This is a genomic window from Sphingomonas sp. Root710, assembly GCF_001429065.1.
In the GTDB taxonomy this organism is placed as follows: domain Bacteria; phylum Pseudomonadota; class Alphaproteobacteria; order Sphingomonadales; family Sphingomonadaceae; genus Rhizorhabdus.
Map to the genome: position 1 here is coordinate 295,256 of NZ_LMIB01000016.1, position 55,341 is coordinate 350,596.

Annotated in this window: 56 protein-coding genes and 1 riboswitch (2 of these 57 only partly in view); of the genes, 31 read left to right on the top strand and 25 right to left on the bottom strand. The window is 66.8% G+C overall.

Annotated elements, in window-relative coordinates; all coding sequences use genetic code 11:
* Positions 1-559, bottom strand: the beginning of a protein-coding gene (locus ASE00_RS18750; protein WP_056383162.1) for a class I adenylate-forming enzyme family protein. Its footprint begins 920 nt before the window's first position; only the first 559 of its 1,479 coding nucleotides appear in the window; its start codon is at positions 557-559; its stop codon lies beyond the left edge, outside the window.
* A 123-nt stretch (positions 560-682) separates the two neighbouring features.
* Positions 683-1,753, bottom strand: coding sequence for a DNA replication/repair protein RecF (recF, locus tag ASE00_RS18755; protein ID WP_056383388.1), 1,071 nt, complete (start codon positions 1,751-1,753; stop codon positions 683-685).
* Positions 1,754-1,869: 116 nt separating this feature from the next.
* Between recF and ASE00_RS18760 the strand changes: the two genes are divergently transcribed.
* Entirely contained in the window at positions 1,870-2,607 is a 738-nt protein-coding gene (locus ASE00_RS18760; RefSeq protein ID WP_056383164.1) for a hypothetical protein, read from the top strand.
* 201 nt (positions 2,608-2,808) lie between these two features.
* Here ASE00_RS18760 and ASE00_RS18765 read toward each other — a convergent pair whose 3' ends face one another.
* Complete coding sequence (locus ASE00_RS18765) at positions 2,809-5,085, bottom strand: NADP-dependent malic enzyme (protein ID WP_056383167.1); 2,277 nt, start codon at positions 5,083-5,085, stop codon at positions 2,809-2,811.
* Positions 5,086-5,227: 142 nt separating this feature from the next.
* On the opposite strand from ASE00_RS18765, the gene mutS reads away from it, so the two are divergent.
* Positions 5,228-7,825, top strand: coding sequence for a DNA mismatch repair protein MutS (gene mutS / locus ASE00_RS18770; protein ID WP_056383169.1), 2,598 nt, complete (start codon positions 5,228-5,230; stop codon positions 7,823-7,825).
* Positions 7,826-7,902: 77 nt separating this feature from the next.
* Here mutS and ASE00_RS18775 read toward each other — a convergent pair whose 3' ends face one another.
* Entirely contained in the window at positions 7,903-8,460 is a 558-nt protein-coding gene (locus tag ASE00_RS18775; RefSeq protein ID WP_056383171.1) for an outer membrane protein, read from the bottom strand.
* 186 nt (positions 8,461-8,646) lie between these two features.
* Here ASE00_RS18775 and ASE00_RS18780 point away from each other — a divergent pair, with 186 nt between their 5' ends.
* Positions 8,647-9,201, top strand: a complete 555-nt coding sequence (locus tag ASE00_RS18780) for a hypothetical protein (RefSeq protein ID WP_056383173.1) — start codon at positions 8,647-8,649, stop codon at positions 9,199-9,201.
* Positions 9,202-9,354: 153 nt separating this feature from the next.
* Here the strand turns inward: ASE00_RS18780 and ASE00_RS18785 are convergent, their stop codons facing one another.
* The gene (locus ASE00_RS18785; protein WP_056383174.1) at positions 9,355-10,701 is read right to left on the bottom strand and encodes a PLP-dependent aminotransferase family protein; all 1,347 of its coding nucleotides are present in this window, start codon (positions 10,699-10,701) and stop codon (positions 9,355-9,357) included.
* 82 nt (positions 10,702-10,783) lie between these two features.
* Here ASE00_RS18785 and ASE00_RS18790 point away from each other — a divergent pair, with 82 nt between their 5' ends.
* The 3 genes from ASE00_RS18790 to ASE00_RS18800 are packed head-to-tail and all read left to right on the top strand — an operon-like array spanning position 10,784 to position 11,732.
* Positions 10,784-11,215, top strand: a complete 432-nt coding sequence (locus ASE00_RS18790) for a DUF983 domain-containing protein (protein ID WP_056383176.1) — start codon at positions 10,784-10,786, stop codon at positions 11,213-11,215.
* Complete coding sequence (locus ASE00_RS18795; protein ID WP_056383179.1) at positions 11,212-11,448, top strand: hypothetical protein; 237 nt, start codon at positions 11,212-11,214, stop codon at positions 11,446-11,448. Before ASE00_RS18790 ends, ASE00_RS18795 begins: the two co-directional genes overlap by 4 nt.
* The gene (locus tag ASE00_RS18800; protein ID WP_056383181.1) at positions 11,442-11,732 is read left to right on the top strand and encodes a hypothetical protein; all 291 of its coding nucleotides are present in this window, start codon (positions 11,442-11,444) and stop codon (positions 11,730-11,732) included. The genes ASE00_RS18795 and ASE00_RS18800 overlap by 7 nt, the downstream gene beginning before the upstream one ends.
* Here ASE00_RS18800 and ASE00_RS18805 read toward each other — a convergent pair.
* A complete protein-coding gene (locus ASE00_RS18805; protein WP_056383183.1) occupies positions 11,705-12,445 on the bottom strand; it encodes a transporter in 741 nt (246 codons plus the stop codon). The genes ASE00_RS18800 and ASE00_RS18805 overlap by 28 nt on opposite strands.
* 151 nt (positions 12,446-12,596) lie before the next feature.
* Here ASE00_RS18805 and ASE00_RS18810 point away from each other — a divergent pair, with 151 nt between their 5' ends.
* The 5 genes from ASE00_RS18810 to ASE00_RS18830 all read left to right on the top strand — a co-directional run bounded on the left by ASE00_RS18810 (position 12,597) and on the right by ASE00_RS18830 (position 19,888).
* Positions 12,597-12,917 (top strand): hypothetical protein, encoded by a 321-nt coding sequence (locus ASE00_RS18810; protein WP_056383185.1) that lies wholly within the window; start codon positions 12,597-12,599, stop codon positions 12,915-12,917.
* Between the two features lie 56 nt (positions 12,918-12,973).
* A complete protein-coding gene (locus ASE00_RS18815; RefSeq protein WP_056383187.1) occupies positions 12,974-14,962 on the top strand; it encodes a TonB-dependent receptor plug domain-containing protein in 1,989 nt (662 codons plus the stop codon).
* 65 nt (positions 14,963-15,027) lie between these two features.
* Positions 15,028-17,790, top strand: coding sequence for a [protein-PII] uridylyltransferase (locus ASE00_RS18820; protein ID WP_056383188.1), 2,763 nt, complete (start codon positions 15,028-15,030; stop codon positions 17,788-17,790).
* A 77-nt stretch (positions 17,791-17,867) separates the two neighbouring features.
* Entirely contained in the window at positions 17,868-19,448 is a 1,581-nt protein-coding gene (locus ASE00_RS18825) for a Na+/H+ antiporter (RefSeq protein ID WP_056383190.1), read from the top strand.
* A gap of 44 nt (positions 19,449-19,492) precedes the next feature.
* The gene (locus tag ASE00_RS18830) at positions 19,493-19,888 is read left to right on the top strand and encodes a VOC family protein (protein WP_056383192.1); all 396 of its coding nucleotides are present in this window, start codon (positions 19,493-19,495) and stop codon (positions 19,886-19,888) included.
* A gap of 70 nt (positions 19,889-19,958) precedes the next feature.
* Here ASE00_RS18830 and infC read toward each other — a convergent pair whose 3' ends face one another.
* The 4 genes from infC to ASE00_RS18850 all read right to left on the bottom strand — a co-directional run bounded on the left by infC (position 19,959) and on the right by ASE00_RS18850 (position 23,819).
* On the bottom strand, positions 19,959-20,498 hold the full coding sequence (gene infC / locus ASE00_RS18835) for a translation initiation factor IF-3 (protein WP_056383194.1): 540 nt from the start codon (positions 20,496-20,498) through the stop codon (positions 19,959-19,961).
* A 184-nt stretch (positions 20,499-20,682) separates the two neighbouring features.
* On the bottom strand, positions 20,683-21,588 hold the full coding sequence (locus tag ASE00_RS24340) for a putative quinol monooxygenase (protein WP_321164042.1): 906 nt from the start codon (positions 21,586-21,588) through the stop codon (positions 20,683-20,685).
* Positions 21,589-21,874: 286 nt separating this feature from the next.
* Positions 21,875-23,011: a calcium-binding protein gene (locus ASE00_RS18845; RefSeq protein ID WP_056383195.1), complete on the bottom strand. Its 1,137-nt coding sequence runs from the start codon at positions 23,009-23,011 to the stop codon at positions 21,875-21,877.
* A gap of 160 nt (positions 23,012-23,171) precedes the next feature.
* Positions 23,172-23,819 carry a hypothetical protein gene (locus ASE00_RS18850; protein ID WP_056383197.1) on the bottom strand — a complete coding sequence of 216 codons (648 nt, stop codon included), beginning with the start codon at positions 23,817-23,819 and terminating at the stop codon, positions 23,172-23,174.
* A gap of 191 nt (positions 23,820-24,010) precedes the next feature.
* On the opposite strand from ASE00_RS18850, the gene ASE00_RS23625 reads away from it, so the two are divergent.
* The 3 genes from ASE00_RS23625 to ASE00_RS18855 all read left to right on the top strand — a co-directional run bounded on the left by ASE00_RS23625 (position 24,011) and on the right by ASE00_RS18855 (position 26,509).
* Positions 24,011-24,382, top strand: coding sequence for a hypothetical protein (locus ASE00_RS23625; protein ID WP_156405510.1), 372 nt, complete (start codon positions 24,011-24,013; stop codon positions 24,380-24,382).
* 323 nt (positions 24,383-24,705) lie between these two features.
* Positions 24,706-24,852, top strand: coding sequence for an HNH endonuclease signature motif containing protein (locus ASE00_RS24520; protein WP_082594845.1), 147 nt, complete (start codon positions 24,706-24,708; stop codon positions 24,850-24,852).
* Positions 24,845-26,509 carry a DEAD/DEAH box helicase gene (locus ASE00_RS18855; RefSeq protein WP_200957969.1) on the top strand — a complete coding sequence of 555 codons (1,665 nt, stop codon included), beginning with the start codon at positions 24,845-24,847 and terminating at the stop codon, positions 26,507-26,509. Before ASE00_RS24520 ends, ASE00_RS18855 begins: the two co-directional genes overlap by 8 nt.
* Before the next feature lie 2 nt (positions 26,510-26,511).
* Here the strand turns inward: ASE00_RS18855 and uvrA are convergent, their stop codons facing one another.
* From uvrA to thiL, 4 genes are all read right to left on the bottom strand, one after another.
* Complete coding sequence (gene uvrA, locus ASE00_RS18860; RefSeq protein WP_056383200.1) at positions 26,512-29,529, bottom strand: excinuclease ABC subunit UvrA; 3,018 nt, start codon at positions 29,527-29,529, stop codon at positions 26,512-26,514.
* Positions 29,530-29,651: 122 nt separating this feature from the next.
* Positions 29,652-30,227: a cob(I)yrinic acid a,c-diamide adenosyltransferase gene (locus ASE00_RS18865; protein ID WP_056383202.1), complete on the bottom strand. Its 576-nt coding sequence runs from the start codon at positions 30,225-30,227 to the stop codon at positions 29,652-29,654.
* 15 nt (positions 30,228-30,242) lie between these two features.
* A complete protein-coding gene (locus ASE00_RS18870; protein WP_056383204.1) occupies positions 30,243-30,476 on the bottom strand; it encodes a twin transmembrane helix small protein in 234 nt (77 codons plus the stop codon).
* A gap of 36 nt (positions 30,477-30,512) precedes the next feature.
* Positions 30,513-31,448 carry a thiamine-phosphate kinase gene (gene thiL, locus ASE00_RS18875; RefSeq protein WP_056383206.1) on the bottom strand — a complete coding sequence of 312 codons (936 nt, stop codon included), beginning with the start codon at positions 31,446-31,448 and terminating at the stop codon, positions 30,513-30,515.
* A 364-nt stretch (positions 31,449-31,812) separates the two neighbouring features.
* On the opposite strand from thiL, the gene ASE00_RS18880 reads away from it, so the two are divergent.
* Positions 31,813-32,295 carry a CHAP domain-containing protein gene (locus ASE00_RS18880; protein ID WP_235538741.1) on the top strand — a complete coding sequence of 161 codons (483 nt, stop codon included), beginning with the start codon at positions 31,813-31,815 and terminating at the stop codon, positions 32,293-32,295.
* 309 nt (positions 32,296-32,604) lie between these two features.
* Here the strand turns inward: ASE00_RS18880 and ASE00_RS18885 are convergent, their stop codons facing one another.
* Positions 32,605-33,276, bottom strand: a complete 672-nt coding sequence (locus tag ASE00_RS18885) for an HAD family hydrolase (RefSeq protein ID WP_056383210.1) — start codon at positions 33,274-33,276, stop codon at positions 32,605-32,607.
* 195 nt (positions 33,277-33,471) lie between these two features.
* On the opposite strand from ASE00_RS18885, the gene ASE00_RS18890 reads away from it, so the two are divergent.
* From ASE00_RS18890 to ASE00_RS18905, 4 genes are all read left to right on the top strand, one after another.
* Positions 33,472-34,569 (top strand): ABC transporter permease, encoded by a 1,098-nt coding sequence (locus tag ASE00_RS18890; RefSeq protein WP_056383211.1) that lies wholly within the window; start codon positions 33,472-33,474, stop codon positions 34,567-34,569.
* A 133-nt stretch (positions 34,570-34,702) separates the two neighbouring features.
* Positions 34,703-35,521 carry an ABC transporter ATP-binding protein gene (locus ASE00_RS18895; protein ID WP_056383213.1) on the top strand — a complete coding sequence of 273 codons (819 nt, stop codon included), beginning with the start codon at positions 34,703-34,705 and terminating at the stop codon, positions 35,519-35,521.
* A 7-nt stretch (positions 35,522-35,528) separates the two neighbouring features.
* Positions 35,529-36,473 carry an MlaD family protein gene (locus ASE00_RS18900; RefSeq protein WP_056383214.1) on the top strand — a complete coding sequence of 315 codons (945 nt, stop codon included), beginning with the start codon at positions 35,529-35,531 and terminating at the stop codon, positions 36,471-36,473.
* A 2-nt stretch (positions 36,474-36,475) separates the two neighbouring features.
* Positions 36,476-37,066, top strand: coding sequence for an ABC-type transport auxiliary lipoprotein family protein (locus ASE00_RS18905; RefSeq protein ID WP_056383216.1), 591 nt, complete (start codon positions 36,476-36,478; stop codon positions 37,064-37,066).
* On the opposite strand, the gene ASE00_RS18910 is transcribed toward ASE00_RS18905, so the two are convergent.
* From ASE00_RS18910 to ASE00_RS18935, 6 genes are all read right to left on the bottom strand, one after another.
* Positions 37,063-37,839, bottom strand: coding sequence for a sulfite exporter TauE/SafE family protein (locus ASE00_RS18910; protein ID WP_414819865.1), 777 nt, complete (start codon positions 37,837-37,839; stop codon positions 37,063-37,065). The genes ASE00_RS18905 and ASE00_RS18910 overlap by 4 nt on opposite strands.
* On the bottom strand, positions 37,836-38,291 hold the full coding sequence (gene nusB / locus ASE00_RS18915; RefSeq protein WP_082594846.1) for a transcription antitermination factor NusB: 456 nt from the start codon (positions 38,289-38,291) through the stop codon (positions 37,836-37,838). The genes ASE00_RS18910 and nusB overlap by 4 nt, the downstream gene beginning before the upstream one ends.
* A 204-nt stretch (positions 38,292-38,495) precedes the next feature.
* Positions 38,496-39,788, bottom strand: a complete 1,293-nt coding sequence (hisD, locus tag ASE00_RS18920; RefSeq protein WP_056383217.1) for a histidinol dehydrogenase — start codon at positions 39,786-39,788, stop codon at positions 38,496-38,498.
* On the bottom strand, positions 39,772-40,443 hold the full coding sequence (hisG, locus tag ASE00_RS18925; protein WP_056383392.1) for an ATP phosphoribosyltransferase: 672 nt from the start codon (positions 40,441-40,443) through the stop codon (positions 39,772-39,774). Before hisG ends, hisD begins: the two co-directional genes overlap by 17 nt.
* A 181-nt stretch (positions 40,444-40,624) precedes the next feature.
* Positions 40,625-41,188 (bottom strand): TMEM165/GDT1 family protein, encoded by a 564-nt coding sequence (locus ASE00_RS18930; protein ID WP_056383219.1) that lies wholly within the window; start codon positions 41,186-41,188, stop codon positions 40,625-40,627.
* Between the two features lie 9 nt (positions 41,189-41,197).
* Positions 41,198-41,374: riboswitch (yybP-ykoY riboswitch) on the bottom strand.
* Positions 41,375-41,560: 186 nt separating this feature from the next.
* A complete protein-coding gene (locus ASE00_RS18935; protein ID WP_056383220.1) occupies positions 41,561-42,061 on the bottom strand; it encodes a Dps family protein in 501 nt (166 codons plus the stop codon).
* Between the two features lie 229 nt (positions 42,062-42,290).
* Here ASE00_RS18935 and rpmG point away from each other — a divergent pair, with 229 nt between their 5' ends.
* Positions 42,291-42,458, top strand: a complete 168-nt coding sequence (rpmG, locus tag ASE00_RS18940; protein WP_019516727.1) for a 50S ribosomal protein L33 — start codon at positions 42,291-42,293, stop codon at positions 42,456-42,458.
* A gap of 439 nt (positions 42,459-42,897) precedes the next feature.
* On the opposite strand, the gene ASE00_RS18945 is transcribed toward rpmG, so the two are convergent.
* Positions 42,898-43,293, bottom strand: coding sequence for a response regulator (locus tag ASE00_RS18945; RefSeq protein ID WP_056383222.1), 396 nt, complete (start codon positions 43,291-43,293; stop codon positions 42,898-42,900).
* 35 nt (positions 43,294-43,328) lie between these two features.
* Between ASE00_RS18945 and ASE00_RS18950 the strand changes: the two genes are divergently transcribed.
* The 5 genes from ASE00_RS18950 to ASE00_RS18970 all read left to right on the top strand — a co-directional run bounded on the left by ASE00_RS18950 (position 43,329) and on the right by ASE00_RS18970 (position 46,698).
* A complete protein-coding gene (locus tag ASE00_RS18950) occupies positions 43,329-43,640 on the top strand; it encodes a DUF3572 domain-containing protein (RefSeq protein WP_056383224.1) in 312 nt (103 codons plus the stop codon).
* Positions 43,637-44,254: a hypothetical protein gene (locus tag ASE00_RS18955; protein ID WP_056383226.1), complete on the top strand. Its 618-nt coding sequence runs from the start codon at positions 43,637-43,639 to the stop codon at positions 44,252-44,254. The genes ASE00_RS18950 and ASE00_RS18955 overlap by 4 nt, the downstream gene beginning before the upstream one ends.
* A gap of 99 nt (positions 44,255-44,353) precedes the next feature.
* Positions 44,354-44,821, top strand: coding sequence for a RidA family protein (locus ASE00_RS18960; RefSeq protein ID WP_056383229.1), 468 nt, complete (start codon positions 44,354-44,356; stop codon positions 44,819-44,821).
* On the top strand, positions 44,799-45,560 hold the full coding sequence (locus tag ASE00_RS18965) for a glycerophosphodiester phosphodiesterase family protein (protein WP_056383231.1): 762 nt from the start codon (positions 44,799-44,801) through the stop codon (positions 45,558-45,560). Before ASE00_RS18960 ends, ASE00_RS18965 begins: the two co-directional genes overlap by 23 nt.
* A gap of 28 nt (positions 45,561-45,588) precedes the next feature.
* Positions 45,589-46,698, top strand: coding sequence for a GNAT family N-acetyltransferase (locus ASE00_RS18970; protein WP_056383233.1), 1,110 nt, complete (start codon positions 45,589-45,591; stop codon positions 46,696-46,698).
* 122 nt (positions 46,699-46,820) lie between these two features.
* On the opposite strand, the gene ASE00_RS18975 is transcribed toward ASE00_RS18970, so the two are convergent.
* Both ASE00_RS18975 and panC read right to left on the bottom strand, forming a co-directional pair.
* On the bottom strand, positions 46,821-47,117 hold the full coding sequence (locus ASE00_RS18975; RefSeq protein ID WP_056383235.1) for a hypothetical protein: 297 nt from the start codon (positions 47,115-47,117) through the stop codon (positions 46,821-46,823).
* A gap of 98 nt (positions 47,118-47,215) precedes the next feature.
* Entirely contained in the window at positions 47,216-48,061 is an 846-nt protein-coding gene (panC, locus tag ASE00_RS18980; RefSeq protein ID WP_056383237.1) for a pantoate--beta-alanine ligase, read from the bottom strand.
* Positions 48,062-48,137: 76 nt separating this feature from the next.
* Here panC and ASE00_RS18985 point away from each other — a divergent pair, with 76 nt between their 5' ends.
* The 4 genes from ASE00_RS18985 to ASE00_RS19000 all read left to right on the top strand — a co-directional run bounded on the left by ASE00_RS18985 (position 48,138) and on the right by ASE00_RS19000 (position 53,359).
* A complete protein-coding gene (locus ASE00_RS18985; RefSeq protein ID WP_056383240.1) occupies positions 48,138-48,953 on the top strand; it encodes a division plane positioning ATPase MipZ in 816 nt (271 codons plus the stop codon).
* The gene (locus tag ASE00_RS18990) at positions 48,950-49,345 is read left to right on the top strand and encodes a DnaJ domain-containing protein (RefSeq protein WP_056383243.1); all 396 of its coding nucleotides are present in this window, start codon (positions 48,950-48,952) and stop codon (positions 49,343-49,345) included. The genes ASE00_RS18985 and ASE00_RS18990 overlap by 4 nt, the downstream gene beginning before the upstream one ends.
* A gap of 68 nt (positions 49,346-49,413) precedes the next feature.
* Positions 49,414-50,796, top strand: a complete 1,383-nt coding sequence (gene pgmG / locus ASE00_RS18995; RefSeq protein WP_056383246.1) for a phosphoglucomutase/phosphomannomutase PgmG — start codon at positions 49,414-49,416, stop codon at positions 50,794-50,796.
* 154 nt (positions 50,797-50,950) lie between these two features.
* Positions 50,951-53,359, top strand: a complete 2,409-nt coding sequence (locus ASE00_RS19000; RefSeq protein ID WP_082594847.1) for a ligase-associated DNA damage response DEXH box helicase — start codon at positions 50,951-50,953, stop codon at positions 53,357-53,359.
* Between the two features lie 125 nt (positions 53,360-53,484).
* On the opposite strand, the gene ASE00_RS19005 is transcribed toward ASE00_RS19000, so the two are convergent.
* Positions 53,485-54,006, bottom strand: coding sequence for a hypothetical protein (locus ASE00_RS19005; RefSeq protein ID WP_056383247.1), 522 nt, complete (start codon positions 54,004-54,006; stop codon positions 53,485-53,487).
* A gap of 117 nt (positions 54,007-54,123) precedes the next feature.
* On the opposite strand from ASE00_RS19005, the gene ASE00_RS19010 reads away from it, so the two are divergent.
* The gene (locus ASE00_RS19010) at positions 54,124-54,693 is read left to right on the top strand and encodes an outer membrane protein (RefSeq protein WP_056383249.1); all 570 of its coding nucleotides are present in this window, start codon (positions 54,124-54,126) and stop codon (positions 54,691-54,693) included.
* 185 nt (positions 54,694-54,878) lie between these two features.
* On the top strand, positions 54,879-55,341 hold the beginning of the coding sequence (dnaN, locus tag ASE00_RS19015; RefSeq protein ID WP_056383251.1) for a DNA polymerase III subunit beta. Its footprint extends 650 nt past the window's final position; the window shows 463 of its 1,113 coding nt (coding positions 1-463); its start codon is at positions 54,879-54,881; its stop codon lies beyond the right edge, outside the window.

Sequence of the window (55,341 nt, forward strand, 5' to 3'; positions counted from 1 at the left end):
ACACGCTGTCGCGGGTGATGCCGAGTTCCGCGGCGCGGCATTCGTTGCGAACCGCTTCGAAGGCGGGATCGACGAACACCTTCTTGTAGCTGCCCGTCGTGCCCGAGGTGCACAGGATATGGCCGCCCATCCGGCGGGCCGGATCGGGCGCACGATCGGCCGGCATCGCCGCTGGCCGGTGGACGTCGCCGGGCAGGACGATGACCCGGATTCCGGGAGGCAGCGCCGCGTTTGCCGCTATCCTGTCCTCGCCCTGCACGGTGACGATGCAGGACAGGTCGCGAATATCGAGCGCCGCGATCTGGCCGACGTCGCGGATCGCGATGCTGTGCAGCCCGGCGGCGCGCACGGCGAGCGCGGCGAGCCATGCCTGGAACATGTTGCCAATGGCTATCGCGGCAACGGTGCCGCGTGGTGGCTCCGCGTTGGCGACTGCCGCAATCGCCGCGCTAATTGCGACACGAAAGGCGCCGTAGCTGGTCTTCACCCCATTGTGGACGAGCGCGATGCGTTCCGCGTCTCGCGCCGCCCATAGGTCGATCCGGTCGATAAGCACCACAACACCCGCTTTAAAATATGCACGTTGGCGCCCCGCTGTAAGGACTGCGCCCCGCGCGGGATAGTCGTCCGCGCTTCGGAATTGTGCGGAGTTGCAACAGGAGCGTGCGATCTTCGCCCTATGTCAGCGAGGCTCGATCCGCCCGGCTTCGACCGCCAGCCATGTCGCCTCCGCGATGCCGTTGAACAGCGCGCGTTCGGTGCCGGTCAGCCAGATCTGGCCGCCGCTCTGCGCGAGCCGGTCGAACAAGGCGGCGCGGCGGACCGGATCGAGATGGGCGGCGACCTCGTCCATCAGCAGCACCGGGCGCTGGCCGCGCCGTTCGGCAACCAGATCGGCATGGGCGAGGACGAGGCCGAGCAGCAGCGCCTTCTGTTCGCCGGTCGAAGCCCGCGCCGCGGGCTGGCCCTTGGCGGCGTGGGTGACGGCGAGGTCCTGGCGGTGCGGGCCCGCCAGGGTGCGGCCGGCGGCGGCGTCGCGGGCGCGGCCCTGGCGCAGTTCGTCGATCAGCGGGGTTCCGCCGGGCAGCCAGCCTTCGATCGCCAGCGATGCGCGGGCGAAGGGGGCGTCGGGTTCGGCGGCGATGCGATCGGCCAGCGCGGCGACGGTCCGCGCGCGCGCGGCCGCCACTGCCTTGCCATGCTCGGCAAGCTGGGCCTCGAGCGCGTCGAGCCATGCGATGTCGGGCCGCCCCTCCTGCGCCAGCAGCTTGTTGCGCGCGCGCATCGCCGCGTCATAGCGGCTGGCATGATGGGCATGGCCGGGCTCGGTTGCGAAGACGAGCCGGTCGAGGAAGCGCCGCCGCGCCTCCGCGCCCTCGGTGAACAGCCGGTCCATCGCCGGGGTCAGCCAGAGCAGCGCGATCCATTCGCCGAGCGAGGTGGCGGACGCCGACGCGCCGTTGATCCGCACCTGCCGCCGGTCGGGCGCGCCCGCGCTTGTCCCGGTGCCGATCCGCACGTCCCCGGCCAGCTCGGCGGCGACCGCGAAGCCGCCGTCTCCGTCCTGCCGCGCCATCTCGCTAAGCGCCGCGCCGCGCAAGCCCCGGCCGGGCCCCAGCATCGATATCGCCTCGAGGATATTGGTCTTGCCCGCGCCATTCTCGCCGGTCAGCACCACGAAGCCCGGCCCCGCCGCGATCGTCGCGGACGGGTAGGATCGGAAATCGGTCAGCATCAGGCGCGCGACGGTCATCGCGCCCTTGTTGGCGGTTTTGACGCCAAAGGGGAAGCGCGAGGCTTCCTCTTGGGCGGGATGACGGATGGGAATTGAGGGGCTAAGCAACGTTCGAACCGGATGAAGGACCGCATATGCGCCGCACCATGGGAATGATCATCGGCGCGGCGCTGTTGCTCGTCGCCGGTACCGCCGCGCAGGCGGGGCTGCGCGCGGTCTATATCGACGTGCGCCAGTCGAAGCAGCTGCAGATCGACGTCCATGACAATGGCGACGCGCGGATCGCCGAGGTCGGCAGCGAGGATTATGGCCTGCTGATCGGCGGCGAGTTCTTCATCGTCGACATCGAGGGCGGCAAGCCGACCGTCGCACGGCTGAAGGATGTCGCCACCGCGATCGACCAGGTGCTGCCGCCGATCTTCAAGGGCCTTTTCGACAAGGCGCAGATGCCGCCCAGCAGGCTGCGCATCGAAAAGGGCGAGTTAGGCGAAGCCGGGGGGCGCACCGGCCATGTCTACCATGTCCGCGGTTTCGACAGCACTGATCCGAACAAGGCGACCGATTATCTGATCTGCACCGACGCCGATCTGAAGCCGGTCGGCAAGGTCCTCGAACAGTTCATGCACGCAGCGCTGGTGCCCGCCGCGCCGCTGATGGGCGATATGGCCCCCGCGCTGATCGCCGAGACCAACAGCGTCTTCGCACTCGGTACGCCGATCGACGTCGGCGGCCGCTTCCGTCTCAACCTCGCGGGCAAGGCCGCCTTTCCCGGCGCCTATTTCCGCCTGCCCGCGCAGCCGCAGAGCGTTGCGCAGCTCGTCGCGGCGATGAAGCTGTTGATGGAGAAGAAGAGCGACGCGCCCGGGAAGTAGGCGTGAGAGAACCCTCACACTACCGCGTCATCCTGAACTTGTTTCAGGATCCACCGGGAGGCGGGAGGCGGCATAGAGGTTCCTGCCGCGAACGTTCGAACCATGGCCCGGTTCGCCCCAAGGCTCCTGGTGGATGCTGAAAGAAGTTCAGCATGACGGTCTGGGAAAAGCCCCTTCCCCGAAGGGAGAGGGGCTTCCAAATCAATGTGCGATGCCTGCTGCGGCGAGGATCGCGAGGGTCAGGATTTCGGCGGCGTTCGACGACATCGTCGCGATCTGGACCGGCTTTTCCATGCCGACCAGCATCGGGCCGATCATCGATCCCTTGCCGAGTTCGCGCAGCAGCTTGGCCGAGATATTGGCCGACTGCAGGCCGGGCATCACCAGCACATTGGCCGGTCCCGACAGGCGGTTGAACGGGTAGAGCTTCTGGATTTGCGGGTTGAGCGCCGCGTCGGGGGCCATTTCGCCCTCATATTCGAAGCTCGCGCCGCGCTCGTCGAGCAGCGCCACCGCGCCGCGGACGAGGTCGAGATAATTGCCCGGGGGGTTGCCGAAGGTCGAATAGCTCAGGAAGGCGACGCGCGGCTCATGGCCCATGCGGCGCGCCACCGACGCGGTCTGTTCGGCGATGTCGGCCAGCTCCTCGGCGGTCGGCCGTTCGGTGACGGTCGTGTCGGCGATGAAGGTGGTGTGGCTCTGCCCGACGAACAGGTGGATGCCGCACGGCTTGCGTCCCTCGACCGGGTCGAGCACGCGGCGGACCTGGCGGAAGGTCTGGCTGTAGGTGCGGGTGGTGCCCGTCACCATAGCGTCGGCCTCGCCCAGCGCCAGCAGCAGCGCGCCGAAGATGTTGCGGTCCTGGTTGACCAGCGCCTGCACCTCGCGGCGCAACGCGCCACGGCGCTTGAGCCGGTCGTAGAGATAGTCGACCATCTTCTCGATCAGCGGCGACGAGCGGCTGTTGTGCACCTCGTAGCTGTCGACATCGTCGACGCCCAGCGCACGCAGCTTGTCGGGGACGTCATCACGGCCGACCAGCACCGGCGTGCCATAGCCGAGATTCTTGAACTGGATTGCGGCGCGCAGCACCACATCCTCCTCGGCCTCGGCGAAGACGACGCGCTTGGGATGCGCGCGCGCGGTTTCGGAGGCGAGGGTGAGGACCGAGGTGGTCGGGTTGAGGCGCGCTTTCAGGCTGTCCTTATAGGCGCCCATGTCGAGGATCGGCTTGCGCGCGACCCCGGTATCCATCGCCGCCTGCGCGACGGCGGCGGGGATCACCTCCATCAGGCGCGGATCGAACGGCGCGGGGATGATATAGTCGCGGCCGAAGCGCGGCGCGGTGCCGCCATAGGCCGCTGCCACTTCCTCGGGCACCTGCTCGCGGGCGAGTTCGGCCAGCGCGCGGGCGGCGGCGATCTTCATCTCCTGGTTGATGCCGGTCGCGCGCACGTCGAGCGCGCCGCGGAAGATGAAGGGGAAGCCCAGCACGTTGTTGACCTGGTTCGGGAAGTCCGACCGGCCGGTGGCGATGATCACGTCGTCGCGCGCCGCCTTGGCGTCGGGCGGCAGGATCTCCGGATCGGGATTCGCCATCGCGAAGACGATCGGATGATCGGCCATCGACTTGACCATCTCAGGCGTCAGCGCGCCCTTGACCGACAGGCCCAGGAACACGTCCGCGCCCGCGACCGCCTCGGCCAGCGTACGCCGGTCGGTCTTGGTGGCATGCGCCGACTTCCACTGGTTCATGCCCTCGGTGCGGCCCTGATAGACCACGCCCTTGGAGTCGCACAGCAGCACCTTGTCGGGCGACACGCCGACCGCCTTGATCAGCTCGGTGCAGGCGATCGCCGCCGCGCCCGCGCCGTTGACGACGACGTTCATGTCCTTCAGGTCGCGCTTGGTGAGATAGGCGGCGTTGATCAGGCCGGCCGCCGCGATCATCGCGGTGCCATGCTGGTCGTCATGCATCACCGGAATGTTCATGCGCTCCTTGAGCGCCTGCTCGATGATGAAGCATTCCGGAGCCTTGATGTCCTCCAGGTTGATGCCGCCGAAGCTCGGTTCGAGCAGCGCCACCGCGTTGATGAAGGCTTCGGGGTCCTCGGTGTCGAGCTCGAGGTCGATCGAATCGACGTCGGCGAAGCGCTTGAACAGCACCGCCTTGCCCTCCATCACCGGCTTCGACGCGAGCGCGCCGAGATTGCCGAGGCCGAGGATCGCGGTGCCGTTCGAGATGACGGCGACGAGATTGCCCTTCGCAGTATAGTCATAGGCGGTGGACGGATCGGCGGCGATCGCCTTCACCGGGACCGCGACGCCGGGGGAATAGGCGAGGCTCAGGTCGCGCTGGGTCGCCATCGGCTTGGTGGCGACGATCTCGATCTTGCCCGGCCGTCCGGTCGAGTGGAAGAAGAGCGCCTCGCGGTCCGAAAACTGAACGCGCGTGTCTTTGCTGTCATCTTTGCTCATGGTCCGGCCCCCTCGGCGCCTGTAATTGATTGCCCGGCACGCTTGTGGGGTATCGCCGGGGAGTCGACAAGCCGCTATCAACCCGGAAATGGCCCAAAGCGCAAAAAACGATACGGCACCATCGATGTCCGCTCCCACCCCGATGATGGCGCAATATCTGTCGCTGAAAGCGGCGGCGGACGATTGCCTGCTCTTCTATCGGATGGGCGATTTCTTCGAACTGTTCTTCGACGACGCGAAGATCGCCTCGGCCTGCCTCGACATCGCGCTGACCGCACGGGGCGAACATGATGGGCAGCCGATTCCGATGTGCGGCGTCCCGGCCCATTCGGCGGAGGGCTATCTCGCCCGGCTGATCAAGGCGGGGCACCGCGTCGCGATCGCCGAACAGACCGAGAGCCCGGCCGAGGCGAAGAAGCGCGGCGGCTCCAAGGCGCTGGTCGGGCGCGCGATCGTCCGCGTGGTGACCGCGGGCACGCTGACCGAGGAAGCCCTGCTCGATGCGCGCGCCGCCAACTGGCTGGTCGCGGTGGCGGCGAGCGGGCAGGGGCAGGACCGGCGGCTCGGCATCGCCGCCGCCGACATCTCGACCGGCCGGTTCGAGATCGCGGCGCTGATCCCCTCGGCGCTCGACGCCGAACTGGCGCGGCTCGACGCCGCCGAGATCGTCATCCCCGAGGATTTCGACGAGGTTCCCGAAGGTGCGGTGGTGTGGCCGCGTGAGAATTTCGACTCGTTGCGCGGCGAGGAGCGGCTCAAGCGGCTGCTCGGGGTGGCGACGCTCGACGGCTTCGGAGCCTTCACCCGTGCCGAACTGGCGGCGGCAGGGGCGCTGATCGCCTATCTCGACCGTGCCGGACAGGGCAGTCTGCCCTTCCTCCAGCCGCCGCGCCGCCGCGTCGTCGCCGATCATATGATGATCGACGCGGCGACCCGCGAAAGCCTGGAGATCACTCTCAGCCAGGCGGGCCACCGCAAGGGCAGCCTGCTCGATTCGATCGACCGCACCGTGACCGGCGCGGGCGCGCGCCTGCTCGGCGCCGATCTCTCCGCGCCGCTCACCGATATCGGCATGATCGAGGAACGGCTCGACCTCGTCGCGCTGTTTGAGCGTGACGGGGCATTGCGCGACCGGATGCGCTCTGCCCTGCGCGCGCTGCCCGACATCGGCCGCGCGCTCGGCCGCCTCGTCGCCGGGCGCGGATCACCCCGCGATCTCGGCCAGCTCCGCGACGGCCTCGAACAGGCGCAGGGTCTTCACGGGCTGCTCCAGCGGACCGATCCGATGCCCGGCCTGCTCGGCCAGCTCCTTCCCGCCTTTCTCGGCCATGAGGATCTGGTCGATCTGCTCCGCCGAGCGCTGGTGGCGACCCCGCCGATCGACGCGGCGCAGGGCGGCTATATCGCCGAGGGCTATGACGCCGATCTCGACGTGCTGCGCGGTCAGGGCGGCGAGGGACGCAAGGCGATCGCCGCGCTGGAAGCGCGCTACCGCACCGAAACCGGCATCGCCTCGCTGCGCATCAAGCATAACGGCGTGCTCGGCTATCATATCGAGGTGCAGGCTAAACATGCCGACCCTTTGATGGCCGCCGATTCGGGTTTCACCCATCGCCAGACCCTTGCCGGGGTGGTGCGCTTCAACGCCACCGACCTGCACGAACAGGCGATGCGCGTCGGCCAGTCGGGGGCGCATGCGCTTGCCGCCGAGGCCGCACATCTCGAGGAGCTGACCGCGAAGGTGCTCGCCCGCACCGCCCCGATCGCCGCGACCGCCGACGCGCTCGCCCGGCTCGATGTCGCGGCGGGCCTCGCCGAACGCGCCGCCGAGGGCGGCTGGACCCGGCCCGTCTTCGAACCGCATAATTGCTTCGACATACGCGGCGGGCGGCATCCGGTGGTCGAGGCGGCGGTGGCGGCGCAGGGATCGCGCTTCGTCGCCAATGATTGCTGCCTCAGCGAACAGGGGCGGCTGTGGCTCGTCACCGGCCCCAACATGGGCGGTAAATCGACCTTCCTGCGCCAGAACGCCGCGATCGCGATCCTCGCCCAGGCGGGCAGCCCGGTGCCCGCGACATCGGCGCGGCTCGGCATCGTCGACCGGCTGTTCAGTCGGGTCGGCGCGTCGGACAATCTGGCGCGCGGGCGATCGACCTTCATGGTCGAGATGGTCGAGACCGCCGCGATCCTGGCGCAGGCGACCGAGCGCAGCTTCGTCATCCTCGACGAGGTCGGGCGCGGCACCTCCACCTATGACGGCCTCGCCATCGCCTGGGCGGTGGTCGAGGCGGTGCACGACATCAATAAGAGCCGCTGCCTGTTCGCGACCCATTATCACGAGCTGACCCGTCTCGCCGAGCGGCTCGACGCGCTGTCGCTCCACCATGTCCGCGCGCGTGAGTGGAAGGGCGAGCTGGTGCTGCTCCACGAGGTCGCCGACGGCCCCGCCGACCGCAGCTACGGTATCGCGGTCGCCAAGCTCGCGGGCCTGTCGCCCCCGGTGCTCGCCCGCGCCCGCGATGTGCTCAAGAAGCTCGAGGCGGGCCGCGCCGCGACCGGAGGGCTTGCCGCCGGGCTCGACGACCTCCCCCTCTTCGCCGCCGCCGCGCAGATCGAAGAGGCCGCGCCCGACCCGTTGCGCGCCGAGATCGAGACGATCGACGTCGACGCGCTGTCCCCTCGCGACGCGCTTGATATCGTCTATCGCCTCAAGGCGCTGGCGCGGGAGAGCGAGGCATGACGGGATCGCTCCTGCGTTTCGTCATCCCCGGGTCGAGCCCAGGGTGACATGGGCGAGCGAAGGTCTGGCAGTCGCCTTTACAGCGCCAGGCCGAGGCCGCCGATCACCTGATGCCGGGCATAGCCCGCTTCATAGTTGCTGTAGCGATATTCGAGCTTGGTATAGGCTGCCTTGCCAAGCTTGATCTCGGCGCCTGCGCCCAGCCGGTAGCCGTCGCCATTGGTCGAGACCTTCGACGAGCCTATCGTCGAGGTGAAGCTGTCGGTGATCCGCGCGTTGCTATAGCCGCCGAGCGCATAGAGCTTGAGTCCCTTGCTGACGTTGACGCCAACACGCACGACCGCACCGAGATCGCGGCCGGCCTTCTCGCAGAAACGTCCGAAAGCCACGCTGCCGAAGCATTCTTTGGTCGTCGACAGGTCGGCGCTGCCCTCGAAGCCGATGAAAGCCACCGATCCCAGCGGGATATCGACGCCGACCGCGAGGCCGTAGGTGATGCCCTCGTCACCACCGCCGCCGACGGTCACGCGGTCCCAGCCGCCATGAGCCTCGACGCGATAGGTCACTTCATCGGACGCCAGCACCGGTGTCGCCCAGGCTGCCATCACCAGCGCCGCACCAACCAAATATTTCATATGTTTCCCCCGGATTTTCCGGAGGGTCGTTACGGCACCCGGCAAATGGCGGGCAAATGCAGACGCATCCACCGTGGAGGCAATTTCTATCGTTCGTCCACCCGCGCCGTAGGTTCATCGAAAGCGCGTTGCCGCCGGGGCCTGTCCGGCCAAAGCCTCCCCCCGACGTTCAGCTGGAGGACCGATATGAGCAAGCAGATGTCCGGGGCGACCCGTCTGGCCGCGGGGGCGGCATTGGTCACGCTGGTGATCGGCGGGGCCTATGCGGCAAGCACCGCGCCCCATGTCGCCCCGATTCCTCCTGTCCCGCCCGCGCCTGTCGTCGCGCCGACGCCACCCGCCCCGCCCGCAGCGCCGCTGCCGCCGCGCGATGTCCTCATTTCCGAAGGCCGGTTGAGCGCCGCCGATCGCGCCGAGATCCGCGCCGCCGTCGCCGAGGCGCGCGAGGCCGCCCGCGACGCCGCGCGTGAGGCGATCGAGGCGCAGCGCGAGGCGATGGCCGAGGCCGCCGAAGCCCGGCAGGAGGCGTTCGCTGCCGCCGCCGAAGCGCGCAACGCCGCCTTTGCCGAGCGGGCGGCGGCGTTTCGCGCTGTCCCCGCCGAGGTGCGCGCCGCGCTGGTCGAGGCCCGTGCCTCGGTCGCCGAAGCGCGCGGCATGGCCGAAGAGGATCGCCGCGCCGCGCTGTCGGGCATCGACCGGGCGATCTCCCGGCTCGATCGCCCGGGGCCGGTGCTGCAATAACACTATCCGACACTATCATCGTCATGCTGAACTTGTTTCAGCATCCACTCGGATGGCTTGGCGTGAACCGGCAGGCTCTTGCGAAAGCGCTTCATCCTGTCTCGGCCCCGCTCGCGTGGCCTGGTGGATGCTGAAACAAGTTCAGCATGACGGTCAATTTTCAATAAGTGCGCGCAGCTCCGCAAAGGCCTGGCCCAGCCGGACATGGCCGATCGCCCCGCCGATCGAGATGCGCAACGCCGGTGCGGCGGCGGCGGGGTCGACCGCGAAGGCGCTCCCCGGCACGATCGACAGTCCGGTCGGGCGCAGCCGCGCGGCAAGCGCGGCGGGGTCCGCGCCCGGCGGCAGGCGCAGCCAGATATGATAGCCTTCGGGGTGGGCTTCATGGTCGATCCCGCTCAGATAGGGCGCGGCGATCCGCTGGCGCGCCATCCCCTCGGCGCGGACCTTGGCGACCAGCTCGCCGAACAGCCCGTCGCGCAGCCACAATGTCACCAGCGCGGCGTTGAGCGGCGGGGCCATGATCGCGGTCTCGTGAATATCCCCCGCCAGCCGCCCGGCCGCCGCCGCCGATGGCGCGCGGACATGCGCGACCCGCAATATGGGTGAGATGATCTTCGACGCGCTGGCGATATGCCAGCTGCATTCGGGGGCGAGCGCCGCGAGCGGCGGCAGCGGCTTGGCGGGGAGCTGGCCATAGGCGTCGTCTTCGATCAGGATCAGCCCGTGGCGGCGGATGATCGCCGCCAGCCACAGCCGCCGTTCGATGTCGAGCGTCGCACTGGTCGGATTGTCGTTGGTCGGGACCAGATAGACCGCCTTCGCGCCGTCGAGCGCCGCCGCCTGAATCGCATCGGGATCGAGCCCGTCGCCGTCGCCGCGCACCGTGCGGATGCGCAGGCCGAAGCGCCGCGCGAGCGCGAGCAGGCCGGGATAGGTCGATTCGCCGGTACAGATGACGTCGCCCGGCGCGAACATCGTGCCGATGATCGCGTGGAGCGCATTCTGTCCGCCAGCGGTGACGATCACCTCCTCATCGCGCGCAGCAACCCCGCGCCGGGCGAAGGCCGCCGCCGCCTCCTGCCGGTCGCGCAGGGCCCCGCCGCTCGGCTGATATTGCAGCAGCGGCGACTGGCCGCCCGCGCGCAACAGCCTGGCCATGCCGGTGCGGATCGCCTCGGGCAGCAGCGCCGATCCGGGCTGCGGCGGCATGATCATGCCGTTGTCGCCGGTCAGATCGGCGAGCGGCAGCCCCGCGCTGTTGCGGACATAGCTGCCCAGCCGCCCCGCGCCCTCGATCAGCCCGGCGTCGCGCGCCATGCCATAGGCGCGGGTGACCGTAGTAAGGTCGACCCCGAGCTGATCGGCCAGCGCACGCTGCGGCGGCAGCCGCTCGCCGGGCCGCAGCGCGCCGGTGCGCACCGCCTGTTCGATCGCGTCGGCGATGGCGAGATATTTGGGGCCCGGGCCGTCGGGCAGCCGCTCCAGCCAGCTTTGCATGGATAGAAGTCCGGATTATGTATGGTTGTTTCAGCCATACAATGTCCTAGGTCACATGCAATGTCCGAATAGGAGCGTTGCGATGGTCGATCCTGCGACTGACTGGCCCCGGCTGGAACCCGTGCAGACCGGGATACGCGGGCGCTGCCCGCGCTGCGGCGAGGGGCGGCTGTTCGATGGCTTGCTCAAGCTGCGATCGGGTTGTGACCAATGCGGTCTCAGCTATGATTTTGCCGATCCCGCCGATGGCCCGGCCTTCTTCGTGATCTGCTTCGGCTGCGTGCCCGCGGTCACCTTCGCGCTGATGCTGGAGATATGGTTCAGCCCGGCGCTTTGGGTGCAGCTGTGCACCTCGGTACCTTTGCTGCTGATCACGTGCATCGCGCCGCTGCGGCCGCTGAAGGGCTGGCTGGTGTGCAGCCAATATTTCTTCAAGGCGGGCGAGGGCCGGATCAGCCGTCCCTGGCGGCCCTATGGCGCCAACGGTCCGATCGTCCATCCGCGCCAGCCATGACTCCCGATCCCGACGATCTGCGCGCAGCGCGGGCGGCGGCGGCGAAGCTGCTCGGCGAACGCGGCTATGCCCGCGAGGCGGCGATGGTGCTGGCGGGTGAGGGCGACGATTTCGCCGAGGTCCGCACCGCGCTCGCGCTGCTGGCGATCCTCGCGGCGGGCTGGACCGCGCAGCCCGCGCCCCGCCGCGCGGTGACGCGCAACGGTCATCGCATTGCCGGAGAGGAGTGCTGAGCGAGCCCGCCGTCCTGCTGTGGGGCGTCAACGCGCTCGTCGCCATGACGATCGCGATGGCGAAGGACCGGTCGGCGGCGGGCTGGCTGCTCCTCGCCCTGCTCGCCGGGCCGCTCGCAGTCGTGGTGCTGCTCTGCCTGCCCTCGACCGGGCATTATGCCGCGGTCAGGCTGGAACCGGAGGCGATGGAACTGTGCGATTCCTGTTTCGAGCCCGTCCGCCGCGACCGGCACGCCTGCCGCTATTGCGGCGCGGTTCAATTCGCGAAGGCGATGCCCAGGTAGAAGCCGTAGGACCCGTTGGCATGGGCGTGCTGCACCTCGACATTGGAGGACGCCAGGAGCGACCATTTCTCGGCGATCGAGACGCTGCCGCCGATTCCCAGCCGGGTTGAGGGGCGTCCGCCCACCTCCTCGGCGGTCGAATGGAAAATCTCGCCGCCGAGATTGACCTGTTCGCCCAGGTCGCGGGCGACGGCATAGCCTATCGTCCAGTAATCCTTGTTCCCCGCGCCGGGGTTGATCGTATAGCCGCCGCCGCCGAACGCCGACCACGGCCCGAAATCATTCTGGACATAGAGCGGCAGCGCCACGCCCACCTTGTGCGCCGTGAAATCACGCGATCCGATGGGCAGGGTGATCTTCGGAAAGACGCTGATATTGGGAATCAGCCCGCCCGCTTCCTGATGGACTAACGCATATTTCAGGCCCAGCTCCAGGTCGGCGCGGCCGATATCCCAGGTCTGTCCATGCTCATAGGCGACCGGCACGACGGCGGTAAGCTGCAGGCCGGGCGCCGCGCCATAGTTGATATCGAGCCCGCTCTCGCCTTCGAAGCGATGGGCGAAATGATCGCCCTCATTATAGAGGAAGACTTCCCACTTCCCCAGGTCAGTCGGCATCGGATCGTCGGTCAGGAAGGGCGGCCCCGCCTGCGCCGCCCCCGCCAGCAGGCATGATGCCATGACGACCGACCTGACAATCGCACGATAGCTCATCTCTGCTCCGGGGCACCGCTTTCAGGGACTCTATAGCGTCGCGGCCTGTCCAGGCCATGTGCTTATCCTTTTCCAGGCATCTTTGGCTCTTTTCGGCGGATGCGGCGCGGTGGCCATTGCGATGGCCGGGTCTGGACTCTAAGGCGCGCTCATGCGCCGTGCCCTTCATCTGCTGATCCTTGCTGCTGTGCTGTGCTGTGGCCTGCATCTCGGCAATGAGGCGCAGGCGCGCGAGCATGTCGCACAGCATCTGCTAGAGACCGGCAATCATGACGATGCGGGCGACGACGGCGCGTCCGATGCGGCGGCTGATCTCGCCGATGGCGGGCATCATCATTGCCCGGCTTCCCCGGCGCCCCGGCTGGCCGCGATCTGCGGTCCGTCCGCGCCGAAGGCGCTGCTGACCGCCATGCCGGTCGCGGTTCTGCACAGCCGGTCGTCAAGGCCGCCGGTCGAACCGCCGCTCGCCTGAATCCGTGATCCGCGCGGGGCCACCCCGCTGACGTCATCAGGATTCAGGAGTTTTTCATGTGCATCATCACGCGCGCGTTCCTGCTTGCGGGAACCGCATGGTTCGCGGCCGATATCGCGGCTGCCCAGTCATCGAACACCGATATTCAGGCGGTCGAAACCGAAGCCGGGGAGGATGAGGAGATCATCGTCCAGGCGACCCGCTCACGCCGCCGGGTCCAGGACGAGCCGGTAAGGGTCGAAGTCGTCAGCCGCGAGGAGATCGAGGAGAAGATCCTCATGCGCCCTGGCAATGTCGCGACGATCCTCAGCGAGACCGGCGGGTTGCGGGTGCAGGTCACCTCGCCCGCGCTCGGCGCGGCCAACATCCGCGTGCAGGGGATGGACGGACGCTTCACCCAGCTGCTCGCGGACGGCCTGCCGCTTTATGGCGGGCAGGCGTCGTCGCTCGGCCTGCTCCAGATCGCGCCGACCGATCTCGGCCAGGTCGAGGTGATCAAGGGCGCGTCTTCGGCGCTCTACGGCCCGTCGGCATTGGGCGGGGTGATCAACCTCGTCTCGCGCCGCCCGGGCCGCGCGCCGGAGGCCGAAATATTGCTCAATGCGACGAGCCGCAATGGGCAGGACGCGACCGCCTATCTCGCCGCACCGCTCGCGGACGGCTGGGGCGCGTCGATCACCGGCGGGCTGCACCGGCAGCGGCGGCAGGATCTCGATGATGACGGCTGGATCGACATGCCAGGTTACCGGCGCGCCACCGCCCGGCCGCGCCTGTTCTGGAATGGCGAGGAGGGCCAGTCGTTGTTCGTCACCCTCGGCGCGATGACCGAAAACCGCTCCGGCGGCACGCTGCCGGGAAGAACCGTCGCCGATGGCAGCGCCTTCCCGCAGACCCAGCGTAGCACCCGCTACGATGGTGGCCTCGTCGCCAGTCTGCCCGTCGCCGACACGGTTTCCGTCAATATCCGGGGCGCGGCGATGCGGCAGAACCATCGCCATCGCTTCGGGGCGGTGGCGGAGCGCGACCGGCATGGCACATTGTTCGCCGAAGCCTCGCTGGCGGGTGAGAGCGGCGGCAGCGCCTGGGTCGGCGGGGCCGCCTGGCAGGAAGACAGCTTCCGGTCGAGGAGCTTCCCAGCCTTCGACTATAGCCATCGCGCGCCCGGCCTGTTCGGCCAGCTCGAACAGAAAGTCGGCGGAGACTTCACTCTGGCGGGCAGCGCCCGGGTCGATTTCCACAACCGGTACGGCACGCAGTTCAGCCCGCGCCTGTCGCTGCTCTGGCGGCCCGGCCCGTGGACGGTGCGGGCGTCGGGCGGGCGCGGCTTCTATGCGCCGACCCCGTTCGTCGAGGAGATCGAGGCGGCCGGACTGTCGCGGCTGGAGCCGCTGTCCGGGCTGCGCGCCGAAACCGCGCGGACCGCATCGCTCGATCTCGGCTACCGCCGGGGTCCGGTCGAAGCGAACGTCACCCTGTTCGGTTCCTGGCTGCGCGGCACGACCGAACTCGAACCGTTCGGCATCGGTCCGTCCGGACAGCCCGAGCGCGTCCGCCTCGTCAACATCGTGGGCGAGAGCCGGATCCGGGGTTCGGAGCTGTTGCTGCGCTACCGCTGGTCCGACCTCACCGTCACCGGCAGCTATGTCCATGTCCGCGCGACCGAGCCCGATCCGGCGGGGGGACGCCGCGCCAAGCCGCTGACCCCGCGCCACAGCGCCGGGATCGTCGGAATGTGGGAACAGAAAGACCGGGGCCGGATCGGCGTCGAGCTCTATTATACCGGCCGCCAGCCGCTCGACGACAGTCCCTACCGGACGCGGAGCAGGCCCTATGTCGAAATCGGCATGCTCGGCGAGATTGCGGTGGGGCGGGCCAGGCTGTTCCTGAACGCCGAGAATATCCTGGGAACGCGGCAGACCCGCTATGATCCGCTGTTGCGTCCCGCCCGCGCCGCCGACGGACGCTGGACGGTCGACGTCTGGGGGCCGACCGAGGGCTTCGTGCTCAACGGCGGCGTCCGGCTACGCTTCGGCGGGGCGGACTGAACCGTCGGGCGAGGTGGCGGCGCTTGGCGCTTCCACCTCGCTCGATCAGTCCCTATGTGGCGGATATGGCCACCAAGTTCGACCTGCTGCCGCATCGTCGCGCGATCATCGATCGCCGGGCGGTCGGTGACGCGCTCGCCACGCTGCTGCCGGACAGCAACGACACCGCGAAGCTGCGCGGCGGCGCGACCGCGATATTGAAGGCGGCGCTCGATGCCGGGCGCGCCGAGATCGCCCGGCGGCTGGAGGCGGCGCCGACCCGCGGCTCGGAGACCGCGGCGGCCTATGCCTTCCTGACCGACCAGATATTGCGGCTGATCCACGACTTCACCGTCGAACGGCTCTATCCGATCAACAACCGTTCGGCGGCCGAGCGGCTGACGCTGATGGCGGTCGGCGGCTATGGACGCGGCGAGATGGCGCTCCATTCGGATGTCGACATCGCCTTCCTGACCCCGTGGAAGCAGACGAGCTGGTCCGAACAGGTCATCGAGTCGATGCTCTATTCGATGTGGGACCTGGGGCTGAAGGTCGGCCATTCGAGCCGCTCGCTCGACGAGATGCTCCGCATGGCGAAGAGCGATCTGACGATCCGCACCGCGTTGCTCGAAGGGCGCTTCGTGTGGGGCGACGAAGCACTGTACGACGAGGCGAGCCTGTCCTTTCGCCGTGACGTGGTGTCGGGTACCGCGAAGACCTTCGTCACCGAGAAGCTGGCCGAACGCAACGAGCGCCATCAGCGGATGGGCGACAGCCGCTATGTCGTCGAGCCCAATCTGAAGGAGGGCAAGGGCGGCCTGCGCGATCTGCACACGCTGTTCTGGATCGGCAAATATGTCCATCAGGTGCTGTCGGTCGCCGAACTGGTCGACAAGGGGCTGCTGACCAAGGCAGAGCTGCGCCAGTTTCAGAAGGCCGAGAATTTCCTGTGGGCGGTGCGCTGCCACCTCCACATCGTCGCGGGGCGGCCTGAGGAACGGCTGACCTTCGACGTCCAGCCCGAGATCGCCCGGCGGATGCGCTATGCCGAGCGGCCCGGCAAATCGTCGGTCGAGCGCTTCATGCAGCATTATTTCCTGATGGCGAAGCGGGTCGGCGACCTGACCGCGATCTTCCTGGCGCATATCGACGAGACCTTTGCCTCGCGCGGGCGGCGTTTCGGCCTGCCGTCGCTCCGCCGGCGGCCGACCAAGCTCGACGGCTTCGTGCTCGACCGCGGGCGGCTGGCGCTGCCGTCGGACGATTTCTTCGTCCAGGATCCGGTGCGGCTGATCCAGATGTTCGTGATCGCCGACCGCCAGGGGCTGGATATCCACCCGCTGGCGATGCGCGCGGCGGGGCGCGACGCCCGGCTGATCGACAATGGGGTGCGCCGCGACCCGCGCGCGAATGCCCTGTTCATGGACGTGCTGACATCGCACCACAGTCCTGAGAAGGTGCTGCGCTGGATGAACGAGGCGGGGGTGTTCGGCCGGTTCGTGCCCGATTTCGGCCGCGTGGTCGCGCAGATGCAGTTCGACATGTACCATCATTACACGGTCGACGAACATTCGATCCGGGCGATCGGCCTGCTCAGCCAGATCGAGAAGGGCGAGCTGAAGGAGGATCATCCGGTCGCGAGCCAGGTGATGCGCGGCATCGTCTCGCGCCGGGTGCTCTACGCCGCGGTGCTGCTCCACGACATCGCCAAGGGGCGCGGCGGCGACCATAGCGAGCTGGGCGCGGAGGTGGCCGAGAAGCTGTGCCCGCGCTTCGGGCTGACCCCGGCGGAGACCGAGACGGTCGCCTGGCTGGTCCGCTACCATCTCGCCATGTCGGACACCGCGTTCAAGCGCGACCTGAGCGACTTCAAGACGATCCTCGACTTCGCCGAACGGGTGCAAAGCCCCGAGCGCCTGCGGCTGCTATTCTGCCTGACCGTGGTCGACATCCGCGCGGTCGGCCCCGGCGTGTGGAACAGCTGGAAGCGCCAGTTGCTCGGCGATCTCTTCGCCGCGGCGGAGGAGGTGCTGCGCCTCGGCCACAAGCAGACCGGGCGGCGCGAGCGTATCTCGGCCAAGCAAGCGCAGCTGCGCGAGCGGCTGGGCTGGGACGAGCAGCGCTTCGCCCAATATATAACCCGCTTCCCCGAGGCTTATTGGGTCGCCGAGAGCGTCGATATCCTCGAGGGCAATGCCCGGCTGATCGAGACGGCGGACGCGGGCAAGAAGGCGCTGTCGATCGTCGCCGCCCCCGATTCCGATCGTGGCGCGACGCTGGTCAGCATCTATGCGGGGGACCATCCCGGCCTGTTCTACCGGATCGCAGGCGCGATCCATCTCGCCGGGGCCAATGTCATCGACGCGCGCATCCACACGACCCGCGACGGCATGGCGATCGACAATCTCCTCGTCCAGGATCCGTTCGGTCAGCCCTTCGACGAGGACGACCGGATGAAGCGGCTGAGCATCGCGATCGAGGATGCGCTGGCCAACCGCAACCGCATGGCCGACCGGCTGCTCGCCAAGCCCAACGCCCGCCCGCGCGCCGACGCCTTCGCGATCGAGCCTGCCGCGCTGATCGATAACAAGGCGTCGAACCGCTATACGGTGATCGAGGTCAATGCCCGCGACCGGCCTGCCTTGCTCTATGCGCTGGCGCACGCGTTGTTCCAGGCGAAAGTGATGATCCACTCGGCGCACATCGCCACCTATGGCGAACGCGCGGTCGACGTCTTCTATGTGGCCGACCTGACCGGCGACAAGATCACCAGCGGCGCGCGGCTCAAGACCCTCGAGCGCCTCGTCGTCGACGCGGCGGCAGGAGCGCCCGCGCGCAAGGCGGCGTAAACGGCGAAGTCGGCGGCGGCTCTGGACGCCGCCGTCGCAGGCGATAGGGTCTTCGCTTGCGCCACGCGGGAGAGCCCATGGATTCGATGCAGATGTTCGAGCTGGTCATCGCCATGCTGCTGGCGATCATCCTGCTCCATTATGCCGCGAACCGGCTTCGGCTGCCGCCCGCGGTCGCGCTGCTCGCCGGGGGCGCTCTGTTCGCCTTCGTGCCAGGCCTGCCGGTGATTTCGCTCGATCCCGAACTGGTGCTGGTGATCTTCCTGCCGCCGCTGCTGATGGACGGCGCCTGGTTCATCGCGCTCCGCCACCTTCGCCGCCACATGATCGGCATCGTCGCGCTGTCGGTCGGCGCGGTGCTGTTCACCACCGTCGTCGTCGCGGCGATCGCGCACATGCTGCTGCCGTCGCTGCCCTGGGCGGCCTGTGCCGCGCTCGGCGCGATCGTCGCCCCGCCCGACGCGGTATCGGCGCGCGCGGTGCTCCAGCATGTCCGCCTGCCCCGCCGCCTGGCGATCCTTCTCGAGGGCGAGAGCCTGTTCAACGACGCGACCGGCCTCGTCCTGTTCCGCTTCGCGATCGCCGCCGGGGTGACCGGCGCGTTCAGCGCTGCCGACGCGCTCGGCAGCTTCGTCCTACTCGCGCTGGGCGGCGTGCTCGTCGGCGCGGCCATCGGCGCGCTGTGGGTGCTGACCGTAAAGCGGCTTGACGACAAATATCTGATGATCGCCTCGTCGCTGGTCACTCCCTGGGCGGCCTATATGCTTGCCGAGCAGTTCCACGTTTCGGGCGTCATCGCCACGGTCTGCGCCGGGCTGATCTGCGGCTGGTATCAGCATGTCGTCTGGTCGGCGACGGTGCGGATGAACGGCGAGTCCTTCTGGGCGGTGATGATCTTCCTGATGGAGGCGTTCGTCTTCCTGCTGATCGGATCGTCGCTGCGCGGGGTGATCGACCGGGTCGGCCTGCCCGTCGTGCTCGAGGAGATGGCGGTCCCGGTGCTCGGCATTCTCGCGGCGATCGTCGCGGCGCGCTTCGTCTGGGTGTTCGCCTCGGACGGGGTCATCCTGCTGCTGCGGCGTCTCGGCATGCGACGCTACCGGGCGCTGGGCCCGCGCCCCGCGGCGGTGCTCGGCTGGGCGGGGATGCGCGGGGTGGTGACGCTCGCGGTGGCGCTGAGCGTGCCCGCAGGCTTTCCGGGGCGCGACTTCATCATCGTCGCCGCCTTCGCGGTGATCTTCGCGACGGTGCTGATCCAGGGCACGACGCTGGGCGCGGTGATCCGGCTGATGCAGCTCGACGAGCCCGAGAGCGACCGCCCCCGCATGACGATGAGCGAGGCCGAGGCGGCGATGGCCGCGGCGCAGCTGCGCACCGTCGAGCGCCATGCCTATGACGGCGACGGCCAGCTGGTCCATCCGCAACTGCTCAGCCGCTACCAGATGCGCGCGCGGGCGATCGAGAATTATTCGGGCCGTGAGGAGGATATGCGGCCGGGCCTGCACGCCCATTTCGACATCGTCCTGGCGGCGGTGGCGACGGGCCGCGCCGAACTGCTCCGGCTCCATCGCAGCGGCGAGATCGACGAGCATACGCTCCAGGAACTCGAACGCGATCTCGACCTCGAAGAGCTGAGCGCGCTGTCGGCCAAGGCCTGAGCGAGGCAGCGGGCGGGCAGCCAGAGACCATATAGGAGGCAGATATGGGCGTATTGGGCATAGGCGGACTGTTCTTCCGGGCGCGCGACCCCGAGGCGCTGGGCGCCTGGTATCGCGACCATCTCGGCGTCGGCGCGGGCTGCGCCGCCGAGGGAACGGCCGGAGAAGGTGGCGAGCCCTCCCCCTGGTTCTGGACGATCCAGGGCGGGCCGGTGGTATTCCAGCCGTTCAGGGCCGACAGCGATTATTTCCCGGCGGACAAGCAGTATATGCTCAACCTGCGGGTCAGCGGGATCGACGGTCTGCTGACATCGCTGCGCGCGGCGGGGATCGCGACCGAGACCCGCGCCGAATGGGACGCGCCCGAGACCGGCCGCTTCGCCCGCATCGCCGATCCCGAAGGCAATCCGATCGAATTGTGGGAACCGCCGGCCGCCTGAAAAGGAAACCCCGGCGGCCTGCCGGGCGCCGGGGTGTTCGAGGTCTTCGTCGCTTTCCGGGAAGGCCGGATTATTTCGGTGCGAGCACCATCAGCATCTGGCGGCCTTCCATGCGCGGGAACTGCTCGACCTTGGCGGTCTCGACCATGTCGGCCTGGACCCGCTGGAGCACCTGCATGCCGAGCTGGCCATGGGCGAGCTCACGGCCGCGGAAGCGCAGCGTGACCTTCACCTTGTCGCCCTCGTCGATGAACTCATGGACCTTCTTCATCTTGGTCTCATAGTCATGGTCATCGATGTTCGGACGCATCTTGATCTCCTTGATCTCCTGCGTCTTCTGCGACTTGCGGGCGAGGTTGGCCTTCTTCTGGGCCTCGTACTTGAACTTGCCGACGTCGAGGAACTTGGCGACGGGCGGGTCGGCATTGGGCGAGACCTCGACCAGATCGAGCCCGACCGACTGCGCCTGCTCCATCGCTTCGCGCGTATACATCACGCCCAGATTCTCGCCAGCCTCATCGATCACCCGGACCTTGGGCGACTGGATGAACTCATTGTAGCGCGGGCCATTGAGCGGCATCGGCGGCTGCCCCAGGGGGCGGCGCATCATTGGGGGACGTATAGCAATATCTCCTGTCGTGGCGGTTCCGGCCGCGATATAAGCCTTCCGGCGGCATTTTGAAAGATGCCCGCGGCCCCAATCGCAACAGTTTCTCGCGCGCTGTGACCGGCTTGCGTCAGGCGCCGGTCCATGGCGCCGGGGACGGGCCAGGACGGGCGCGGCGACAGGCGGTTCAGCGCGGGAGTCCAACGCCCCCGGCGGGCGATGTTTCCGTGTAGCTGTCGAACCCGGCGATCAGCGGCCGCCCCTTCGCGATCGCCGCCTGCACCGCGGGCAGCTTGAGCGACGCGGCGTGGGCCTCCTTCGAGTCCCACACCTCGGTCACCCAGATCGCATTTTCGTCCTTCGCATCGCGCGCGACGACATAGCTGAGGCAGCCGGGCATATCCCCGGTCCCTTCGAGCAGGATCGCGATCAGCGCGTCGCGCTGGCCCGGCTGTGCGATCATCCGGCCCATCAGTCCGTACATCGGCGTGCTCTCCCTCGTGATGGCGGCAGGGACGTCGGGTCCGCCGCCGGCCTTGCCCGGTGCGGGCGGCGTGCCGAGCAGCACCACCTCCACCCCCGGAAATTTCGCAGCCGCCGCCCGCGCGACGAACAGCTGATAGGCGATGCCGTCGTCGTCGCCCGGCGCAAAGCTCCACCCCGTCCGCCCGCCGGCGAGGCGCAGCGGCGAAAACCTCGCCCAGGGCAGCGCCGCGCGCACCGGCTCGACCGCCGCCTTTTCGCCGAGCAGCCCGACGCGGATCGGCGTAGCATGCGGGTCGCCGATGTCCTCGGCGCGGCCGTCGCGGCAACTGTCGACGGCCTGATCCATAGTGGTCATCAGGTCGCTGCGCTGCATTTCGAAGAGGATGCCGCCCACATCGCGATAAAGTGCATTCGGCGCTAGCTGGAACCGGGCGAAGGCAATGCCGCGATCCTCGGCGGCGGCCACCAGATGAAATGTTCCTGTCCCGGCTGCCCTGTTGCTCATCGCCGAGACCTGCGCTGGCGGCCCGCTGATCAGGAGGCGCGTGGGCGAGGGATTGGGCGATACGTAGCACAGGATCGCCAAAGCCGCCGCCGCTATCGCCATGATCCGCTCCCTGCCGCCACCGCCGCGAGGATGGCCGGGCGGGGGCGGTTAGGCAACCGCCAGTTGCTAGCGATTCGCAACTGGCGCCGTTGCATGGGGTTGTTGTGCGAATTTTCGTGTTTTTATTTTTCGGCGGCCCCCGCTACGCAAAGGGACCGCGCTTCATCATCCATGATCGTCATGAGAAAGAGCCGCGCCGGCACGATGGGCGGCGGCGGGGCGCGCCCAGTCCAGCGCGCGAAACCCTACATGTAAAGCAAATCATTGCCGGCTTCGGCGAGCGCGGTCAGATGAAATCGTCCAGGTGGAAGTTCGATACGTCGCGCCCGAGCAGCAACACCGCCGAGTCGATAGTCGCCCCGCCGTCCGAGGACCAGAACAGCATCGGATAGCCCAACATACCGACGATGGCGACTTCATGGTCGCCGGGATGTTCGTCGAACAGCCGCTGCGCCTCGGCCCGCGCTTCGCCGAGCGCATCCGGCCCGCCGATCCGGGTGTTGACCGTCAGCAGCGCCTCGGGCGTGAAGCCCAGCGAGATATGGTCGTCGCCCGGCGTGAAGTCCTCCAGCCGCTCGACCGACGAGCCGATGTCGGCGTTGTCCGCGGCGACGGGGCTGGTGTCCGGGCCGAAGACGAAGATGTCGGCGCCCAGGCCGCCCGTGAGCGTATCGATCCCCAGGTCGCCCATCAGGACGTCGTTGCCGTCTCCGCCATATAGCTCGTCATTGCCCTGGCCGCCGCGCAGGACATCATGATCCTCATAGCCGCTGATCGTGTCGTTGCCGCGATTGCCGTTGATGCTGTCGTTGCCGGCTCCCCCGATCAGCCAGTCCCGATCTGCCCCGCCATTGATCCGGTCCGATCCGCCATCGCCGAATATCCGGTCTTCGCCGGCATTGCCCTGCAGATAGTCGGAGCCACCGCCGCCGCTGATCACGTCGCTGGTGTCGGGACCGCCACTGGCCGTGCCGCCATAGATATGGTCGTTGCCGTCGCCGCCGCCCAGCGTGTCCTCGCCGTCGCCGCCGATCAGGACATTGTGGCCATAGGGATCGTAGATATTGTCGGCGAGCGCGCCGCCGCGATATTCGTCATTGCCGCCCAGGATCAGCGACAGCGGGTCGTTCGGATAATAGGTCAGCTGATAGAATTGGGCGGCGTTGACGCCGAAGCCGCTGACCTGGAACAGTGTCTGGCTGCCCTCGGTCACGGTGAAGGAGGTGATCGTGCCGGCGGTGGGCTCGCTCTGGCCGTTGTAGCGGACGCCCGTGCCGGCGAAGGTATAGCGCAGGCCGTCGACGGCGATGACCAGTGAGCTGCTGCTCTTCGTCACGATCTGCGCGTCGACGTCGCTCAGCCGGTCGAAATTGAGGCGATCCATGCGCAACGCGCTGTTGGCGGACGCCGTGACGAGAACCATGGAAGCACCTCATACAAATACTCGGCCCGCGATGGCGGCAAGGCGGTGCAGGAGTCAAGCGCCCGGCCGGAAAAGGCCGATATTGGAGTATGTTATTCCGAGCGCGCGGGGCCATCAGGATCGGCATGGGGCCCGGGCCGGGCTTGTCCGAAATCACCGATCAGTGGGTGACAGGCTCCTCCCCCGCCGCAGCCCCAACTCCTGGGCCCCGGCGCAGCAGGAGCAGCGCGGCCAGGCCGAGCAGGGCGAGACCGGCGGCGAGGATGGCGATGGCGCGGCCGATGGGGGCGGGCGTGCGGCCCTGGGTGATGACCAGATAATCGCTGGCCAGCCGCGCGCCGAGCGCGCCGCGCACCCCCTTCTGATCGGTGCGGTCGATCGTCAGCGGGCTCTCGACCATGCCTTCGACGACATGCTCGGCGTCGAGCAGCGCGGCGTTCTCGGCCAGCAGTTGCGGTTCGTCGGCGGCGCGGGACAGGATGGCGTTGACGCGGTCGGCGAGCGCCTGATCCTCGAGATGGACGAGCAGCTTCGCGGGCGCTTCGTCGCTGCCCGGCGTACCGGCGGGATGGACGCGGACATAGACATCGGGAAGCGTCGCGCCCGTCACCCCCTGCAAGGTGACGGCGTCGATCAGGCTATAGCGCGCGTCGGTCACCCGGTACCAGCCGAAGGCGGGCTGCTCCTCGACGAGGCTGGCGAGGGCTATGTCCTTCTTCTCGCCAGCGACCTTCGCTTCATAGAGAGCGTGTCCGCCGAATATCGTAGGCCCCAGGCCGACGATCAGCGGAATCCAACCCAGCCGCATGCGATATTCCCCTTAGTCCCCTGCCGACCACCTTGGCGGGGCACATCGCGCCGGGCGAGGCCGGTTTGATCGGAAATGGATCAGATGGGCGGGGTGTAGTATCGTGTCCACCGAATTGCGGGCGAGATCGCTATTGACCGAGACGCCAACCTGCATTGTATCTTCTAGCCAGCCGATATGAGATTTGTTGTATGGCGAGAGAAAAGCAAAGCGGAGCTACTTTAGTTCGTGCTCGCGGCTTTGATCTTCTGCGCCAAGTATACGATGAGTTATACACACACTTATCCGACGATTTTTCACCAGCTGAACTACTAAAGGCTGCACAGACATTAATCGATGTGACGAACGAGGAGTATAGCAATCAAACCTACCAAGACGGAAGAACGAACCCTGGATATTTTTCGTACGACGTCGACAGGATGATTTTGGATAGGAGCTGGTGGGCACTCGAAAACGAAAGCATCAATGACGACCTCGGCGATGAAAGATTCTATATGGATTTCAAAGCTGTATATTGCTTGCGCCAATATTATAATCCGGAAAGATATTTGCACAGAGGATAAGGTGTGCCGAATTTTCAACCTGCGCTAGCGCTTCGGGAGCATATGCTTGAGGGCCATCGTGTTTCTCTTCTTGAAGCTATTCTTGTGTTTGGAGTCCAGAGTCTAAATGCGGAATTAGCTCGGCTAAAGAAGGACGGGTTTTTGATAAAGTCTGAGCGTGTTTCGATGGCAAAAGTTCTACGAAGAACTAACGAGATGGCACAGTGCCAACCTCCCGCAGAACTACCTTTCAAAGAGATCGTTATGACGGAATACTGGATAAGCCGCTGAATAGGCTCTTTAATTGGCGACAGCGCAAGATATTGCAGATTCTTGCTGGCAACATGTGCCAGCGCTGCGGTGTTCCACTCACCAGCTCATTCCATGCCGACCACGTTCAGGCATTTTCCAAAGGTGGCTGGACCATCACCCGCAATGGCCAAGCGTTGTGCGCGAAGTGCAATCTAGCGAAGGGAGCTACAAGTGAGTGAAATCATGCTTCGTGCGTGGCAGAGCGCTGCCACAGCTAAGGCCCTTCGATGGCTTACCGAAATCAAGAGCGATCGGCATTTTCTTATTAATGCAGCGCCTGGTGCTGGTAAGACGATCTGTGCATCCGTCATCGCAAAGCGTTTGCTTGAGATGGATGAAATCGATCGGGTAATTGTGATCGCGCCTCGCGCGGAGGTGGTGAAGCAATGGGGGGAGGAGTTCAAGTTCGTTACGGGGCGCCACATGACCAAAGTTACGGGAGCCGACGGCGACGTTAGCGATTTCGGTTTGGACCTCTGTGCGACCTGGGCTGCGATACAAAGTTTGCAGGATGCCTTCCAGCTAGTTTGCCACCGAAGCCGGACTCTAGTGATCTGTGATGAGCATCATCATGCGGCGGTTGAGGCAGCGTGGGGTGCAAAGGCCGACGGCGCGTTCCAGGACGCCAAATTTGTCCTCGTCTTAACAGGTACGCCCATTCGCTCAGATGGCCAGGAAACCGTTTGGTTTGCATTCGATGATGAAGGGAGGATTGATCATCCAGAGCCGGGCACCTTCACGCTCGGCTATGGCGAGGCTGTCGAGCTCAATTACTGCCGGCCAATAACATTTCACCGCCATGAAGGCCGGTTCTCCGTAAAATTGTCCGAAGGAGAAGAAGTGGCGGTTTCTGGCACGCGTTCACCGGAACTGGATCCATCACTAAGAAGAGTAAAAGGCCTTCAGCAGGCGTTGGATTATTATCGTTTGGTCTGCACACCGAAGTACCTACCAGACGGGACTACGCCGGATGTAAATTCCTATCAGGGCACGATGCTGGATTGGGGGATCTCAAAGCTCGACGATCTCCGTGAAACCGTGCCTCAGGCGGGAGGTCTCGTCATAGCACCGAGTATTGGCGTTGCTGAATATATGGCAGAACTCTTGGAAAAGCTGGACGGCGAAAAGCCCATGTTAGTCCATAGCCAAATGCCAAATGCCGAATCTCGCATCTCCTCATTCAAAAATTCAAATCGCAGATGGATCGTTTCGGTGGCCATGATTTCTGAAGGCGTCGATATCAAACGCCTTCGGTTGCTGATTTACCTCCCAACCGCGAAGACCGAATTGGCATTTCGACAGGCCATGGGCCGGGTGGTTCGAACGCTTGGTCCAGACGATTATTCTCGCGCCTACGTGGTGATGCCCACGCTAAATATTCTTGAGGAGTACGCACGCAGGGTTGAGCGCGAAATGGGCTCTGCGGCATCAAAGCAAGAAACCAAGACAACAAAAATTTGCGGGACATGCGGTAGCGAAAATGATCGAGCCGCTATCAATTGTGCTTCATGCGGGGCCGATTTTCCCGCTCGTCGCCAACGGTTTAAGACGTGCGACACCTGCGAAGGCCAAAGCCCAGTATCGGCCAAGGAGTGCCAGCACTGTGGCCAATCCTTCAAGGCCGACTATGTAATCACACTAAACGAAGCGCTGAGAATGGGCGCGATCGTGCGAGGCATGGACCTTGACGAGGACGAAGTTCAGGATGCCGAGAAGAATAAGAAGAAAATTCTTCGGGATCTGCTCGGTAGTGGTGACGACGCCATCATAAGATTGGTCCAGCAACTCCCCGAAGAGTCCTATGGAAGGCTAAGGAAAATTCTTAATCCAGAGTGATACTACTCGGCCGCCTGAGCCCTCCGTGCACCCCGTTCCACCAGCGGCTTGAGATATTGTCCCGTGTAGGACCGGGGTTCTTTGGCAATTTGCTCGGGCGTCCCCTCCGCGACAATCTCGCCCCCGCGCACGCCGCCCTCAGGCCCCAGGTCGATCACCCAGTCCGCCGTCTTGATCACCTCAAGATTATGCTCGATCACCACCACAGTATTCCCCTGCTCGACCAGCGCATGGAGGACTTCGAGCAGTTTGCGGACGTCCTCGAAGTGCAGGCCGGTGGTCGGTTCGTCGAGGATGTAGAGGGTGTTGCCGGTCGCCCGTCGTGACAGTTCCTTGGCGAGTTTGACGCGCTGGGCTTCGCCGCCGCTGAGGGTGGTCGCCTGCTGGCCGACCTTGACATAGCCGAGGCCGACTTCGGCCAGCATCGCCATCTTGTCGCGGATCGGAGGGACGGCCTTGAAGAACTCGACCGCGTCTTCGACGGTCATGTCGAGGACGTCGGCGATGCTCTTGTCCTTGAACTTCACTTCCAGCGTCTCGCGGTTGTAGCGCTTGCCGTGGCAGACGTCGCAGGTGACGTAGACGTCGGGCAGGAAGTGCATCTCGATCTTGAGCAGGCCGTCGCCGGTGCAGGCTTCGCAGCGGCCGCCCTTGACGTTGAAGCTGAAGCGGCCCGGCTTGTAGCCGCGCGCCTGGCTTTCGGGGAGGCCGGCGAACCAGTCGCGGATGTTGGTGAAGGCGCCGGTATAGGTGGCCGGGTTCGAGCGCGGGGTGCGGCCGATCGGCGACTGATCGATGTCGATCACCTTGTCGCAATATTCGAAGCCGGTGACCTTGTCGTGCGCGCCCGCGATCACCCGCGCGCCGTTCAAGGAGCGCGCGGCGGCGGCGTAGAGCGTGTCGATCGTGAAGCTCGACTTGCCCGAGCCCGATACGCCGGTGATGCAGGTGAAGGTGCCAAGCGGGATCGCCGCGCTGACATTCTTGAGATTGTTCGCGCGCGCGCCGTGGACGGTGACCTTCTTGCCATTGCCCTTGCGGCGCTTCTTCGGGACATCGACCATGCGGCGGCCCGAGAGATAGTCGCCGGTCAGGCTGCCCTCATGGGCGAGGATGTCGTCGAGCGTGCCCTGCGCCACCACTTCGCCGCCATGGACGCCCGCGCCGGGGCCCATATCGAGGATATAGTCGGCGGTGCGGATCGCGTCCTCGTCATGCTCGACGACGATCACGGTGTTGCCGAGATCGCGGAGGCGGCGGAGGGTGACGAGGAGACGGTCATTATCGCGCTGGTGGAGGCCGATCGAGGGCTCGTCGAGGACGTAGAGGACGCCCGACAGGCCCGAGCCGATCTGCGACGCGAGGCGGATGCGCTGGCTCTCGCCGCCCGACAGCGTGCCGCTGGTGCGATCGAGGTTGAGATAGTCGAGCCCGACATTGTCGAGGAAGCCGAGCCGTTCGACGATCTCCTTGAGGATGCGTTCGGCGATGGCGTTTTGCTGGGCGTTGAGATGCTGCGGCATCTCCCGGAAGAATTTGAGCGCGGGGCCGACCGCGCGGCGGGTGGACATGCTGATATCCTCGCCGGCGATCTTGACCGCCAGCGCCTCGGGCTTGAGGCGCGCGCCATGGCAGACCTCGCACGGGGCCGCGCTCTGATATTTGCTCAGCTCCTCGCGCATCCAGGCGCTCTCGGTCGACAGCATGCGCCGGTCGAGATTGTGGATGACGCCTTCGAACGGCTTCTGCACGTCGTAGCTCTTGCGGCCGTCGACGAAGGTGAGTGTGATGGTGCGGCCCTTGGTGCCGTAGAGGATGACGTCGGCGATCTCGTCGGGCAGCTCGGCCCAGGGCGTGTCGAGCTTGAAGTTGTAGGCGCGGGCGACCGAACTCAGCACCTGCATATAATAGGGGCTGGGCGGGTTGGACTTGGCCCAGGGCACGACCGCGCCCTGCTTGATCGACAGCGCCTCGTTGGGAACGACGAGCTGCGGATCGAAATAGAGCTTCTCGCCGAGGCCGTCGCAGGCGGGGCAGGCGCCCTGCGGCGCGTTGAACGAGAAGAGGCGGGGCTCGATCTCGGCGATGGTGAAGCCGGAGACCGGGCAGGCGAATTTTTCGGAGAAGGTGATGCGGTTGGCGGGGACGCCGGCATTCTTCATCTTGCCGCCGTCAGCGAGCGCTTCGGCGAACTGGAATGTCGCGGGGGCTTCGTGGACGCCGCCGGCCCCTCCACCAGCCTGCGGCTGGTCCCCCTCCCCGTTCCGGGGAGGAACTTGGGCGGCCACCTCCGCTACCGTCGTGTCGACCAGATCGGCATAGGCCAGGCCTTCGGCGAGGCGCAGCGCGGTTTCGAGGCTCTGGGCGAGGCGGGTCTCGATGCCCTCGCGGACGACGAGGCGGTCGACCACCACCTCGATGTCATGCTTGTACTTCTTGTCGAGCGCGGGGGCGGCGTCGATCTCGTACATCTCGCCGTCGATGCGGATGCGGGTGAAGCCGTTGCGCTGCCACTCGGCGATTTCCTTGCGATATTCGCCCTTGCGGCCGCGCACGACCGGGGCGAGCAGCAGGAAGCGAGTGCCCTCCGGCAGCAGCATCAGCCGGTCGACCATCTGGCTGACCGTCTGCGCGCTGATCGGCAGGCCGGTGGCGGGCGAATAGGGGATGCCGACGCGCGCCCAGAGCAGGCGCATATAGTCGTAGATCTCGGTGACGGTCGCGACGGTCGAGCGCGGGTTGCGGCTGGTCGTCTTCTGTTCGATCGAGATGGCGGGGCTGAGCCCCTCGATATGATCGACGTCGGGCTTCTGCATCAGCTCGAGGAACTGGCGCGCATAGGCGGAGAGCGATTCGACGTAGCGGCGCTGCCCCTCGGCATAGATGGTGTCGAAGGCGAGGCTGGACTTGCCCGATCCGGACAGGCCGGTGATGACGATCAGCTTCTCGCGCGGGAGATCGACGTCGACGCCCTTGAGGTTGTGTTCGCGCGCACCGCGCACGCTAATGTGGGTCAGCATGTCTCAGATGTTCCAGATTTGTTCACGGTGCGCAAGAGGCCGTGCGGGGACCGGCCATGTACGTCGCGACAATCTGGGGCGTGGGGCGATGATTCTCAAGGGCGGATGGACTCCGCCCCTCCTCAATCGCCGCGGGTGGCGCCGGGTTTCCAGAGGATGTCGCCCGCGCCGGCGATGTTGACGTAGCGCGAGAGCACGAAGAGGTGGTCCGACAGCCGGTTGATATAGGCCATGCCGACCGGATTGAGGCCGGCTTCGGCATTGGCGGCGACCGCCGAGCGCTCGGCGCGGCGGCAGATCGCGCGGGCGAGGTGGATCGCCGCGGCGGCGGGACTGCCGCCCGGCAGGATGAAGCTGCGCAGCGGCTCGAGCCGTTCGTTCATCTTGTCGATCTCGCGCTCGAGCCGTTCGACCTGCGCCGGGATCATGCGCAGCGCCATTTCCGACGGTTGGTAATCGGGGCCCGGGGTGGCGAAGTCGGCACCGAGATCGAACAGCTCGTTCTGCACCCGGCCGAGCATGTCGCGCTGGGGCGGCAGCAGCGGGTGGGTGAGTGCGACGCCGATCGCCGAATTGAGCTCGTCGACATCGCCGATCGCGGCCATGCGCGGCGCGGACTTCGCCACGCGCGAGCCGTCGACGAGGCCGGTCTCCCCCGCGTCGCCGGTGCGGGTGTAGATTTTATTTAAACGAACCATTGGGGTCGGTTCGCCTCAACCACCCCGGCTCATCATCAGGAGCAGGATGACGAGGATGATCGCGAGCGCCTGGAACGCGATGCGCATCCGCATCGCCTTGTTCTGCTTGAGCCCCGACTGGCTGACCCCGCCGCCCTTCAGGTCGGCCTCGGTCGTGCGGAGGAAGACGATGATCCCGCGCACCAGCGCCACCACGGTCGCGACCATGGCGGCGAGGATCAGGAAGAAGAAGATGGTGTTGCCGGTCATGCGCGCCGGTGTAGCGCGATGGCGGGGCGAGGTGAACTAAATATCGCCATGCTCATAGCCGAGCCGGGCGGGCAGCGGGACCGCGCCGTCGTGGTCGTGGAGGTGGACGCCCGCGCCTGCTTCGAACCCGCCGATCTCGACCGCGATCGCGGCGGCGGCGTCGCGCGCCTCGGGCGGGACCGCGCAGAGCAGCTGATAGTCATCGCCCGCCGAGGCCGCCGCGAGGCGGGCGGCGCGTTCGTCGCCGAAGGTGCGCGCCTCGGCGGACAGCGGGACGGCGTCGAGATCGATATGGACCGCGAGGCCCGAGGCGGCGGCGATCCGCCCGGCGTCGATCAGCAGCCCGTCCGAGACGTCGGCCATCGCATGGGCGAGCGGCGCGAGGGCGCGGCCCTCGGCGAGGCGCGGCATCGGCAGGCGATAGGCCTTGAGCAGGCGGCGGGAGCCATCGAGCTCGCCGCGGGCGATGCGCAGGCCGAGGCCCGCATCACCGATCGGCCCGGTGACGAACAGCCGGTCGCCGGCCCGCGCGCCGCGCCGGTCGGGCGCGCCGCCGGGCGCGGTCTGGCCCAGCGCGGTGAGGCCGAGGACGCGCGAATCGCCCGGCGGCTGCGCGACGGTGTCGCCGCCGAGCAGCGGCACGCCGAAATGATCGAGCGCGCGGGCGAGGCCGGCGACGAACGCCTCGTCCCAATCGGGGCGGCCGGTGAGGCCATAGCCCATCAGCACGCCGATCGGCTCTGCCCCCTTGGCGGCGAGATCGGACAGGTTGACCGCGAGCAGCTTCCACGCGACATCGCCGGGCGGGTCGCCGGGCAGGAAGTGGACCCCCTCGACGATCATGTCATGGGTGAGGACGAGATCGCGGCCGAGCGGAGTGGGGATGACCGCCGCATCGTCGCGCAGATCGCGCGCGCCGGGGTGGCCGGCGATGGAGCGCAGCGCGTCGATCAAGCGGGTTTCGTCGGACATGCCCTCCCCTTATCGCTCCCGCTCGTCATGCTGAACTTGTTTCAGCATCCACCGTGCAAAGGGAGCGCGTTGGAGAGGTTGGAAGGGTTGCCGCAAGAGCCCGTGGGTTCGTCCAGGCGGCAGAGTGGATGCTGAAATAAATTCAGCATGACGATTAAAATGAGGGGCAGCGATTCGCGCTCTTGCCCGGTCGGGCTTCGACCTTGGTCGAATCGCGCCTGTGGATAACTCGCAGGTCATCGTGCGGTGAAAACAGTTCGCCGCGTCGGTGGATTTCGTTAACCTTTTGGCCTTCCCTCGCCGCGATGAGGCTGTCTATCACACAGCCACGGGATCGGGTGGGGTTTACCAGATGACGAAAACGATGCGCGCGATTGTTGGTTCCATGCTGCTTGCCTGCATGGTCGCGCCCACCGCCGCCAATGCCCAGATGATCCAGTGCGCGCCCTTCGCCCGCATGTTCTCCGGCATCCAGCTGTTCGGCGCCGCCGCGTCCTGGTGGAACCAGGCGGTCGGCAAATATCTGCGCGGCAACACCCCCGAAATCGGCGCGGTGATGGTGTTCAAGGCGATCGGATCGATGCGCTCTGGCCATGTCGCCACGGTCACCCAGGTGGTCAGCGACCGCGTCATCAAGATCACCCACGCCAACTGGTCGATCATCAACGGCCGCCGCGGCCAGGTCGAGCGTGACGTCACCGTTGTCGACGCCTCGCCCAATGGCGACTGGAGCAAGGTCAAGGTGTGGTTCGCGCCGATCGGCAAGGTCGGCAACACCGCCTATCCGGTCAACGGCTTCATCTACAAGGACGGCAAGAGCGTCGCCCCGGGCGAAGCCCAGGGCTGATTTTTGTAGCCTCAGGCGCCGGCGGTCGCATCCGCGACCTTGGCTTTCCTCCCCGTGCTACGCCCGGGTCCGGCGCGCGCTTCGCGCTTGCGGAGCCCTGACGGGCTCCGGACCCTCTCTCTCTCTCTCTCTCTCTCTCTCTCTCTCTCTCTCATCGTCATGCTGAACTTGTTTCAGCATCCACCGGGCCGCATGGGCGAAGCAACGAGTTCTTGCGGCAGCATCCCCGAGCTATCCTCTTCTCTTACGCCCGTGGTGGAGTGGATGCTGAAACAAGTTCAGCATGACGGGTGGGGGGGTAGGCGCGCTTCAATCCCAGTCGACGATCGTCCAGCCGCGCTTCTTCGCTTCGACGCGGAGGTCGTGGTGGGGGTTGGCGGCGACGGGTTCGTCGGCCCATTCGAGGACGGGGACGTCGGAGACATGGTCCGAATAGAACCAGATCCGGCACTGGCTGCGATCGAGCTTCTCCAGCCCCATCCACGCCTCGATCATCCGCAGCTTGGCGGGGCCGTAGCAATTCTCGCCGTCGACCTTGTGGCTGACATAATCGTCGAGGCCCTTGATCGCGGTGGTGGCGACGATGTCGTCCATGCCGAGCCTGGCGGCGATCGGCTCCACCCATAGCCGCGACGAAGCGGTGGCGAGGACGAGCCGGCGGCCCGCCGCGCGATTCTCCGCGAGGCTGACGAGGGCCTCCCTGCGGACGTTGTGGCGCATGATCTTCTCGGCGAAGCTTTCGGCGATCGGCGCGAGCTTTGCGACCGCGACGTTGCGGCCGATCAGCATCGCCTGGTTGAGCTCCTTCACCCTCTTGCGCTCGATCAGTTTCAGCACATAGGCGACCATGACCAGCGCCGCGAACGGCACGAAGACGAGCCGCCAAGGCGCGAGGCGCAGCGCGGCGTGGATCATGAACGGGGTGAAGGTGCCGGTCCGGGTGATCGTCCGGTCCATGTCGTAAATCGCGAGTTCGATCATATCGGCTAGCCCTTACGCAATTTCGGCGTGCGGAACAGAGGCTTTGATCTGATCCGCTCACGCGGATGTGCGGCGCACTGGCCGGCACCGCATGTTTCGGCGAAGCTGGAACCATCGAACGGAACATTCGCGGCTGGCACACATTTCATTTCGGATGCTTGCCGATCCCGCTCTTTTCGATCACTTCTTGCGCCGATGAACGCGCCCGCCGACTTCGAGTTCGATTCCGGAACGCTGCGCTTCTCCGGCGAGCTGACGCTTGCGCGGATCGGCGACCTGTCGAACCGGCTGTCGGCGCTGGGCGAGGCACCGTCGCAGGTCGATATCGGCGAGGTCGACAGGATCGACACGGTCGGCGCCTGGCTGGTCCACCGCATCGCCCGCGATCACAAGGCGAAGGTGGTCGGCGCCGACGAGGATGTCGCGCGGCTGCTCGAGCAGCTTGCCGACGCCGACAAGCCGCTGAAAATCCGCCCCGACAGCAGCCCGCCCTTCATCCGGGTGATGCGCGAGGTAGGCGACGCCACCGCCGCTGCGGGGCATTCGCTGATCGGCCTGCTCGGCTTTTTCGGGGCGACGCTGATCGGACTGTGGGGACTGATCACCCATCCGCGCCGCTTCCGTTTCAACGCGATGGCGCGCCAGTTCGAGGTCGTCGGCGTCAAGGCGCTGGGCATCATCGGGCTGATGAGCTTCCTGATCGGCATCGTCATCGCCCAGCAGGGCGCGGTGCAGCTGCGCCAGTTCGGCGCGGAGGTGTTCGCGATCAACCTGATCGGGCGGATCACGATCCGCGAGCTGGGCGTGCTGATGACCGCGATCATGGTCGCGGGCCGATCGGGCAGCGCCTTCGCCGCGCAGCTCGGTTCGATGAAGCTGGCCGAGGAGGTCGACGCGATGCGGATCATCGGCGTCTCGCCGATGGAGGCGCTGATCCTGCCGCGCGTCATCTCGACGATCGTGCTGATGCCGCTGCTCGGCTTCTATTCGGCGATAGTGGCGATCATCGGCGGCGGCATCTTCTGCTGGATCGACCTCGGCATCCCGCCGGTCACCTTCGTCCAGCGGCTACAGGAGGTGGTGCCGCTCACCGACCTATGGGTGGGGCTGCTCAAGGCCCCGGTGTTCGGGCTGATCATCGCGATGTCGGGCTGCTATCAGGGGATGCAGGTGGAGGGCAATGCCGAGGAGGTCGGCCTGCGCACCACGGCCTCGGTCGTCCAGGCGATCTTTCTGGTGATCGTCATCGACGCGGTGTTCGCGGTGTTCTTCTCGTCGATCGGGTGGATCTGATGGCGCGGTCCTCCTCCCATCATCGTCATTCCCGCGAAAGCGGGAATCCATGGACGGCGTCTCGCGGGAGCCTCTTGTCCATCCGGTCCGTGGATTCCCGCTTTCGCGGGAATGACGGGGAGGGCCGGCCCTGATGGCCCGGCTCAACATCGCCGACGGCGAGACGATCATCCATGTCGCGGGGCTGAAGAACGCCTTCGGCGAGCAGGTCGTCCATGACGGGCTCGACCTTGACGTGAAGCGCGGCGAGATTCTCGGCGTGGTCGGCGGATCGGGCACGGGCAAGTCGGTGCTGATGCGCTCGATCATCGGTCTCCAAAATCCGGTCCAGGGCGCGGTCGAGGTGTTCGGCGAGCCGATGATCGGCCGCGAGGAATATGAGGCCAAGCAGGTGCGCAAGCGCTGGGGCGTACTGTTCCAGGGCGGCGCGCTTTTCTCGACGTTGACCGTCGCCGAGAATGTCCAGGTGCCGATCCGCGAATATTATCCCCAGGTCGACGGCCAGCTGCTCGACGAGATCGCCGCCTATAAGGTGGCGATGACCGGCCTGCCGCCCGAAGCGGGGCCCAAATATCCGTCCGAGCTGTCGGGCGGCATGCGCAAGCGTGCCGGGCTGGCCCGCGCGCTGGCGCTCGATCCGCAGCTGCTGTTTCTCGACGAACCGACCGCCGGGCTCGACCCGATCGGCGCGGCGGCGTTCGACGAACTGATCAGCGCGCTGCAGAAGACGCTCGGCCTGACCGTCTTCCTGATCACCCACGACCTCGACACGCTCTATGCGATCTGCGACCGCGTCGCCGTGCTTGCCGACAAGCGCGTAATCGCGGTTGGAACGATCCCGGAATTATTGGCGTTGGACCATCCGTGGATACAGGAATATTTCAACGGGCCGCGCGGGCGGCAGGCATCGGACGCGGCGGACCGCGAGGCGGCGAAGGACAACCGGGGATGAAGAACTGATGGAAACCCGGTCGAACCATGTGCTCGTCGGCGGCGTCGTGCTGGCGCTGCTCGTCGCGCTGCTGGCCTTCATCGTCTGGCTGGCGGGATTCAACACATCCGCCGAACAGCGCTATGACATCTTCTTCAAGACCTCGGTCGACGGTCTCGCCAAAGGGTCGCCGGTGACCTTCGCAGGTGTGCCGGTCGGCAAGATCGAGGAGATCAAGCTGCTGCCCGACAGCCCCGAGTTCGTCCGCGTCCGCATCGCGATCGACAATGAAACCCCGATCCTGCAGGGCACCACCGCGACGATCGCCGGGGTCGGCTTCACCGGGGTCAGCCAGATCAACCTCGATGGCGCCATCAAGGGCGCGCCGCCCATCGTCGAACCCGGCCCCTATGGCGAGCCGGTGATCCCGACCAAGCCGGGCGCGCTGGGAGAGCTGCTCAGCTCCGCGCCCGAACTGCTCAACCGGATCTCGTCGCTGACCGAGCGGCTGACGCTGCTGCTCGACGACAAGAACCAGAAATCGATCAGCGGCATCCTCGCCAATGTCGACCGGCTGTCGGGCGACCTGGCCGACCGCGGGCCCGAGATCGCCGCCGCGATCGTCCAGCTCAAGGCGACGATGCAGCAGGCGGGCGATGCCGCCGAACGGGTCGGCGACCTCGCCGAGACGACCAATGGCGTGATGGGGAGTGAGGTCCGCCCCGCCATGGCCAACCTCAACAAGGCGACCAACGCCGCCCAGCACACGATGGAATCGCTCGACCAGGCGATTACCGACGCGCGGCCCGGCATCAAGGCCTTCTCGACCCAGACCGTGCCGCAGATCAACCAGCTCGCCCGTAACCTTGCCGAGATGTCCGAATCGCTCAACGCGATCTCGGCCAAGCTCGACCGCGGGGGCGCGGGCGCCGTGCTCGGCGGGTCGAAACTGCCCGACTATAAGGGACAATGAGAATGACGATCCGCCGCTCGCTCGTAGCGCTTTCCATCGCCGGGCTTCTGTCGGGCTGCATCAGCTTCGGCGAGAAGCCGCCCAAGGCGCTGCTCGGCCTTACCTCCGACGCGCGGGTCGCTGCCGATCAGGGCAAGGTCGTCAGCGATGCGAACGCGGTCAGCGTCGCGCTGCCTGCCTTGCCCCCGGCGTTGCGCAACCAGCGGCTTGCGGTCCAGTCGGGCGCGGCCTTCGCCTATCTGCCCAAATCGGCCTGGGTCGACACCCCGGCCAGCATGTTTCGCACCGTCCTCGCCGAGACGATCGAAGCGAAGACCGGACGCTTCGTCCCCGACCAGCGCAACGCCGCAATAACCCCCGACACGCGGCTCGGCGGCACGCTCAGCGCCTTCCAGCTGCTGGGCGGGCAGGGCCGGGTACTGGTGATGTTCGACGCGACGCTGTCGAAGAGCGGATCGGACCAGATCCGCACCCGCCGTTTCGAGGCGACCGCGCCGGTGGCGAAGGAGGACCCCGCGAGCGTCAGCGCCGCCTTGAACCGCGCGGCGAATGCGGTGGCGGGGGACGTCGCGGATTGGGTAGGCGGCGCTTAAGTCAGCCGGCTCCACCCGTCCCAGAGCAGTTTCGCACCGAGCAGAACGGTCAGCCAATAGACGAAGCTGTAGAGGCGGTCCGCATCGACCTTGCGGACCAGCCAAACGCCAGTGAAGGTCGCGGCGATGGCCACCGGCATGAGCGCCGCCGCAGCGATCAGGTTGACCGGGGTGAATTGGCCCATCGCGGCATAGGCAGGCACTTTCACCCAGTTGACCGCGGCGAAGAAGATCACCGTCGTGCCGACGAAGATATCGCGCGGCAGCCGCTGCGGCATGACCCATAGCTGATAGGGCGGTGCGCCGGCATGCGCGATCTGGCTGGTCAGCCCCGACACCGCGCCGCAGCCTATGCCGACCCAACCGGGCAGGACATGGCGCGGCGCGGCGCGCCGACCGCGCCCCATCCAGAGCTGTTGTCCAGCAAAGAGTATCGAGATGAGCCCGAGCGCGATCAATATCCACGCCTCGGACAGACTCGTCGCGAAGAGATAGCCGAGCGCCACGCCGACGACTGCGCTGGGCAGCATCAGCAGCATGATCCGCCGGTCCCAGCTATGGCGGAATGACCAGACCCCGACCGCGTCCTGGACGATGAGCAGCGGCAGCAGCACTGCGGCGGCCTGCACCGGCGGCATCGCCTGCGCCATCACCGGCATCGCCAGCGTGCCGACGCCGATGAAGCCGCCCTTGCCCAGGCCGATCATGATGACCGCCGGGATTCCCAGCAGCCAGAACCAGGGATCGTGAAGGATCGCCGGGTCCGGGATCAAGCCCGGACGGCCTTCGCGATCCCGTCGAGCAGACCGTTGACGAAGCCCTTTTCGCGCTTGTCGTAGAAGGCGTCGGCGACGTCGACATATTCGCTGATCACCGTCGCGGTGGGCACGTCGGGCCGGGCGATCAGTTCATAGGCGCCGACCCGCAAAATCTGGCGCATCGGCTTGTCGAGCCGCTCGAGCGTCCAGCCCGAGGCGAGTTTGGCGCTGATCGCGGCGTCGACCTCGGCGCGGCGCGCGTCGACGCCTTTCACCAGATCGTCGAAGAAGCTGACCTCGGCCGCCGCATATTCGACATCCTCGATCGTCGCGCCCAGCCGGTGCTGGTGGAACTCGTCGAGCAGCTGGGCGAGCGGGGTACCCTCCATCTCCTGCTGATAGAGCGCCTGCGCGGCGGCGAGGCGAGCGGCGCTCCGCGACTTCGAACGTTCGTTGATCTTGGCCATGGCGATGTTCGTTCCGGTCATTTGTACTGTTAAGTCCCTGCCCTTCAGGGGAGGGGTTGGGGTGGGGCCTGTCCTCCAGCGCGGCGTCTGGGGCAAGGCCCCACCCCCGTCCCAGTGTGAGGTCGGTCAGGCCCCCGGCCTGACCTGAACCGTGCGGGGCACGGTTCACCTACACTCCTCAAGGGGAGGGGTGAAAGCAGTTCACTATCGTTCCAGTCGTGCCGCGACCGACGCCGCGTGCGCGGGCAGCCCCTCGGCCTTGGCCAGCGCCACTGCCGCCGGGCCGATGGCAGCGATCGCGCCCGCGTCCAGAGCGATGAAGCTGGTGCGTTTCATGAAGTCGAGCACCGACAACCCCGAGGCGAAGCGCGCGCGGCGGCCGGTCGGCAGGACATGGTTCGGCCCTGCGACATAATCGCCGACCGCTTCGGGCGCGTGGCGGCCCAGAAAGACCGATCCGGCGTGGCGGACCCGGTCGAACAGCGCCTGGGGATCGGCGACCGCGAGTTCGAGATGTTCGGGGGCGAGCCGGTCGCTGAGCGCGGGCACCTCGTCGAGGCTGGCGACGAGGATGATCGCGCCATTGGCCTGCCAGCTCGCCCGCGCGGTCGCTTCGGTCTTCAGCGTGCCGAGCTGTGCCTCGACCGCGTCGGCCACCGCGTCGGCGAAGGCCGCATCATCGGTGAACAGGATCGACTGGCTGGTCGGATCGTGCTCGGCCTGGCTGAGCAGGTCGGCGGCGATCCAGGCGGGATCGTTATCGCTGTCTGCGACCACCACGATCTCCGACGGGCCCGCGACCATGTCGATCCCAACGACGCCGTAGAGCTGGCGCTTCGCCTCGGCGACCCAGGCGTTGCCGGGCCCGACGATGACGTCGACCGGGCGGATGCGCGCCGTGCCATAAGCGAGCGCGGCGATCGCCTGCGCGCCGCCGATCCGCCAGACCTCGTCGACCCCGGCGAGCGCGGCGGCGGCGAGAACGAGCGGGTTGACCACGCCGTCGGGGGTCGGCGTCACCATCACCAGCCGGTCGACGCCCGCGACCTTGGCGGGGATCGCGTTCATCAGCACCGAGGAGGGATAGGCCGCGCGGCCACCCGGCACATAGAGCCCGGCGGCCTCGACCGCGCCCCAGCGCGCACCCATGCGGACGCCCGCCGCGTCGGTGCGGCTGCTATCGGCGGGGCGCTGCTCGGCATGGTAGGTTCTGATACGCTCGGCGGCGAGTTCGAGTGCGGCACGCAGGTCCCGATCGAGCTCGGCAAGCGCGATGTCGCAGGTGCTACGCTCGATCCGCCAGCCCGAGGAATCGAGATCGTGGCGGTCGAATCGCTTGGTATAATCGGCGAGCGCGGCATCGCCCTGCGCGCGCACCGCCGCGACGATCGCGGTCACGTCGCGCGACACATCCCCGTCAGCCTCGCGCCGGCCGTCGACCAGTGCGGTGAAGGCGGCGGCGAAACCCGGATCGCGGCTATCAAGCCGAAGCGGCATCTTTAATTCCTACCGCGCGGCGGAAGCCCTCGACCAGCGGCGCGATCTCGCCCGCACGAGTCTTGAAGGCGGCGCGGTTGACGATCAGCCGCGACGAGATGTCGGCGATCTTCTCGATCTCGGCCAGGCCGTTGGCCTTCAGGGTGCTGCCGGTCGAGACGAGATCGACGATCCGGCTCGACAGGCCGAGCACCGGTGCGATCTCCATCGCGCCGTTGAGCTTGACGCATTCGGCCTGCACCCCGCGCGCCTCGAAATGGCGGCGGGTGATGTTGGGATATTTGGTCGCGACGCGGACATGGCTCCACTCGCGCGGATCGTCGCCCGCGGCCATCGCCACCGGTTCGGCGACCGAGATGCGGCAATGGCCGATGTTCAGATCGACCGGCGCATAAAGCTCCGAATAGTCGAACTCCATCAGCACGTCCGACCCGACGATGCCGAGCTGCGCCGCGCCATGCGCGACGAAGGTGGCGACGTCGAAGGCGCGGACGCGGATCAGGCCGATATCGGGCCGGTTGGTGGCGAAGCGCAGCAGGCGGCTGTCCTTGTCGCCGAACGCCGCTTCGGGCACGATGCCCTGCGCGGCGAACAGCGGCAGCACTTCCTTCAGGATGCGGCCCTTCGGCACGGCGATGATGATCTGATCGGTCATTGCGCGCGGGCCATAGAACAGCGGGGGTCTGCTGACAACAAAGCCTCGCCGTTCCCCATATCCGTCATCCTCGCGAAAGCAGGGATCCATGGACGGCGGCAGATAAAATCTAGAACGGCCCGCTTCCATGGATTCCCGCTTTCGCGGGAATGACGAGGAAGGGAGGGGATCAGACGACGGATCAGAGCAATTCGCGAATCGCCAGCGCGCCGAGGATCAGGAAGATGATCGCGGCCGCGATCCGCATCACCCGCATCGGAATCAGACGGGTGATCCGGTCGCCCAGGAAGACCGCGGGGACATTGGCGATCATCATGCCCAGCGTGGTGCCGATCGCGACCAGATCGACCGCATGATAGCGCGCGCCTAGCGCGACGGTGGCGATCTGGGTCTTGTCGCCCATCTCCGCCATGAAGAAGGCGACCAGCGTCGTCAGGAAGACACCATGACGCGCAGGCTTTTCGGCCTCTTCATCGTCGACGCTGTCGGGCACCAGGATCCACGCCGCCATGGCGAGGAAGCCGAGCGCGACCGCGAGGCGGAACCAATAGCCGTCGAGCAGCCCCGATATCGCCGAACCCGCCCAGGCGGCGAGGGCATGGTTGACGATGGTCGCGGCGAAGATCCCGGCGATGATCGGCCAGGGCGCCCGGAAGCGCGCGGCGAGGATGATCGCGAGCAGCATCGTCTTGTCGCCGATTTCGGCGAAGGCGACGAGCAGGGTGGAGGCGAGGATGATGTCCATGACTATTCCGGGCCGGGCAGGCAGTGACGGACGACACCATGACCCCCGCCCGGCAGGCGAGGTCAGGTGTCATCGGTCTCGCCAAGGTCTTTCGGACCCTGATCGCGCCATGAGGTCTCCCCCAAGTATGTTGACGCGATTCCCGTTCGGTGCGGAACGGCCGGCTACTCCCCGGATGACGGGTGCGGGGTAGGGGATGAGGGTGAGGGGGTCAACCTTAGTTAGCCCTCTCCCGTTTTCACGGGAGAGGGTTGGGTGAGGGTCTTCTTCTTTCTTCATGGTAGCGCCGAGGAAGAAACAAGAAGACCCTCACCTTCCCGCTGCGCGGGCCCCTTCCTCTCCCGCGAAGGCGGGAGAGGGGTAGATTCCGCGTCACCCGTTCCGGGCGGTCTCGAACAGGAACCAGGCGCGTTCCTCGGCCTGGTCGGTCCAGTCGTCGAGGATGCCGCTGGTGGCGTTGTCCTTGGCCTCGTCGACGATGTCCTTGGCCTGGCGCAGCTTGGCGACCAGCGCGAGATTGTCGTCGCGCAATTCCTTGAGCATGTCGGTGGCGCTGACGAAATCGGCGTCATTGTCCTTGATCGACTGGCGGCGGGCAATGTCGCCGATCGAGCGCAGCGTGGTGTTGCCGGTCTTGCGGACGCGTTCGGCGATGACGTCGGTGGTGGCGAGGATCTGGGCCGCCTGGTCGTCGAGCATCAGATGATAGTCGCGGAAATGCGGACCCGAGACGTGCCAGTGGAAATTCTTGGTCTTGAAATAGAGCGCGAAGCTGTCTGCCAATATGCCGTTGAGTGCGTCGGCGACGTTCATCGCGCTGTTGCTCTTCAGGTCGGTGGGTGTCGCCAGCGGCGACTTGGGTTTCTTGGCCATGTCGAGGAACTCCGATTCGATTCGCTGCTCTAACGAGCAATCTGGCAAAAGGTGGCGCTAACGTCGTCTGAAAAAGCTCGTTCGCAGATATCGATCCGCTCGATCAGCAAAAGCCGGGAAAAACCGCACGGCCGCTTGACTCTTTCGGCCATCCAAAGCTAAGGGCCCCTCCGATCAGCAGCGGCGGCGACGCCGCTTTACTTTTTTATATCGATAAGGGTTTCGGGTCATGGCCAAGCCGACCACCGTCAAGATCAAGCTCGTCAGCTCGGCTGACACCGGCTTCTTCTACGTCACCAAGAAGAATCCGCGCACCCAGACCGAGAAGCTGAGCTTCCGCAAGTACGACCCGGTCGTGCGCAAGCATGTCGACTTCAAGGAAGCCAAGATCAAGTAATCTGGCCGGGCTGTTCGCGGCCCGCTGATTGCCTGAAGGCCCTAGCGCCCGCCCTTACCCGGCGGGCGTTTGCGTTATTGTTTGGCCTCAGTCGCCGGCGGTCACATCCGTGACCCACGGCTCGCTTTGCGAGCCGATCTCCGCCTACGGACTGCCCCCGGCAGTCCGCGGATCGGCTCCGATCCTCTCCGGACTGCGTCCGGGTCCGGCGCGCGCTTCGCGCTTGCGGAGCCCTGACGGGCTCCGACGCTGAACTCTAGTGAAGAATCGGGACGCGTGGCGTCCCACAAGGCCGAACGGCCGCCCGAGCTTATGCGAGGATCGTAGGCGACCAGCGGACTGCCGGGGGCAGTCCGCCGCCGAAGATCGGCTTACAGAGCAAGCCGTGGGCAGGGCGGATGCCCTGCGCCCGGCGCTTGAGGGCTAAATCAAAAGACTCTTACCCCGCCCTTTTAAACCCGTCGCCCAGCGGCCCGGCCAGTCCCTCGACCGCCGAGACGAATCGGCTCACCGAGATCGGCTTGGAAACATAGGCGTCGGCCCCCGCCTGGCGGACGCGACCTTCGTCGCCCTTGCCGGCATAGGCGGTGACCGCCATCACCGGGATCGAATCGAGCGCGGCTTCGGCCTTCATCAGGCGGATCAGCTCGACCCCGCTGATGTGCGGCAGCTGAATATCCATGATCACCAGATGGGGGATGAAGGCGCGAATCGCGTCGAGCGCCTCGCGCGCGTCGCGAACCGTGCGGACCTCGGCGCCATGCGCCTCGAGCAGGTCACGGAAGAGCCGAAGGTTCAGCTCATTATCCTCGACAATCAGGACTTTTTTCGCCACGGCTGCAACACCTACCCGAGCTTCGAGCCTAAGTCATGCCCCCCGCAGAATCCAACCCCGCGAATCTACGAGGCGGGCATAGCGAAAACAGGACGGTGACGGCGCTGAATGCGCTCGTCTGGACGCTCGAGGACCCCGCGCGCGCGAAGCGGCTGCTCGACCTGACCGGGCTGACCCCCGATGCGTTGCGCGCGGGCGCCGGGGACGCGCATGTCCTGGGGGCGCTGCTCGATTTCCTGGCGGCGCACGAGCCCGACCTGATCGCCTGCGCGGAAGCGATCGGGGTATCGCCCGGGGACCTTATCCGCGTCCGCGATGCGCTGACATCCGGAGGCCATGAGGGATGAGCCGCCCGCTGCTGATCACCGATTGCGACGAGGTCCTCCTCCACATGGTGACCCCGTTCGAAGCCTGGCTCGACGAGGCGCACGACATCGCCTTCGCGATGGAGCAGCCCGACTTCGTCAACGCACTGACCCGCCGCGCCGACAACAGCGTGGTCGAGACCGAGCATATCGGCCCGCTGCTCGACCGCTTCTTCACCACCGAGATGCACCGCCAGACGCTGGTGCCGTATGCGGCCCGGGCGCTGGCGACGATCGCCGAGCTGGCCGACATCGTGGTGCTGACCAACCTGACCGACGAATTCCACGGCAGCCGCGTCGCCCAGCTCGACGCGGTCGGCATCCGCCACCGCGTCCAGTGCAACCAGGGGGGCAAGGGCAAGCCGGTCGCCGACATCGTCGCCGAATATGGGCCGAGCGTCACGGTCTTCGTCGACGACCTCGCCCAGCATCACGCTTCGGTCGCGCGCCATGCGCCCGAGGTGTTCCGCCTCCACATGATCGCCGAACCCCGCATCGCCCGCCACCGCGCGCCCGCGCCCGACGCGCATGCGCGGATCGACGACTGGGCCGACGCGCTGCCCTGGATCATCGCCAGGTTTGCCGGTGAAGAGTGATTTGCGCCCGGCTGTGCCGGGAGCGGGGCGGTGCCGAAACTGCGAAGCGCAGCAAAGCGCCCGCTTGACGCTATAAGCGTTAACAGGACAGAAGACCGCATGAGCATCGACGCGCGTATCGCCGACCTCGGCATCACCCTTCCCGCCCCGGCCGCGCCGGTCGCGTCCTATGTCCCGGCGGTCGAGGTGAATGGCACCCTCTATATTTCTGGCCAGCTGCCGTTTCGCGAGGACGGCAGCATCGTCACCGGCCGGCTGGGCCAGGATGTCGACCTCGCGGCGGGCGTGGACGCGGCGAAGCGCTGCGGGATCATGCTGATCGCGCAGATCAAGGCTGCGCTGGGCGGCGATCTGTCGCGGGTCGAGCGGATCGTCAAGCTGGGCGCCTTCGTCTCGTCCACCGCCGACTTCACCGATCAGGCCAAGGTGGCCAATGGCGCGTCGGAGCTGATGCAGGCGGTGTTCGGCGAGGCCGGCCGCCACGCCCGCAGCGCGGTGGCGACGCCGGTTCTGCCGCTGGGGGCCGCCGTGGAGATCGACGCCATTGTCGCTGTTCGGCCTCTTTGACCGGTTCCGTTTTCCCGTCCCCGACGCCCGGCGCGTCGGCTTTCTGACGCGCACGCCCTTCGCCGACCGCGGGCTGCACGGCCAGCGCCATCCCGAGAACAGCCGCGCCGCGATCGAGGCGGCGGTGTCGATGGGCTATGGCGTCAAGGTCGACGTCCAGTTCAGCCTCGACGGGCTGGCCTATGTCATCACCGATCCGACGATCGACCGGGTCACCGAGGAAAGCGGCCAGATCCGCCATCTGTCGGGCAAGCATCTCGCCGAGATCAGGCTGCGCAACAGCGACGAGACGATTCCGCAGCTCAAGGAGATATTGGGCCTCGTCGCCGGGCGCACGCCGGTGCTCGTCGAGCTGAAGGCGATCGAAGGCCATGTCTCGCAGCTGTGCGTCGCGGTGCGCCATGCGATCGAGGGCTATCGCGGCGAGGCGGCGGTGATGTCGCTGCATGGCGAGGTGCCGCGCTGGTTCGCATCGCATGGCGAGCGGATCACCCGCGGGCTGATGCTGTCCGACGCCAGTGCCTATGCCAAGGAGGAGAGCAGCGAGAAGATCAAGGCGCTGTGGCGCGCGCGGCCCGAATTCCTGGTGATCGACATCCACGACCTGCCCAACCGCTTCGCCGCGCGGCAGCGCAGGCGCGGCATCCCGATCCTGACCTGGCCGGTGCGGTCGGCCGAGCAACAGGCGATCGCCGCCGATTGCGCCGATCAGATCATCTTCGAGGCCCCGGGATGGTGAGCGAGCCGTGACCGATATTTCCGCTCGGATGGCGGAGGGGGTTGCCAGTTTCACGCGCGATGATTGGGACGCCTGCGCCGGGCACGACAATCCCTTCGTCAGCCATGATTTCCTGAGTGCGCTCGAAGATTCGGGCAGCGCGGTGGCGCGGACCGGGTGGCAGCCGGTGCCGATCGCGATCGACGGGCCCGACGGCAGGCCCGCCGCGATCCTGCCCGCTTATGCCAAGAGCCACAGCCAGGGCGAATATGTGTTCGACCATGGCTGGGCCGACGCCTGGCAGCGCGCGGGCGGGGACTATTATCCCAAACTGCAGATCGCGGCCCCGTTCAGTCCTGTTCCCGGTCCTCGATTGCTGCTGCGCGACCCGTCGCTGGCCGCGCCGCTGATCGCCGCCGCCGAGATGGTGGTGCGCAACAACGAGCTGTCCTCGGCGCACGCGACCTTCGTCGAGCCCGGCCAGATCGGCCTGTTCGAGGATGCCGGCTGGCTGATCCGCACCGACCGCCAGTTTCACTGGAGCAACCGCGGCTATGCGAGCTTCGATGATTTCCTCGGCCAACTCACCTCGCGCAAGCGCAAGGCGATCCGCAAGGAACGCGCCGCGGCGGTCGAAGGTCTGGAGATCGTCCATCTGAGCGGCGATGCCATTGAGGAGCGGCATTGGGACGCCTTCTGGCAATTCTACCAGGATACCGGCGCGCGCAAATGGGGCCGCCCCTATCTCAGCCGCGCCTTCTTCACCCTGCTGGGGCAGCGGATGGCGGACCGGGTGCTGCTGATCATGGCGCTGCGCGACGGCACGCCGATTGCGGGGGCGCTCAACCTGATCGGCGCCGACGCGCTCTACGGCCGCAACTGGGGCTGCATCGAGGAGGTGCCCTTTCTGCATTTCGAGCTCTGCTACTATCAGGCGATCGAAGCGGCGATCGCACGCGGGCTGCAACGGGTCGAAGCCGGAGCGCAGGGCGAACACAAGCTGGCGCGCGGCTATGAGCCGGTGCCGACCTTCTCGGCGCACTTCATCCCCAATCCGGGGTTCCGCAAAGCCGTGGCCGATTATCTGGAGCGCGAGCGCGCGGCGGTGGCCATGAATATCACGGATTTGGCCGAATATACGCCGTTCAAGAAAAGCTGATCCGGGACATTTTAGTGGCCCGCAAGGCTGAACGGCCGCCCGAGCTTATGCGAGGAAGCCAAGGCCAGCGCAGGCTGGCCGCCCGGCGTTTGAGGGCGCCCGCACAAGCGCGGGCTAACAAACTACGCCGCCAAGCGATTCCCGAAGCCGAGCATCGCGCGCGCCTGGCGCTGTGCCTCGATGATCTCGCGCGCGGTCATGTCCTCGGCGATCTCGGCGCGGCATTCCATCGCGCGGAGATTGCCGCCGAGGGCTGCGATGTTGAACCATTTATGCGCCGCGATCAGATCGAGCGGGCAGCCGTCGGCCCCCGCCGAGAAGGAGACGCCCAGTTCGAAACAGGCGTCGATATCGCCGCGCATCGCGTCGCGCAGACGCGATTCGGTCAGGAAGTGCTGCGACTTGAGACTGTGACCCATAGCTCGCTCCCATCAAATGCGGGAGCGTGGCGGCACATCTTGCTGGTCGACCGCCTCGGTCCCAACAAGGTTAACGGCGCGGTGGGGATGTTTTTAAATCAGGGCGCCTCGACCCCAAGATTGTCGATCAGCCGGGTCTTGCCGAGCTTCGCCGCCGCGATCAGCCGGGCGGGGCCGTCGAGCCGCTCGACCGGCTCAAGCGTCGCGGCGTCGACCAGCGCGACATAGTCGATCGGGCTGAAGCCGGCCTCGCCCAGCCGCGCCACCGCCGCCGCCAGCGCCGCGGCGACATCGCCGCCGCGTTCGATCACGGCCTTGGCCTCGCCGAGCGCGCGGGGCAAAGCGCGCGCCACCAGCCGCTCGTCCGGGCTGAGATAGGCGTTGCGCGAGGAGAGGGCGAGCCCGTCATCGTCGCGCTGGGTGGGCACGCCGACGATCTCGATAGGCATGTCGAGATCGGCGACGAAGCGGCGGATCACGGCGAGCTGCTGATAATCCTTCTCGCCGAAGAAGGCGATGTCGGGGGTCACCTGCTGGAACAGCTTGGTGACCACGGTCGCCACCCCGGCGAAATGGCCGGGCCGGGCTGCGCCGTCCCAGCGTTCGCTGACCCCGCCGACCGAGATGCTGGTCGCGAAGCCGGCCGGGTACATGGCGGCGACGTCAGGCGCCCACAGCAGAGCCGCGCCCGCCGCCTCGAGCAGCGCGACATCGGCTGCCTCCCGGCGCGGATAGGCGTCGAGATCCTCATTCGGGCCGAACTGGGTCGGGTTGACGAAGATCGACACGACGACCTGCGCTCCGCGCCCGCGCGCCGCGTCGACCAGCGCGATATGCCCGGCGTGGAGCGCGCCCATGGTCGGCACGAGCGCGACCTTGTCGCCACTTATCCTCAGTTTTGCGACCGCCGCGCGGAGATCGGCTATGTTCCGGACGATTTGCACTGACTATAGACCCCGGTTAGTTGCAAGCTCCTTGAACAAGGCCGGTCGCGCGATCAAGCGCGGTGCGGCGAGGGGAATGGTTTTGTCGAACGCGCATCTGATCGTCTTCGCCAATGAAAAGGGCGGATCGGGAAAATCGACCACCGCGGTGCATGTCGCGGTGGCGCTGGCGACCGCGGGCAAGCGGGTGGCGACGATCGACCTCGACACCCGCCAGCGGACGCTGGCCCGCTATCTGGAAAATCGCGTCGCGACCCAGCAACGCACCGGGGTGACGCTGCCGACGCCGGCGAGCGAGACCTTCGATCCCGCGCGCGGCCATGTCCTGCCCGACATGATCGCCGCCTTCGCCGCCGACCATGACGTCGTCGTCATAGATACGCCGGGCCGCGACGACGAGCATGCCCGTGCCGCGATCGAGCGCGCCGACACGCTGGTCACCCCGATCAACGACAGTTTCATCGATCTCGACCTGATCGGCCAGGTCGATCCCGAGACCTTCAAGATCCGCCGCCCGAGCTTCTATGCCGAATTGGTGTGGGACGCGCGCAAGGCGCGCGGGCGGCTCGACGGCGGCACGGTCGACTGGGTGCTGCTGCGCAACCGCCTCCAGCATCTCGAGGCGCGCAACATGCGCCGCGTCGCCGAGGCGATGCAGGAGCTGGCCAAGCGGGTCGGCTTCCGCGTCATCCCGGGTCTGTCCGAACGCGTCATCTATCGCGAGCTGTTCCCCAAGGGGCTTACCCTGCTCGACCTGAAGGCGATCGGCAGCGACGCCGGGCTGGGCCATATCGCCGCGCGGCAGGAGCTGCGCGAGATGGTGTCGGGCCTCGCGCTCTCGCAATGGCCGCAGCACCAGATGCAGGCGCCCAACCAGGCCGTGGCGGGGTGATCCTGCTCCTGCTGGCGGCCGCCGCGGCCGCCTGGTGGATGTGGGGCCGCAGCCTCAGCCGCAACCAGCTCGTTGCCGCCGCGTCGGCGCTGGCCGGGGGTTTCTTGCTGCTGAAGGGCGCGTGGCAGATCGCGATCCCGATGTTCCTGCCCGGCATCTGGATGCTCGTCCAGCAGGGCCAGACCCCGCGCGCCGATCCGCCTGCGCGGATGGACCGTGACGAGGCCCGCCGCATCCTCGGGCTCGGCCCCGACGCGACCCCGCAGGACATCCAGGCCGCGCATCGCCGGCTGGTGGCGAAGGTCCATCCCGATCAGGGCGGATCGGCCGAACTCGCCAGCCGTGTGAATGCGGCGCGGGACATATTGCTGGCGGAACTGCCCCGGCGCTAAGATGTTGGGACGAACATTCACCCCTCCCCTCAAGGGGAGGGGCTTTCTTTGTCCATGGGAGGCCCCATTTGACCCATCGTTTCGACCCGACCTCGCTGCGCGAATATGATATCCGCGGGATCGTGGGGAAGACGCTGGGGCCGCCCGACGCCTATGCGATCGGGCGCGGCTTCGCGACGCATGTCCGCCGCGCGGGCGGCACGCGGGTTGCGGTCGGCTGGGACGGGCGGGTCTCGTCCGAGTCCCTGCGCGACGAGCTGATCCGCGGCCTCACCGAAAGCGGGGTCGACGTCGTCCGCACCGGCCTCGGCCCCACGCCGATGCTCTATTTCGCCGAAGCGACACTCGAGGTCGACGGCGGCATCCAGATCACCGGCAGCCACAATCCCGCCGACTATAACGGCTTCAAGATGGTGCTCCACCACAAGCCCTTCTTCGCCGATTCGATCCAGTCGATCGGCCGCATGGCCGCCGAGGGCGATTGGGACGAGGGCGCGGGCACGGTCAGCGACGCGGATATCGAGGACCTCTATGTCGACCGGCTGCTCCAGGATTTTTCGGGACACGCGTTCCGGATCGGCTGGGACAACGGCAATGGCGCTGGCGGCCGCATCCTCGAGAAGCTCGTCAGGAAACTGCCCGGCGAGCATCATGTCCTTTATGCCGAGATCGACGGGCGTTTCCCGCATCACCATCCCGACCCGACCGAGGAGAAGAATCTCGCCGACCTGAAGGCGCTCGTTGCCGAGAAGCAGCTCGACTTCGGCATCGCCTTCGACGGCGACGCCGACCGGATCGGCGCAATCGACGGGCAGGGCCGGGTCGTCTGGGGCGACCAGATTCTCTCGATCCTCGCCGAGCCGGTGCTGAAGGACGTCCCCGGCGGCACGATCATCGCCGACGTGAAGGCCAGCCAGGCGCTGTTCGACCGCATCGCCGAACTGGGCGGCACGCCCTGCATGTGGAAGACCGGCCACAGCCTGATCAAGGTCAAGATGGCCGAGACCCACAGCCCGCTGGCGGGCGAGATGTCAGGCCATATCTTCTTCAAGCATCGCTGGTACGGCTTCGACGACGCGCTCTATTCGGCGGTGCGCTTCATTGAGGCGATCAGCCAGCTCGGCGGCTCGCTGACCGCGCTGAAGGACCGCATGCCCGCACTGGTCAACACGCCCGAGCTGCGCTTCCAGGTCGACGAGAGCCGCAAGTTCAAGGTGGTCGAGGAAGTGCTCGACCGGCTGGAGGCGAGCGGCGCGCAGGTCGATCGCACCGACGGCGCCCGGGTCAACACCCCCGATGGCTGGTGGCTGCTGCGCGCGTCGAACACCCAGGACGTGCTGGTGGCGCGCGCCGAGGCGAGGGACCAGCCCGCGCTCGACCGGCTGCTCGCCGAGATCGACGCGCAGCTCGCCGCGTCGGGGCTGGAGCGCGGCCCGCAGGCGGGGCATTGATACGCCTTCTGCCCCTGCCAATCCAAAACCGCTCATCCTGAGGAGCCATTGAGCGGAGGCGAAGCCGTAGCCGAAAAGGCGTCTCGAAGGGTCCTTCGAGACGGGTCTTCGCCAAGCTCAGCCCCTCCTCAGGATGAGCGGATAGGGATTTGGGATGGCCGCTGACCTCCCCGCCCCCCTCGCCAATTGGTTCGCCGCCAAGGGCTGGGGCCCGCGTCGGCATCAGCTCGACATGCTCGCCGCCGCGCGGGCGGGACGGGATGCGCTGCTGGTGGCGCCGACCGGGTCGGGCAAGACGCTCGCAGGCTTCCTAGCCACCCTCGTCCAGCTGATCGAAGCGCCGCAGGACGGGCTGCACACCCTCTATGTCTCGCCGCTCAAAGCGCTGGCGGTCGACGTGCAGCGCAATCTGCTCACCCCGATCGAGGAGATGGGGCTCGACATAAGGGTCGAGACGCGGACCGGCGACACCCCGTCCGACCGCAAGGCGCGGCAGCGGGTGAAGCCGCCGCAGATCCTGCTCACCACACCCGAATCGCTGAGCCTGCTGCTCTCCTATCCCGACAGCGCGGGGCTGTTCGCGAATCTCAAGACGATCGTGATCGACGAGGTCCACGCTTTCGCCACCACCAAGCGCGGTGATCTGCTCGCGCTGTCGATCGCGCGGCTCTCCGCACTGGCCCCCGAGATGCGCCGGGTGGCGCTGTCGGCGACGATCGCCGATCCCGACGCCTATCGCGGCTGGCTGTCGGGCGATGGCGATTATGAGGCGGTCGCGCTGGTGCAGGGCGATCCGGGCGCGCCGCCGCAGATCGACATCCTCATCCCCGAGGGGCGCATTCCCTGGGCGGGCCATTCGGGGCGCTATGCTGCCGAACAGGTGATGGCCGAGATCGAGACCCACAAGACGACGATCATCTTCTGCAACACCCGCAGCCTGGCCGAGCTGATCTTCCAGGATCTGTGGAAGGCCAATGCGATGGGGCTGCCGATCGGCATTCACCACGGGTCGCTGTCGCGGGAAGCACGCCGCAAGGTCGAGGGCGCGATGGCCGAGGGGCGGCTGCGCGCGCTGGTCGCGACCGCGAGCCTCGACCTGGGCGTCGACTGGGGCGATGTCGACCTCGTCATCCAGATGGGCGCGCCCAAGGGAGCGTCACGGCTGCTGCAACGCATCGGCCGCGCCAACCATCGGCTCGACGAGCCGAGCGAGGCGGTGCTCGTGCCCGGCAACCGCTTCGAATATCTGGAGGGCCGCGCCGCCCTGGACGCGATCGAGGCGGGCGAGCTCGACAATGATCCGTTCCGCGCCGGCAGCATCGACGTGCTCGCCCAGCATGTCATGGCGGTGGCCTGCGCCGGGCCGTTCGCGGCGGAGGCGATGCTGACCGAGGTCAACAGCGCCGCGCCCTATGCCACGCTGACCCCCGAACAATTCGACCGCGTGCTGAACTATATCGCCAATGGCGGCTATGCGTTGAAGGCCTATGACAAGTTCAAACGCCTGACCCGCGATACCGACGGGCGCTGGCGGGTCAGTCATCCCAATTTCGCGGTCCAGCACCGGCTGAACGCCGGGATCATCGTCGAGGCGCCGATGCTCGACGTGCGCTTCAAGAATGGCCGCAGCCTCGGCAAGGTCGAGGAGGGGTTCGGCACCACCCTCGCGCCCGGCGATTGCTTCTTCTTCATGGGGATGGCGCTGGAGGTGCAGAAGATCGACCTGACCGACCTGATCGTCCGCGCCACCGCCAAGCCCGCGCGCATCCCGACCTATGGCGGCGCACGCATGCCGATCTCGACCGATCTCGCCGCGCGGGTCCGCGATTATCTCCACGACCCGTCGCAATGGGCGCGCTTTCCCGACGACGTCCGCGAATGGCTGGAGGTCCAGCAGCGCCGCTCGCGCCTGCCCGCACCCGACGAGCTGCTGGTCGAGACATTTCCGCGCGACCAGCGCCATTATATGGTGATCTACAGTTTCGAGGGCTGGAACGCGCACCAGTCGCTCGGCATGTTGCTGACCCGGCGGATGGAGAGCCTGGGCCTGTCGCCGCTCGGCTTCGTCGCGAGCGACTATGCGATCGCCTGCTATTCGCTTGAGCCGGTCACCGATCCGGCGGCGCTGTTCTCGCCCGAGATCCTCGAGGACGAGTTCGTCGACTGGGTCGAGCGCTCGGCGCTGCTCAAGCGCGCCTTTCGCGAGGTCGCGGTGATAGGCGGGCTCGTCGAGCGCCAGCATCCCGGCAAGAAGAAGTCGGGGCGGCAGGTCACCTTCTCGACCGACCTGATCTACGACGTGCTGCGCCGCTACGAGCCCGACCATCTGCTGCTCGACGCCGCCTGGGCCGATGCGCGCGCCAAGATGACCGATGTCGGGCGGCTCAGCCACCTGATCGAGCGGGCGGCGGAGAATATCGTCCATGTCCAGCTCGACCGCGTCTCCCCGCTTGCGGTGCCGGTGCTGGTGCTGATCGGCCGCGAGACGGTGGCGCAGGGGCTGGCCGACGATGTGTTGCTGATCGAGGCTGATGCGCTAGCGGCGGAAGCGATGCGGGAGTGATTTCTTGTTCCCCTCCCTGCCAAGGGAGGGGTTAGGGGTGGGTCATTCCGGCCCATGAGGCAAACTAGTCCGCCACCACTAGCAGCGTAACCCACCCCCGGCCCCTCCCTTGGCAGGGAGGGGAGTCAGCGCCGGGCGCATCCCAAGGCGGCCGCGTCGATCGCCGTTGCCACGCCCGCGAGCAGATAGCCGTCGGACCGGTCGCGGCCTTCCTTCGACACCCAGGCGATGCGCATCGAGGTGCCGCTGCGCATCGCGGCGATGATCGCGGCGTCGGCGCGGGGGTCGGGGGCCCAGGCGTCGAGGCTGGCGGCAACGAGCGGGAAACTCCTGTCGCCGAAGATCAGCCGGATCGGACTGTTCGGCGCGCGCGGCTCGCGCAGACGGAAATGCACCTGGCCGTTGATGTGCTGGCGCGGCCAGATCGCGACCGAGGCGAAGCTGCGATGCGTTCCCCCGCTGCGCCGCTCGGGCGTGGCGATCGCGAAGCAGCGAAGCGGGTTGGCATCGCGGAAAGCGCCCCAGCCCGAAAAAATTCCCAGCGCCGTCCGTCCGGGCGGAGCCGCGCCAACGAGCAGTAGCGCACAAAGCACCAAGCAAATCCGGGCTCCGTTCGCTGTCAACCCCCGACCTTTCAAAAGTGGCATAAATGCAACAATTTCCGTTGTTTATCTGGCGTTCATGCAACCTCGACGCGTCTGGTGCACTTGGCCCCCCACGTCTCCACCAGCATTCCGGAGACGAGGTAATAGATGGAGTATATTATGCGCAGCATCGTTGTCGCCGCCCTTTTCGCGGCCAGCGCAGCAACCCCCGCCCTCGCCCAGGATAAGGCGCCGTTCACCGGCGCCCGCGTCGAAGCGCTGGCCGGCTGGGATCGCGTCCAGAACAACGGGCATGACGACGGCATCGGCTATGGGCTGGCCGCCGGTTATGATTTCCAGACGGGCATGGGCCTGGTCGGCATCGAGGCCGAAGCCGCTGACTCGAGCGTCAAGCAGTGCGTCGGCTCGACCACGCTGGCCGATCCGCGCCTGTGCGCCCGCGCTGGCCGCGATCTATATGTCGGCGGCCGCGTCGGCACCGTCCTGGGTGGCAATACGCTGCTCTACGCCAAGGCCGGCTACACCAACGCCCGCGCCAAGCTGACCAGCAATGACGGCACCGGCCGCGTGAACCTGGGCAGCACCGACCTCGACGGCGTCCGCGTCGGCGTGGGCGCGGAATATGCGCTCGGCACCAACGCCTTCGTGAAGACCGAGTATCGCTATTCCAACTATGAGAACGGCTTCGCGCGCCATCAGGTCGTCGGCGGCTTCGGCTTCCGCTTCTGATCGTTCGGGAAATCGAATAAGGAAAGGGGCCGGGTCGCGGGACTCCGGCCCCTTTCTGTTGGGTCTCGCCGCTACGGCAACACCCGCACGAAATATCCCCAGCTTTTGCAGCAGGGGACTAGCCGGGCCGCAAAGCCGCGCTATAACCGGATTCCATTTGAACATCGGGGATTCCGGGGCAGTCCATGAAGGCAACGATCGAACGCGCGACGCTTCTGAAAAGCCTGGGCCACGTCCAGTCGGTCGTGGAGCGGCGCAATACGATCCCGATCCTCTCCAACGTGCTGATCGAGGCGACCTCCGAAGGCACGTTGCGGCTGATGGCGACCGACCTCGACCTGCAGATCGTCGAGGTGGTGGCGGCTGCGGTCGACCAGCCCGGTGCGATCACCGTGTCGGCGCACACGCTGTTCGACATCGCCCGCAAGCTGCCCGAAGGGAGCCAGGTGTCGCTGAGCGCCGCCGACGGCAAGATGCTGGTTGTCGCGGGCCGTGCGCGCTTCAACCTGCAGACGCTGCCCAAGGATGATTTCCCAATGATTGCCGAGGGCGAGCTGCCGACCAAGTTCGAGCTGCCCGCCGAGACGCTCAAGCAGCTGATCGACAAGACCCGCTTCGCGATCTCGACCGAAGAGACCCGCTATTATC

Bases quoted from the DNA above. Each gene is read 5' to 3' on its own strand.
- recF (WP_056383388.1), bottom strand. From the start codon at position 1,753: ATGACCGTCGCGCGCCTGATGCTGACCGATTTCCGATCCTACCCGTCC.
- ASE00_RS18760 (WP_056383164.1), top strand. From the start codon at position 1,870: ATGCGCCGCACCATGGGAATGATCATCGGCGCGGCGCTGTTGCTCGTC.
- ASE00_RS18765 (WP_056383167.1), bottom strand. From the start codon at position 5,085: ATGAGCAAAGATGACAGCAAAGACACGCGCGTTCAGTTTTCGGACCGC.
- mutS (WP_056383169.1), top strand. From the start codon at position 5,228: ATGATGGCGCAATATCTGTCGCTGAAAGCGGCGGCGGACGATTGCCTG.
- ASE00_RS18775 (WP_056383171.1), bottom strand. From the start codon at position 8,460: ATGAAATATTTGGTTGGTGCGGCGCTGGTGATGGCAGCCTGGGCGACA.
- ASE00_RS18780 (WP_056383173.1), top strand. From the start codon at position 8,647: ATGAGCAAGCAGATGTCCGGGGCGACCCGTCTGGCCGCGGGGGCGGCA.
- ASE00_RS18785 (WP_056383174.1), bottom strand. From the start codon at position 10,701: ATGCAAAGCTGGCTGGAGCGGCTGCCCGACGGCCCGGGCCCCAAATAT.
- ASE00_RS18790 (WP_056383176.1), top strand. From the start codon at position 10,784: ATGGTCGATCCTGCGACTGACTGGCCCCGGCTGGAACCCGTGCAGACC.
- ASE00_RS18795 (WP_056383179.1), top strand. From the start codon at position 11,212: ATGACTCCCGATCCCGACGATCTGCGCGCAGCGCGGGCGGCGGCGGCG.
- ASE00_RS18805 (WP_056383183.1), bottom strand. From the start codon at position 12,445: ATGAGCTATCGTGCGATTGTCAGGTCGGTCGTCATGGCATCATGCCTG.
- ASE00_RS18810 (WP_056383185.1), top strand. From the start codon at position 12,597: ATGCGCCGTGCCCTTCATCTGCTGATCCTTGCTGCTGTGCTGTGCTGT.
- ASE00_RS18815 (WP_056383187.1), top strand. From the start codon at position 12,974: ATGTGCATCATCACGCGCGCGTTCCTGCTTGCGGGAACCGCATGGTTC.
- ASE00_RS18820 (WP_056383188.1), top strand. From the start codon at position 15,028: ATGGCCACCAAGTTCGACCTGCTGCCGCATCGTCGCGCGATCATCGAT.
- ASE00_RS18825 (WP_056383190.1), top strand. From the start codon at position 17,868: ATGGATTCGATGCAGATGTTCGAGCTGGTCATCGCCATGCTGCTGGCG.
- ASE00_RS18830 (WP_056383192.1), top strand. From the start codon at position 19,493: ATGGGCGTATTGGGCATAGGCGGACTGTTCTTCCGGGCGCGCGACCCC.
- infC (WP_056383194.1), bottom strand. From the start codon at position 20,498: ATGATGCGCCGCCCCCTGGGGCAGCCGCCGATGCCGCTCAATGGCCCG.
- ASE00_RS24340 (WP_321164042.1), bottom strand. From the start codon at position 21,588: ATGGCGATAGCGGCGGCGGCTTTGGCGATCCTGTGCTACGTATCGCCC.
- ASE00_RS18845 (WP_056383195.1), bottom strand. From the start codon at position 23,011: ATGGTTCTCGTCACGGCGTCCGCCAACAGCGCGTTGCGCATGGATCGC.
- ASE00_RS18850 (WP_056383197.1), bottom strand. From the start codon at position 23,819: ATGCGGCTGGGTTGGATTCCGCTGATCGTCGGCCTGGGGCCTACGATA.
- ASE00_RS23625 (WP_156405510.1), top strand. From the start codon at position 24,011: ATGGCGAGAGAAAAGCAAAGCGGAGCTACTTTAGTTCGTGCTCGCGGC.
- ASE00_RS24520 (WP_082594845.1), top strand. From the start codon at position 24,706: ATGTGCCAGCGCTGCGGTGTTCCACTCACCAGCTCATTCCATGCCGAC.
- uvrA (WP_056383200.1), bottom strand. From the start codon at position 29,529: ATGCTGACCCACATTAGCGTGCGCGGTGCGCGCGAACACAACCTCAAG.
- ASE00_RS18865 (WP_056383202.1), bottom strand. From the start codon at position 30,227: ATGGTTCGTTTAAATAAAATCTACACCCGCACCGGCGACGCGGGGGAG.
- ASE00_RS18870 (WP_056383204.1), bottom strand. From the start codon at position 30,476: ATGACCGGCAACACCATCTTCTTCTTCCTGATCCTCGCCGCCATGGTC.
- thiL (WP_056383206.1), bottom strand. From the start codon at position 31,448: ATGTCCGACGAAACCCGCTTGATCGACGCGCTGCGCTCCATCGCCGGC.
- ASE00_RS18880 (WP_235538741.1), top strand. From the start codon at position 31,813: ATGCGCGCGATTGTTGGTTCCATGCTGCTTGCCTGCATGGTCGCGCCC.
- ASE00_RS18885 (WP_056383210.1), bottom strand. From the start codon at position 33,276: ATGATCGAACTCGCGATTTACGACATGGACCGGACGATCACCCGGACC.
- ASE00_RS18890 (WP_056383211.1), top strand. From the start codon at position 33,472: ATGAACGCGCCCGCCGACTTCGAGTTCGATTCCGGAACGCTGCGCTTC.
- ASE00_RS18895 (WP_056383213.1), top strand. From the start codon at position 34,703: ATGGCCCGGCTCAACATCGCCGACGGCGAGACGATCATCCATGTCGCG.
- ASE00_RS18900 (WP_056383214.1), top strand. From the start codon at position 35,529: ATGGAAACCCGGTCGAACCATGTGCTCGTCGGCGGCGTCGTGCTGGCG.
- ASE00_RS18905 (WP_056383216.1), top strand. From the start codon at position 36,476: ATGACGATCCGCCGCTCGCTCGTAGCGCTTTCCATCGCCGGGCTTCTG.
- nusB (WP_082594846.1), bottom strand. From the start codon at position 38,291: ATGGCCAAGATCAACGAACGTTCGAAGTCGCGGAGCGCCGCTCGCCTC.
- hisD (WP_056383217.1), bottom strand. From the start codon at position 39,788: ATGCCGCTTCGGCTTGATAGCCGCGATCCGGGTTTCGCCGCCGCCTTC.
- hisG (WP_056383392.1), bottom strand. From the start codon at position 40,443: ATGACCGATCAGATCATCATCGCCGTGCCGAAGGGCCGCATCCTGAAG.
- ASE00_RS18930 (WP_056383219.1), bottom strand. From the start codon at position 41,188: ATGGACATCATCCTCGCCTCCACCCTGCTCGTCGCCTTCGCCGAAATC.
- ASE00_RS18935 (WP_056383220.1), bottom strand. From the start codon at position 42,061: ATGGCCAAGAAACCCAAGTCGCCGCTGGCGACACCCACCGACCTGAAG.
- rpmG (WP_019516727.1), top strand. From the start codon at position 42,291: ATGGCCAAGCCGACCACCGTCAAGATCAAGCTCGTCAGCTCGGCTGAC.
- ASE00_RS18950 (WP_056383224.1), top strand. From the start codon at position 43,329: ATGCCCCCCGCAGAATCCAACCCCGCGAATCTACGAGGCGGGCATAGC.
- ASE00_RS18955 (WP_056383226.1), top strand. From the start codon at position 43,637: ATGAGCCGCCCGCTGCTGATCACCGATTGCGACGAGGTCCTCCTCCAC.
- ASE00_RS18960 (WP_056383229.1), top strand. From the start codon at position 44,354: ATGAGCATCGACGCGCGTATCGCCGACCTCGGCATCACCCTTCCCGCC.
- ASE00_RS18970 (WP_056383233.1), top strand. From the start codon at position 45,589: ATGGCGGAGGGGGTTGCCAGTTTCACGCGCGATGATTGGGACGCCTGC.
- ASE00_RS18975 (WP_056383235.1), bottom strand. From the start codon at position 47,117: ATGGGTCACAGTCTCAAGTCGCAGCACTTCCTGACCGAATCGCGTCTG.
- ASE00_RS18985 (WP_056383240.1), top strand. From the start codon at position 48,138: ATGGTTTTGTCGAACGCGCATCTGATCGTCTTCGCCAATGAAAAGGGC.
- ASE00_RS19000 (WP_082594847.1), top strand. From the start codon at position 50,951: ATGGCCGCTGACCTCCCCGCCCCCCTCGCCAATTGGTTCGCCGCCAAG.
- ASE00_RS19005 (WP_056383247.1), bottom strand. From the start codon at position 54,006: ATGCCACTTTTGAAAGGTCGGGGGTTGACAGCGAACGGAGCCCGGATT.
- ASE00_RS19010 (WP_056383249.1), top strand. From the start codon at position 54,124: ATGCGCAGCATCGTTGTCGCCGCCCTTTTCGCGGCCAGCGCAGCAACC.